Source organism: Nitratireductor sp. ZSWI3, from assembly GCF_024655565.1.
In the GTDB taxonomy this organism is placed as follows: domain Bacteria; phylum Pseudomonadota; class Alphaproteobacteria; order Rhizobiales; family Rhizobiaceae; genus Nitratireductor.
Window position 1 is genome coordinate 56,873 of record NZ_JANKOF010000006.1, and the last position, 50,515, is coordinate 107,387.

General features: G+C 64.6%; 57 protein-coding genes. 37 read left to right on the plus strand and 20 right to left on the minus strand.

Translation table 11 applies throughout. The annotated features are described in order from the left end of the window. The first annotated feature begins 135 nt into the window (after nucleotides 1-135). Nucleotides 136-1,302, plus strand: coding sequence for an acetyl-CoA acetyltransferase (locus tag NUU27_RS03850; RefSeq protein WP_257760738.1), 1,167 nt, complete (start codon nucleotides 136-138; stop codon nucleotides 1,300-1,302). Here NUU27_RS03850 and NUU27_RS03855 read toward each other — a convergent pair. Further along, nucleotides 1,295-2,098, minus strand: coding sequence for a DUF3750 domain-containing protein (locus NUU27_RS03855; RefSeq protein WP_257760739.1), 804 nt, complete (start codon nucleotides 2,096-2,098; stop codon nucleotides 1,295-1,297). The genes NUU27_RS03850 and NUU27_RS03855 overlap by 8 nt on opposite strands. 64 nt (nucleotides 2,099-2,162) lie before the next feature. Here NUU27_RS03855 and NUU27_RS03860 point away from each other — a divergent pair, with 64 nt between their 5' ends. Further along, nucleotides 2,163-3,179 carry an asparaginase gene (locus NUU27_RS03860; protein WP_257760740.1) on the plus strand — a complete coding sequence of 339 codons (1,017 nt, stop codon included), beginning with the start codon at nucleotides 2,163-2,165 and terminating at the stop codon, nucleotides 3,177-3,179. Between the two features lie 119 nt (nucleotides 3,180-3,298). Here NUU27_RS03860 and NUU27_RS03865 read toward each other — a convergent pair whose 3' ends face one another. From NUU27_RS03865 to NUU27_RS03885, 5 genes are all read right to left on the minus strand, one after another. Further along, nucleotides 3,299-4,669, minus strand: a complete 1,371-nt coding sequence (locus NUU27_RS03865; protein WP_257760741.1) for a TIGR03808 family TAT-translocated repetitive protein — start codon at nucleotides 4,667-4,669, stop codon at nucleotides 3,299-3,301. Between the two features lie 53 nt (nucleotides 4,670-4,722). After that, complete coding sequence (locus NUU27_RS03870; RefSeq protein ID WP_257760742.1) at nucleotides 4,723-5,109, minus strand: type II toxin-antitoxin system death-on-curing family toxin; 387 nt, start codon at nucleotides 5,107-5,109, stop codon at nucleotides 4,723-4,725. Beyond that, nucleotides 5,106-5,336, minus strand: coding sequence for an AbrB/MazE/SpoVT family DNA-binding domain-containing protein (locus NUU27_RS03875; RefSeq protein WP_008595219.1), 231 nt, complete (start codon nucleotides 5,334-5,336; stop codon nucleotides 5,106-5,108). The genes NUU27_RS03870 and NUU27_RS03875 overlap by 4 nt, the downstream gene beginning before the upstream one ends. A 258-nt stretch (nucleotides 5,337-5,594) precedes the next feature. Beyond that, nucleotides 5,595-7,721: a methylmalonyl-CoA mutase gene (scpA, locus tag NUU27_RS03880; RefSeq protein WP_257760743.1), complete on the minus strand. Its 2,127-nt coding sequence runs from the start codon at nucleotides 7,719-7,721 to the stop codon at nucleotides 5,595-5,597. Continuing rightward, nucleotides 7,718-9,160: a methylmalonyl-CoA mutase subunit beta gene (locus NUU27_RS03885; RefSeq protein ID WP_257760744.1), complete on the minus strand. Its 1,443-nt coding sequence runs from the start codon at nucleotides 9,158-9,160 to the stop codon at nucleotides 7,718-7,720. Before NUU27_RS03885 ends, scpA begins: the two co-directional genes overlap by 4 nt. A gap of 250 nt (nucleotides 9,161-9,410) precedes the next feature. Here NUU27_RS03885 and NUU27_RS03890 point away from each other — a divergent pair, with 250 nt between their 5' ends. After that, nucleotides 9,411-10,985 (plus strand): helicase HerA-like C-terminal domain-containing protein, encoded by a 1,575-nt coding sequence (locus NUU27_RS03890; protein ID WP_257760745.1) that lies wholly within the window; start codon nucleotides 9,411-9,413, stop codon nucleotides 10,983-10,985. A 57-nt stretch (nucleotides 10,986-11,042) separates the two neighbouring features. On the opposite strand, the gene NUU27_RS03895 is transcribed toward NUU27_RS03890, so the two are convergent. Next, nucleotides 11,043-11,786, minus strand: coding sequence for a L,D-transpeptidase (locus NUU27_RS03895; RefSeq protein WP_257760746.1), 744 nt, complete (start codon nucleotides 11,784-11,786; stop codon nucleotides 11,043-11,045). Between the two features lie 339 nt (nucleotides 11,787-12,125). Then, entirely contained in the window at nucleotides 12,126-12,782 is a 657-nt protein-coding gene (locus NUU27_RS03900) for a haloacid dehalogenase type II (RefSeq protein ID WP_257760747.1), read from the minus strand. Nucleotides 12,783-12,974: 192 nt separating this feature from the next. Between NUU27_RS03900 and NUU27_RS03905 the strand changes: the two genes are divergently transcribed. From NUU27_RS03905 to NUU27_RS03920, 4 genes are all read left to right on the plus strand, one after another. After that, nucleotides 12,975-13,853 (plus strand): branched-chain amino acid aminotransferase, encoded by an 879-nt coding sequence (locus NUU27_RS03905; protein ID WP_257760748.1) that lies wholly within the window; start codon nucleotides 12,975-12,977, stop codon nucleotides 13,851-13,853. Between the two features lie 103 nt (nucleotides 13,854-13,956). After that, nucleotides 13,957-14,556 carry a superoxide dismutase gene (locus NUU27_RS03910; RefSeq protein ID WP_257760749.1) on the plus strand — a complete coding sequence of 200 codons (600 nt, stop codon included), beginning with the start codon at nucleotides 13,957-13,959 and terminating at the stop codon, nucleotides 14,554-14,556. A 180-nt stretch (nucleotides 14,557-14,736) separates the two neighbouring features. After that, complete coding sequence (locus NUU27_RS03915) at nucleotides 14,737-15,183, plus strand: cytochrome c (RefSeq protein WP_257760750.1); 447 nt, start codon at nucleotides 14,737-14,739, stop codon at nucleotides 15,181-15,183. An 8-nt stretch (nucleotides 15,184-15,191) separates the two neighbouring features. After that, nucleotides 15,192-16,112: a cytochrome c gene (locus NUU27_RS03920; RefSeq protein ID WP_257760751.1), complete on the plus strand. Its 921-nt coding sequence runs from the start codon at nucleotides 15,192-15,194 to the stop codon at nucleotides 16,110-16,112. 153 nt (nucleotides 16,113-16,265) lie between these two features. Here the strand turns inward: NUU27_RS03920 and NUU27_RS03925 are convergent, their stop codons facing one another. After that, the gene (locus NUU27_RS03925) at nucleotides 16,266-18,365 is read right to left on the minus strand and encodes a S9 family peptidase (protein ID WP_257760752.1); all 2,100 of its coding nucleotides are present in this window, start codon (nucleotides 18,363-18,365) and stop codon (nucleotides 16,266-16,268) included. A gap of 145 nt (nucleotides 18,366-18,510) precedes the next feature. Between NUU27_RS03925 and NUU27_RS03930 the strand changes: the two genes are divergently transcribed. Further along, entirely contained in the window at nucleotides 18,511-18,873 is a 363-nt protein-coding gene (locus NUU27_RS03930) for an SH3 domain-containing protein (protein WP_257760753.1), read from the plus strand. A 6-nt stretch (nucleotides 18,874-18,879) separates the two neighbouring features. Here the strand turns inward: NUU27_RS03930 and msrB are convergent, their stop codons facing one another. After that, complete coding sequence (gene msrB / locus NUU27_RS03935; RefSeq protein WP_257760754.1) at nucleotides 18,880-19,287, minus strand: peptide-methionine (R)-S-oxide reductase MsrB; 408 nt, start codon at nucleotides 19,285-19,287, stop codon at nucleotides 18,880-18,882. A gap of 228 nt (nucleotides 19,288-19,515) precedes the next feature. Here msrB and NUU27_RS03940 point away from each other — a divergent pair, with 228 nt between their 5' ends. The 8 genes from NUU27_RS03940 to NUU27_RS03975 all read left to right on the plus strand — a co-directional run bounded on the left by NUU27_RS03940 (nucleotide 19,516) and on the right by NUU27_RS03975 (nucleotide 26,376). Next, nucleotides 19,516-21,861 (plus strand): putative monovalent cation/H+ antiporter subunit A, encoded by a 2,346-nt coding sequence (locus NUU27_RS03940; RefSeq protein ID WP_257760755.1) that lies wholly within the window; start codon nucleotides 19,516-19,518, stop codon nucleotides 21,859-21,861. 1 nt (nucleotide 21,862) lies between these two features. Then, the gene (locus tag NUU27_RS03945) at nucleotides 21,863-22,282 is read left to right on the plus strand and encodes a Na+/H+ antiporter subunit B (protein WP_257760756.1); all 420 of its coding nucleotides are present in this window, start codon (nucleotides 21,863-21,865) and stop codon (nucleotides 22,280-22,282) included. Continuing rightward, nucleotides 22,282-22,659: a Na+/H+ antiporter subunit C gene (locus tag NUU27_RS03950; RefSeq protein WP_257760757.1), complete on the plus strand. Its 378-nt coding sequence runs from the start codon at nucleotides 22,282-22,284 to the stop codon at nucleotides 22,657-22,659. The genes NUU27_RS03945 and NUU27_RS03950 overlap by 1 nt, the downstream gene beginning before the upstream one ends. A gap of 7 nt (nucleotides 22,660-22,666) precedes the next feature. Continuing rightward, nucleotides 22,667-24,223 carry a Na+/H+ antiporter subunit D gene (locus NUU27_RS03955; RefSeq protein WP_257760758.1) on the plus strand — a complete coding sequence of 519 codons (1,557 nt, stop codon included), beginning with the start codon at nucleotides 22,667-22,669 and terminating at the stop codon, nucleotides 24,221-24,223. After that, the gene (locus NUU27_RS03960) at nucleotides 24,220-24,693 is read left to right on the plus strand and encodes a Na+/H+ antiporter subunit E (RefSeq protein WP_257760759.1); all 474 of its coding nucleotides are present in this window, start codon (nucleotides 24,220-24,222) and stop codon (nucleotides 24,691-24,693) included. The genes NUU27_RS03955 and NUU27_RS03960 overlap by 4 nt, the downstream gene beginning before the upstream one ends. Then, the gene (locus NUU27_RS03965; protein WP_257760760.1) at nucleotides 24,690-25,025 is read left to right on the plus strand and encodes a cation:proton antiporter; all 336 of its coding nucleotides are present in this window, start codon (nucleotides 24,690-24,692) and stop codon (nucleotides 25,023-25,025) included. The genes NUU27_RS03960 and NUU27_RS03965 overlap by 4 nt, the downstream gene beginning before the upstream one ends. Next, nucleotides 25,022-25,402 (plus strand): monovalent cation/H(+) antiporter subunit G, encoded by a 381-nt coding sequence (gene mnhG, locus NUU27_RS03970; RefSeq protein WP_257760761.1) that lies wholly within the window; start codon nucleotides 25,022-25,024, stop codon nucleotides 25,400-25,402. The genes NUU27_RS03965 and mnhG overlap by 4 nt, the downstream gene beginning before the upstream one ends. Nucleotides 25,403-25,956: 554 nt before the next feature. After that, nucleotides 25,957-26,376, plus strand: coding sequence for a MucR family transcriptional regulator (locus NUU27_RS03975; protein WP_374565511.1), 420 nt, complete (start codon nucleotides 25,957-25,959; stop codon nucleotides 26,374-26,376). Nucleotides 26,377-26,623: 247 nt separating this feature from the next. Here NUU27_RS03975 and NUU27_RS03980 read toward each other — a convergent pair whose 3' ends face one another. After that, the gene (locus NUU27_RS03980; RefSeq protein WP_257760793.1) at nucleotides 26,624-26,902 is read right to left on the minus strand and encodes a cytoplasmic protein; all 279 of its coding nucleotides are present in this window, start codon (nucleotides 26,900-26,902) and stop codon (nucleotides 26,624-26,626) included. A gap of 250 nt (nucleotides 26,903-27,152) precedes the next feature. Here NUU27_RS03980 and NUU27_RS03985 point away from each other — a divergent pair, with 250 nt between their 5' ends. Together NUU27_RS03985 and NUU27_RS03990 are read left to right on the plus strand one after the other, a co-directional pair. After that, entirely contained in the window at nucleotides 27,153-27,545 is a 393-nt protein-coding gene (locus tag NUU27_RS03985; protein ID WP_257760763.1) for a helix-turn-helix domain-containing protein, read from the plus strand. Beyond that, a complete protein-coding gene (locus NUU27_RS03990; RefSeq protein ID WP_257760764.1) occupies nucleotides 27,545-28,387 on the plus strand; it encodes a DUF6456 domain-containing protein in 843 nt (280 codons plus the stop codon). The genes NUU27_RS03985 and NUU27_RS03990 overlap by 1 nt, the downstream gene beginning before the upstream one ends. Before the next feature lie 47 nt (nucleotides 28,388-28,434). Here the strand turns inward: NUU27_RS03990 and NUU27_RS03995 are convergent, their stop codons facing one another. Further along, nucleotides 28,435-28,863 (minus strand): SufE family protein, encoded by a 429-nt coding sequence (locus NUU27_RS03995; protein ID WP_257760765.1) that lies wholly within the window; start codon nucleotides 28,861-28,863, stop codon nucleotides 28,435-28,437. Nucleotides 28,864-28,936: 73 nt separating this feature from the next. Continuing rightward, nucleotides 28,937-29,269 carry a DUF5330 domain-containing protein gene (locus NUU27_RS04000; RefSeq protein WP_257760766.1) on the minus strand — a complete coding sequence of 111 codons (333 nt, stop codon included), beginning with the start codon at nucleotides 29,267-29,269 and terminating at the stop codon, nucleotides 28,937-28,939. Nucleotides 29,270-29,777: 508 nt separating this feature from the next. Here NUU27_RS04000 and NUU27_RS04005 point away from each other — a divergent pair. The 3 genes from NUU27_RS04005 to NUU27_RS04015 all read left to right on the plus strand — a co-directional run bounded on the left by NUU27_RS04005 (nucleotide 29,778) and on the right by NUU27_RS04015 (nucleotide 32,818). Then, the gene (locus tag NUU27_RS04005; RefSeq protein WP_257760767.1) at nucleotides 29,778-31,502 is read left to right on the plus strand and encodes a HAMP domain-containing sensor histidine kinase; all 1,725 of its coding nucleotides are present in this window, start codon (nucleotides 29,778-29,780) and stop codon (nucleotides 31,500-31,502) included. After that, a complete protein-coding gene (locus tag NUU27_RS04010) occupies nucleotides 31,474-32,391 on the plus strand; it encodes a peptidoglycan-binding protein (RefSeq protein WP_257760768.1) in 918 nt (305 codons plus the stop codon). The genes NUU27_RS04005 and NUU27_RS04010 overlap by 29 nt, the downstream gene beginning before the upstream one ends. A gap of 79 nt (nucleotides 32,392-32,470) precedes the next feature. Then, nucleotides 32,471-32,818: a DUF1491 family protein gene (locus NUU27_RS04015; RefSeq protein ID WP_257760769.1), complete on the plus strand. Its 348-nt coding sequence runs from the start codon at nucleotides 32,471-32,473 to the stop codon at nucleotides 32,816-32,818. Here NUU27_RS04015 and NUU27_RS04020 read toward each other — a convergent pair. The 7 genes from NUU27_RS04020 to NUU27_RS04050 form a co-directional block, all read right to left on the minus strand. Beyond that, a complete protein-coding gene (locus NUU27_RS04020) occupies nucleotides 32,794-33,735 on the minus strand; it encodes a hypothetical protein (RefSeq protein WP_257760770.1) in 942 nt (313 codons plus the stop codon). The genes NUU27_RS04015 and NUU27_RS04020 overlap by 25 nt on opposite strands. 442 nt (nucleotides 33,736-34,177) lie before the next feature. Then, nucleotides 34,178-34,735, minus strand: coding sequence for a DUF1254 domain-containing protein (locus NUU27_RS04025; protein WP_257760771.1), 558 nt, complete (start codon nucleotides 34,733-34,735; stop codon nucleotides 34,178-34,180). Next, on the minus strand, nucleotides 34,728-35,312 hold the full coding sequence (locus NUU27_RS04030; protein WP_257760772.1) for a DUF1214 domain-containing protein: 585 nt from the start codon (nucleotides 35,310-35,312) through the stop codon (nucleotides 34,728-34,730). Before NUU27_RS04030 ends, NUU27_RS04025 begins: the two co-directional genes overlap by 8 nt. Nucleotides 35,313-35,397: 85 nt before the next feature. Further along, nucleotides 35,398-37,497, minus strand: coding sequence for a transglycosylase domain-containing protein (locus NUU27_RS04035; RefSeq protein WP_257760794.1), 2,100 nt, complete (start codon nucleotides 37,495-37,497; stop codon nucleotides 35,398-35,400). Between the two features lie 374 nt (nucleotides 37,498-37,871). Then, entirely contained in the window at nucleotides 37,872-38,825 is a 954-nt protein-coding gene (locus NUU27_RS04040; RefSeq protein ID WP_257760773.1) for a hypothetical protein, read from the minus strand. Between the two features lie 187 nt (nucleotides 38,826-39,012). Further along, nucleotides 39,013-39,312: a hypothetical protein gene (locus tag NUU27_RS04045; RefSeq protein WP_257760774.1), complete on the minus strand. Its 300-nt coding sequence runs from the start codon at nucleotides 39,310-39,312 to the stop codon at nucleotides 39,013-39,015. A 260-nt stretch (nucleotides 39,313-39,572) separates the two neighbouring features. After that, a complete protein-coding gene (locus NUU27_RS04050; protein ID WP_257760775.1) occupies nucleotides 39,573-40,550 on the minus strand; it encodes an IS1595 family transposase in 978 nt (325 codons plus the stop codon). Between the two features lie 177 nt (nucleotides 40,551-40,727). Here NUU27_RS04050 and NUU27_RS04055 point away from each other — a divergent pair, with 177 nt between their 5' ends. The 16 genes from NUU27_RS04055 (at nucleotide 40,728) to NUU27_RS04130 (ending at nucleotide 50,411) form a co-directional block, all read left to right on the plus strand. Next, nucleotides 40,728-41,222 carry a hypothetical protein gene (locus tag NUU27_RS04055; protein WP_257760776.1) on the plus strand — a complete coding sequence of 165 codons (495 nt, stop codon included), beginning with the start codon at nucleotides 40,728-40,730 and terminating at the stop codon, nucleotides 41,220-41,222. Then, nucleotides 41,155-42,453 (plus strand): DNA-packaging protein, encoded by a 1,299-nt coding sequence (locus tag NUU27_RS04060; protein WP_374565519.1) that lies wholly within the window; start codon nucleotides 41,155-41,157, stop codon nucleotides 42,451-42,453. Before NUU27_RS04055 ends, NUU27_RS04060 begins: the two co-directional genes overlap by 68 nt. A 44-nt stretch (nucleotides 42,454-42,497) precedes the next feature. Beyond that, a complete protein-coding gene (locus NUU27_RS04065; protein ID WP_257760777.1) occupies nucleotides 42,498-43,670 on the plus strand; it encodes a phage portal protein in 1,173 nt (390 codons plus the stop codon). Nucleotides 43,671-43,679: 9 nt separating this feature from the next. Beyond that, the gene (locus NUU27_RS04070) at nucleotides 43,680-44,381 is read left to right on the plus strand and encodes a hypothetical protein (protein WP_257760778.1); all 702 of its coding nucleotides are present in this window, start codon (nucleotides 43,680-43,682) and stop codon (nucleotides 44,379-44,381) included. Nucleotides 44,382-44,393: 12 nt separating this feature from the next. Next, entirely contained in the window at nucleotides 44,394-44,801 is a 408-nt protein-coding gene (locus tag NUU27_RS04075) for a hypothetical protein (protein ID WP_257760779.1), read from the plus strand. A 150-nt stretch (nucleotides 44,802-44,951) separates the two neighbouring features. Further along, nucleotides 44,952-45,311, plus strand: coding sequence for a DUF6107 family protein (locus tag NUU27_RS04080; protein ID WP_257760780.1), 360 nt, complete (start codon nucleotides 44,952-44,954; stop codon nucleotides 45,309-45,311). Between the two features lie 4 nt (nucleotides 45,312-45,315). Continuing rightward, nucleotides 45,316-46,005: an HK97 family phage prohead protease gene (locus tag NUU27_RS04085; protein ID WP_257760781.1), complete on the plus strand. Its 690-nt coding sequence runs from the start codon at nucleotides 45,316-45,318 to the stop codon at nucleotides 46,003-46,005. A 65-nt stretch (nucleotides 46,006-46,070) separates the two neighbouring features. Continuing rightward, nucleotides 46,071-47,264 (plus strand): phage major capsid protein, encoded by a 1,194-nt coding sequence (locus NUU27_RS04090; RefSeq protein ID WP_257760782.1) that lies wholly within the window; start codon nucleotides 46,071-46,073, stop codon nucleotides 47,262-47,264. Nucleotides 47,265-47,348: 84 nt separating this feature from the next. Next, on the plus strand, nucleotides 47,349-47,918 hold the full coding sequence (locus tag NUU27_RS04095; RefSeq protein ID WP_257760783.1) for a head-tail connector protein: 570 nt from the start codon (nucleotides 47,349-47,351) through the stop codon (nucleotides 47,916-47,918). Further along, nucleotides 47,915-48,253 carry a phage head closure protein gene (locus NUU27_RS04100; RefSeq protein ID WP_308219952.1) on the plus strand — a complete coding sequence of 113 codons (339 nt, stop codon included), beginning with the start codon at nucleotides 47,915-47,917 and terminating at the stop codon, nucleotides 48,251-48,253. The genes NUU27_RS04095 and NUU27_RS04100 overlap by 4 nt, the downstream gene beginning before the upstream one ends. Then, nucleotides 48,250-48,426, plus strand: a complete 177-nt coding sequence (locus NUU27_RS04105; protein WP_257760785.1) for a hypothetical protein — start codon at nucleotides 48,250-48,252, stop codon at nucleotides 48,424-48,426. Before NUU27_RS04100 ends, NUU27_RS04105 begins: the two co-directional genes overlap by 4 nt. Further along, on the plus strand, nucleotides 48,407-48,817 hold the full coding sequence (locus NUU27_RS04110) for a DUF3168 domain-containing protein (protein WP_257760786.1): 411 nt from the start codon (nucleotides 48,407-48,409) through the stop codon (nucleotides 48,815-48,817). The genes NUU27_RS04105 and NUU27_RS04110 overlap by 20 nt, the downstream gene beginning before the upstream one ends. A 26-nt stretch (nucleotides 48,818-48,843) precedes the next feature. After that, on the plus strand, nucleotides 48,844-49,260 hold the full coding sequence (locus NUU27_RS04115; protein ID WP_257760787.1) for a phage major tail protein, TP901-1 family: 417 nt from the start codon (nucleotides 48,844-48,846) through the stop codon (nucleotides 49,258-49,260). 8 nt (nucleotides 49,261-49,268) lie between these two features. Next, nucleotides 49,269-49,613: a gene transfer agent family protein gene (locus NUU27_RS04120; protein ID WP_257760796.1), complete on the plus strand. Its 345-nt coding sequence runs from the start codon at nucleotides 49,269-49,271 to the stop codon at nucleotides 49,611-49,613. Beyond that, nucleotides 49,514-49,834, plus strand: a complete 321-nt coding sequence (locus tag NUU27_RS04125; RefSeq protein ID WP_374565526.1) for a rcc01693 family protein — start codon at nucleotides 49,514-49,516, stop codon at nucleotides 49,832-49,834. The genes NUU27_RS04120 and NUU27_RS04125 overlap by 100 nt, the downstream gene beginning before the upstream one ends. 10 nt (nucleotides 49,835-49,844) lie before the next feature. After that, entirely contained in the window at nucleotides 49,845-50,411 is a 567-nt protein-coding gene (locus NUU27_RS04130) for a phage tail tape measure protein (protein ID WP_257760789.1), read from the plus strand. Nucleotides 50,412-50,515: the final 104 nt, after the last annotated feature.

Genomic DNA, 50,515 nt, shown 5'->3' on the forward strand with positions numbered 1-50,515 from the left:
AGGCTCACGGTGCCGGAACCCCGGCTGACGTCAAATTAGTTCATGCTTGAACAGTATTGTGATCGGCACTATGTTCGCCGGCGTGCTATCCAAGCTTCTGCGCCGGAAGGCGCTCGCAACCGCCGGGAGGCAGAGATGACCGCATGCATCGTGGGCTGGGCCCATTCGAATTTCGGCAAGCTGGCCGATGTGACCCTCGAGGGGCTGATCGTCAAGGTGGCGCGCGAGGCACTGGAGCATGCGGGCATCGGCCCCGAGGACGTGGACGAGATCGTTCTCGGCCATTTCAATGCGGGCTTTTCCGCCCAGGATTTTACCGCCAGCCTGGTGCTGCAGGCCGATGACGGCCTGCGCTTCAAGCCGGCGACGCGCGTCGAGAACGCCTGCGCGACGGGCTCCGCCGCCGTACGGCAGGGAACGCGGGCGATCGCCGCCAATGCGGCGCGCATCGTGCTGGTGGTGGGTGCCGAGCAGATGACGACGACGCCGGGCCCGGAGATCGGCAAGAATCTTCTCAAGGCTTCCTACCTGCCTGAGGAAGGAGACATTCCGGGCGGCTTCGCCGGTGTGTTCGGCAAGATCGCCGACGCCTATTTCCAGAAATACGGCGACCAGTCCGACGCCCTGGCGCGGATCGCCGCCAAGAACCACAAGAACGGTGTCGACAATCCCTATGCGCAGATGCGCAAGGATCTGGGCTACGAGTTCTGCCGCCATGAGAGCGAACGCAATCCCTTCGTCGCGGGACCGCTGAAGCGCACCGACTGCTCGCTGGTCTCCGATGGTGCTGCGGCGATCGTTCTGGCCGACACGCAGACGGCTTTGTCCATGCGCCGTGCCGTCGCCTTCCGCGCCAACGAGCACGTGCAGGACTTCCTGCCCATGTCGAAGCGCGACATCCTTCTGTTCGAAGGGTGCGAGGAAGCCTGGACGCGGGCGCTGAAGAGGGCCGGCGTGGCGCTCGACGACCTGTCCTTCGTCGAGACGCATGACTGCTTCACCATTGCCGAGCTGATCGAATACGAAGCGATGGGACTGGCAAGACGCGGCGAGGGTGCGCGCATCGCGCTTGAAGGCCAGGCCGAGAAGGACGGTCGCCTGCCGGTCAACCCCTCGGGAGGGCTGAAGGCCAAGGGGCACCCGATCGGCGCCACCGGCGTTTCCATGCATGCGCTGACGGCGATGCAGCTCATGAACGAGGCCGGCGGCATCCAGATTCCCGGTGCCAAGCTCGGCGGCATCTTCAACATGGGCGGCGCCGCGGTGGCGAACTACGTGTCGATCCTCGAACGGATCAAGTGACGGGTTCTCCCGTTTTCGCTCCCGGATATCCGAGGCCGGCCGAGGCATCGGCGACCGGCCAGAGATCGAGCCGGCCATAGCCCGGAATCTTCACGGCCGGGCGCAGGATGTCTATTCCGGCGACCAGGCCGAGAAAATGGAGCTCGATGCCGGTTCTGACACCGGCCGCAAAGCCGGCGAGGCCGCCGAGGGAGAGGTGGATCGAGGACCAGTCGGGAGCATGGTCGAAGGCGAGAAGGCCTGGACGATAATCGCGCCCCACCGCAGTCGGCGGCAGTTCGGCCCGCAGGCCGGGCACCGAGCGCAGGACATGCGCAGTGAAGGAGTTTGAGTTCGGTCCAGGCCACAGGCCGTAGTCGCCGTGCCTTGAAAAGGGATAGGCGGTGATCGCCGCTTCGACATCGGGAATGAGGCGCTCGGCTTCCTCGCCCCTGATCGCCGCCACGATGAAGGGCGTGTTGGAATACCAGCGCGCGTCCGCCGCATAGGCATTGCGCCGCACCGGCAGGCCCCATCCGACCTTGTCATAGCGATCGTAGGTGGCCGCTGCGCGCTTCTTGACGACGATCCAGCTGTGGACCGAAAGACCGCCTTTCAGGCCGCCGGTGCGGGCGGCGAGCACGTAGATGGCCGGCGTGTCGTCCGCCGTGGCGGAGGGCAGGATCCCGCTTGCCGACCAATTCGCCTCGCGCCAGGAGGCCGGACGGTCCTGCAAGGCCCACCAACCGAGCGAGGCGGAGGCTGGAAGAAGGAAAACGATGACGAGAAAGGCAATTGTGCGCTTGAAAATCGGCATGGGCACCAGTCTATTGGCCGCGAAGCATTGACGGTGGATCAGGCCCGCGAAATGGGGTGAAATGATGAGCAATCCGGTTCTGGTTGAAGTGCTGCGCGGCAGCGTCGTCGAGAGCAGGCATCGAGGCGCGGTGGCCGTGCTGGATGCCGACGGCAAGGTTGTGGCGGGCTGGGGCGACATCGACCGCCCGGTCTTTCCGCGCTCGGCCGTCAAGGCGATCCAGGCGCTGCCGCTGCTCGAAAGCGGCACTGCCGATGCCTACGGCTTTGCCGACAAGGAGATCGCGCTCGCCTGTGCCTCCCATTCCGCAGAGCCGGAGCACGTGCACCTTGCCACCGACATGTTGGCGAGGGCGGGACTGCAGGTTGCGGATCTGGAGTGCGGGGCGCACTGGTCGCTGCGCCAGGAGGTGGCGATCGAGCAGGCGCGCGCGATTTCGCAGCCGACGGCGGCCCACAACAACTGCTCTGGAAAGCACGCCGGATTCCTGTGCACATGCCGCCACCTGGGCGAGGATCATCACGGTTACGTCACGCTCGGTCATCCGGCACAGGAGGCCGTGCGCGAGGCGATGGAAGCGGTGACGGGGGCGCCGCACTCGCTCGACGTCTGCGGCACGGACGGCTGCTCGATACCGACCTATGCGGTGCCGCTCAGGGCGCTGGCGCGGGGTTTCGCCCGGCTGGCGACCGGGACGGGCCTTGGCCCGCAGCGGGCGAGGGCCGCCCAGCGCATCTTCTCGGCCTGCATGGCGGAGCCCTTTTATGTGGCCGGCACCAACCGCGCCGACACCATGATGATGGGCCGGGGAAAGGGGCGCATCTTCACCAAGATGGGGGCGGAGGGCGTGTTCTGCGCGGCGGTCCCCGAGCTGGGCCTCGGGATCGCGCTCAAATGCGACGACGGCGCGGACCGCGCCTCCGAGGTGATGGTGGCGCAGGTCCTGGCGCTGCTTCTGGGCGAGACAGAGCCGCTGGCGGTCGAGTTGCGCCAGATGGCGCGGCCGGCAATCACCACCCGGCGCGGCATGGAAGTGGGTGGCCTGCAGCCGTCCGAGGCGCTGGCGCGGCTGTCCCGCTAGATCGGTTCATCGTTTCACGGAAACGTTGTCCCGGTCTATCTCTTTGTTTTTCCGCATTTATGCCGTCGTCAGGTGATTCCACCTGACTGCAAAATGCCCTAGAACGGACGAGCGAGGCTCTAAGACGCCCGGTTGTTCTCGACCGTCAGATGGGCGATGCCTTCGGCGCCGACGACGGCGAGGTCTTTCGTGGCGACGTCTGCCCAGCGCGTGCCGACAATGGCACCGCCCGGCGTGCCTTCGAGGATGTTGCCGCTGATGACGGCCGAGCCGGAGCCTTCCACCACCGAGATGGCGATGCCGATGCCGGACTTGCGGACGATGTTGCCCGTCGCCGTCACATTGCGCAGGAAGGGGCCCCAGCCGATGCGGATGCCGCAGAGCGGGGCGTTCTCGACAAGGTTGCCGGTGACGGCGCTGTCGGCCTCGACGCTGATGCCCGCGCCGAAGCCCGCAAGTGGTGAAGGGTAGGGGCCGCTCGTCGACAGGTTGCGGACGATGTTGCCGCTGCACACGCACAATCGCCCGCCCTTGTCGAAATTGGCCAACGAAATGCCGTGTGCGCCGCCGTCGACGATGTTGTCGGCGATGACGGCTCCCTGGAAGGCGAACTCGGAATAGATCGCCGTCTCGCCCGAGCGCAGGCAGAGGTTGCCGTTGATCTGGATGTTGCCGGCGCTGTTGCCGCGCACGGCCGAAAAGGCGCAATCGTCGATCTGGTTGTCGGTCACGCGGACATTGTCGGCGCGGAAGGCATTGATGCCGTTGCCGTATTGTCCGGTGCCGCCACGGTCGGCGCGGATGCGGGCGATGCGGTTGCGCGCGACGGCAGTGCCGTCTTCGCCAGGCGTGCTGCGATGGATCAGAACGCCGCCATTGCCGCAATCAACGACGCTGTTTGCGACAATGTCGAGGCCGTGCCCGTCGAGCGAGAAGAGGCCGTATTCGGCAGCTCCCGAAATCGCGCAGCGCTCGATGCGGCCTGCCGCGCGTTCGAGCGCGATGCCGCTGCCGCCGCTGCCGACGATCGCGCACTGGTCTATGGCGAGGTCGTTCACGCCGCGAAGCTCGAGTAGGGCCTTGGCGCCGCCGGCGAGCGGGAGGTCGCCGCCGTCAAGAACGAGGCCGGTGAACGAAGCCCGCTCGACGTCGCGTCCGCTCACGAAGGGACCGTTGCCGCCATGGACGAGCCGTGTGGCGCCGGGAACGCCCAGAAGCCGGGTGCGCTTCGGCAGATGAAGGCCCGCAAGCCCGTAGCGGCCAGGCGGCAGGAAGACCGGCAAATCCTCGGCGCTCGCGCGCTCAAGGAGCGCCGCCAGCGCCTCTGTCTGGTCCTTGGCCGCGTTCGGGACGATGCCGAACTCCTGCGCATTGACGGCGCCCGCCACGGCCCGGCCGAGCAGGGCGCCTTCGGCGGCCAGGGCGCGCGGCATGGAAAGGCCGAGAACGGCGAAGCCGGCGCTGGCCTTGAGGAGACGGCGGCGGTTCATTTCGATACAGCTCCCGTTTGTTCTGCGCCTGGGAAGCAGGTTTCGTGCCGCCTTCAGCCTTCGATTTCAACGGTGTGGTCGCGGAAGAAGGCGGCGGCGCCGGTCTCGTCGATCTCGCCGGCGGCAACCATGAGAACAAGCTGGATCACCTCTTCCTGCTCGGCCTCCATGCTGAGCCCGTTAAAGACCAGGAAAAGGTCCGCGGCGGCAAGCCCTGTCCGTTTGTTGCCATCCACGAAGGGATGGTTTTTTACGATGCCAAACAGATAGGCCGCCGCGAGGGTGCAGAGATCGGGGTCTTCATAGGCCTGCTTCTGCAAGGGGCGGTGCAGGGCGGATTCCAGCGCGCCCTCGTCACGGACGCCGCCCGCGCCGCCATGCAGGCGCAATTGCTCGAGGTGAAGCGCCTCGACGAAGCTACGCGAGTGGAACTCGGTCACTTGGCGAGCACGCGATAGGCCGCCTCGTACTTCTTCATGCGTTCGCGCGCGATCTTCATCTTGCGCTCGAACTCCTCCGGATCGTCTGCAGGAGGCCGCAGGCGCAGCTCCTGACCGTCTTCGAGCAGGTTGAGCGTATCGCCGGCGCGCAGATTATGCCGCTCCAGGACCTCCTTCGGCAGGATGACGCCCTCGGAATTGCCGATTTTGCGTATGGTGACGTTCATGGTTTCGCTCCGCATGTTATAACAAAAGATATAACATGCGAGGCCGGAGGACAAGGGGTGGCGGCGGAGCATCGGCGTGTGGCAGCGCTGCCCCTCATCCGCCTGCCGGCACCTTCTCCCCGTGAACGGGGAGAAGGAGGATGGCCGCAATGTCGAGCGTAAACATCTATGCCCCCTTCTTCCCGCTGGCGGGGAGAAGGTGAGGATGAGGGGCGGGCGGCGATTGCCGAGAAGGCGGCGCCGACCACCCGTCCCGCCTCACGCCCCCTCGAGCAGCCGGTCGAGCAGGCGTTCGGCCGCTTCGGGAATGACCGTGCCGGGCGGGAAGATCTCGCTCGCTCCCGCCTTGCGCACGGCAACGAAATCATTCGGCGGGATGACGCCGCCGGCGACGAGGAGAATGTTGCCGTGGCCGCGCTTTTCGAGCGCTTCCTTGAGCTCGGGAATGAGCGTCAGGTGGCCGGCGGCGAGCGAAGAGGCGCCGATGACGTGGACATCGTTGCGGATGGCGAGATCGGCGACCTCCTCGGGCGTCTGGAACATCGCGCCGACGGTGACGTCGAAGCCCAGATCGCCGAAGGCGGTGGCGATCACCTTCTGGCCGCGATCGTGGCCGTCCTGGCCGATCTTGGCGACGAGGATGCGCGGCGCCGTTCCCGTCTTCCTCCTGAAAGCCTCAACCTTCTCCTGGGTACGGTCGACGGAGGCGAGATTGCCGATCTCCTTGCGGTAGACGCCGGAAATGGTGCGGATGTCGGCGACATGGCGGTCGAACACCTTCTCCAGCGCCAGGGAGATCTCGCCGACCGTCGCCTTGGCGCGTGCCGCGCGGATGGCGAATTCGAGCAGGTTCGCGCCTTCGCCGGCGGCGCGCGTGAGGGCATCGAGCGCGCTTTCGGTCTCCGCCACGTCGCGGGTGCCCTTGAGCTGCTGCAGCTTGGCGAGCTGGCGGGCGCGGACCTCGGCATTGTCGACCTTCAGCACATCGACCTCGGTATCGACCTCGGGCTTGTAGCTGTTGACGCCGACGACCATCTGCTCGCCCGAATCGATGCGCGCCTGCGTGCGTGCGGCGGCTTCTTCGACCCGCATCTTCGGCACGCCCTTCTCGATGGCCGCCGCCATGCCGCCGAGGCTCTCCACCTCCTCGATATGCGCGAGGGCGCGAGCGGCGAGGTCATGCGTCAGCCTCTCGACGAAGAAGGAGCCACCCCAGGGGTCGATCAGCCGCGTGGTGCCGGATTCCTTCTGCAGCACGAGCTGGGTGTTGCGGGCGATGCGCGCCGAATGGTCGGTGGGTAGCGCCAGGGCCTCATCGAAGGCGTTGGTGTGCAGCGACTGGGTGTGCCCCTGCGTGGCGGCCATCGCCTCGACCATGGTGCGGACGATGTTGTTGTGGGGATCTTGCGCTGTCAGCGACCAGCCGGAGGTCTGGCAATGGGTCCGAAGCGACAGGGAACGCTCGTTCTTCGGCGCGAAATTCTCCTTTAACAGCGTCGCCCAGAGCAGGCGTGCCGCGCGCATCTTGGCGACTTCCATGAAGAAGTTCATGCCGATCGCCCAGAAGAAGGAGAGGCGCGGCGCAAAACGGTCGATGTCGAGGCCGGCGGCAAGGCCCGCCCGGGCATATTCGATGCCGTCGGCGATGGTGTAGGCAAGCTCCAGGTCGGCCGTCGCGCCGGCCTCCTGCATGTGATAGCCGGAGATCGAGATCGAGTTGAATTTCGGCATGTGCTGCGCCGTATAGGCGAAGATGTCCGAAATGATCCGCATCGACGGCTTGGGCGGGTAGATGTAGGTGTTGCGGACCATGAACTCCTTCAGAATGTCGTTCTGAATGGTGCCCGAAAGGTCTTTCTGCCGAACGCCCTGCTCCTCCGCCGCAACGATGTAGAGCGCCATGATCGGCAGCACCGCGCCGTTCATCGTCATCGACACGCTCATCTTGTCGAGCGGGATGCCGTCGAAGAGCTGGCGCATGTCGAGAATGGAATCGATCGCCACGCCGGCCATGCCGACATCGCCGGCAACGCGCGGATGGTCGCTATCGTAGCCGCGATGGGTGGCCAGGTCGAAAGCGACCGACAGGCCCTTCTGCCCGGCGGCGAGATTGCGCCGGTAGAAGGCATTCGATTCCTCCGCCGTGGAGAAGCCGGCATATTGCCGGATGGTCCAGGGCTGGCGCGAATACATGGTGGGGTAGGGGCCGCGGATGAAGGGCGCGGCGCCCGGATAGGTGTCGAGGAAGCGCAGGCCCTTCAGATCGTCTTCCGTATAGATGGAACGGATCTCGACGCCCTCCGGCGTCATTGTCGGGCTGGCGGAGGCAGAAGGAGAGGGTGTGTGGGGGACCGACCAGGCAATGCTGGAAAAGTCCGGGATCATGCACTGCCTCCGCTCATCTCATCGATCCGGTGCACCAGAAGCGGGCGGCAGCGGACGGCGGCTTCGCCGGCGCTCGTGTGCGATTGCGCCTTCAAGGTCGTCACCGGGCGTTCCTTCTCGGTCGGATAAAGCGTCGAGCCGATCACCGGCCTGCTGCCGTCGCTCACAAGCTCCTGCCGCCTGTCGCGCGCCGCAAGGACGCGCTCCTGGATGTGGCCCGCCATCAGGCTGCGCAGCACGCCGCCCTCATTCTCGATGCGGCGGAATTCATCCCAGGCCTTCTCGCAAAGCGCCGCGGTCAGCGCCTCGATGCCTCCCGAGCCGGCGGCCGGGTCCACGGCGAGACCCAGGTGGCTTTCGCCGGCAAGGATCAGCTGCGTGTTGCGGGCCAGGCGCCGCGCCGCGCCGTCGGCAAGGCCGTGCACCACGGTGTGCGGCAGGACCGACAGGGAATCGGCGCCGCCGACGACGGCCGAGAAGGCGGCGATCGTGGTGCGCAGGATGTTGGTCTCCGGGTCCTTCGCCGTCATCATGCGATAGGAGGTCTCGGCGTGGATCGTCGCCGGCGACGGCTCGATCGAACAGGTTTCCTGAACGCGGGCCCACAGACGGCGCAGAGCCCGGATCTTGGCGATGGACAGGAACTGGTCCTGGTCGACGCACAGCGAAAAGCCGATATGCGGCGCGGCATAGACGAGCGGCTGGCGGGCCTGCTCGAACATGCGCAGATGCGACACCGCCGAAGCCAGCATGATGCCGAGCTCCTGGGCTTCGGAGGCGCCCGCATTGTGGAACACGCGGCCGTCGCCCTCGAGGAGGATGCCCGGCAGGTCCATGGCGAAGAAGCCGGCGAAGGACTGCGGCATGGATGCCTCGAGCGCTTCGATGGACATCCGCAGTTGCCCCGTCCCGGCGAAGGTGGCCGCCGGCGAGATGCCGAAGGATAGGGTCATGCGTGCGGGATCGATGCGCCGCTCGGTAAAATGCTCCGTGAGCCAGTCGACAGCCGCCCGGCTGTTGGGATTGGCATCCATGCGCAGATGCATCTCGTGCAGCGGGATGCCGTCGATGGCCGTGATCAGGGCTTCTGCCGTCGCCGGCAGGCCGAAACCGAAAGCGTTGGGCGCGCCGGCCAGGACGAGCGAGAGGCCGGTCGCTCCCTGGGCGACGTCCTCTTTGGCCTGCCGGTTGGCGCGCAGCGGATCGGGATCGTCGATGCGCTGGACGATGCTCCAGCCGGGCGCGGTGCGGCCGCGCTCGAGCGGAACCGCATCCTTGGCCCGCCCGTACAGCGCCTGCACGGAAATATCGTCGTCGGTCTTCCAGACGAGGGTATCGGCATCGGCTTCGCCCTTGAGAGAATCCCGCACGAGCGCGCGCCAGCCTTCCTCGTCGACAGGCGGAAATTCCACTTTCTTCAGGATCGATCGATCCAACACGTCCTCCCACTTTGCCGACAGCCGGACCCCGCACGTCGTCCACGCGCGGACCCGGATGCGCATCCAACGGTCGTGCGAGTTTAGGACGCGGTTTCCGACGCCGCAATGCACCATTGATGGATTACCGCCCGGCGTTGCAAGAAAGCCGCGCCGAGGCGCGATCGCACAAGGTCGTTGAGACTTGCCACGCGTCTGACTATACCGGATGGCATTGCGTCGCAGCGCGAAAATCATTGAGCGAGGCCATTTCATGACGGCGGAAGACAGCATTTTCCTCGGCGCGAGCCGCAAGCCGGACGACAGCTATCAGCAGGCCGAACGCCTTCTGCTCAAATACGCCAACCGGCATGGCCTCGTCACCGGCGCCACCGGCACGGGCAAGACCGTGACTCTGCAGATTCTGGCGGAAAGCTTTTCCAACGCCGGCGTGCCGGTCTTCTGCGCCGACGTGAAGGGCGACCTGTCGGGCATTGCGATGATGGGCGAGGCGAAGGATTTCCTCCTGAAGCGCGCCGAGACGATCAAGCTAGATCCCTACGAGTTCCAGGAGTTCCCGGTCATCTTCTGGGACCTGTTCGGCGAGAAGGGCCATCCGATCCGCGCGACCGTTTCCGAGATGGGCCCGCTCCTCCTGTCGCGGTTGATGAACCTGTCGGAGGCCCAGGAGGGTGTCCTCAACATCGCCTTCCGCATCGCCGACGAGGAAGGGCTGCTGCTCCTCGACATGAAGGACCTGCAGGCGCTTCTGACCCATGTGGCGGACCGGGCGGCCGAGATCGGCACGCGCTACGGCAATGTCTCCAAGCAGTCGGTCGGGGCGATCCAGCGCAACCTCCTGGTGCTGGAGCAGCAGGGAGGCGAGCACTTCTTCGGCGAGCCGGCGCTGCGCATTGCCGACATCATGCGCACGACGCGCGACGGCCGCGGCGCGATCAACGTGCTCGCCGCCGACAAGCTGATGATGAACCCGCGGCTCTACGCGACCTTCCTGCTGTGGCTCCTGTCCGAGTTGTTCGAGGAATTGCCGGAAGTGGGCGATCCCGATCGGCCAAAGCTGGTGTTCTTCTTCGACGAGGCGCATCTCCTGTTCGACGACGCACCGAAGATCCTCGTCGACCGGGTCGAGCAGGTGGTGCGGCTGATCCGCTCGAAGGGTGTCGGTGTCTATTTCGTTACCCAGAACCCGCTCGACGTGCCCGAGACCGTGCTGAGCCAACTCGGCAATCGTGTCCAGCATGCGTTGCGCGCCTACACGCCGCGCGAGCAGAAGGCGGTGAAGACGGCGGCGGACACGTTCCGTCCGAACCCCGAATTCGACTGTTTCGAGGCGATCACCAAACTGGGTGTCGGCGAGGCGCTGGTGTCGACGCTCGAAGCGAAGGGCATCCCGTCCGTGGTTCAGCGGACGCTGATCCGCCCGCCGGCATCGCGGCTCGGCCCGATCACCGACGCCGAGCGCGACAAGCTGATCAAGGAAAGCCCGGTTGCCGGCCAGTACGATCAGTCGGTCGACCGGGAATCGGCGTTCGAGATGCTTCAAAAGCGCGCCGAGGAGAAGGTGAAGGCGGAAGCGGAAGCCGCGCGCAAGGAGGAAGAGCAGGACGGCGCCGAAGGACGCTCGCGCTGGTCGCTGCCCGATTTCGGTGACGGCGGCAGCAGCGCGCCGCGCACCTCCTCCCGCAGGACCACGACGACGCGGCGCCGCACCTCGAACCGGCAATCGGTGACCGAGGCGGCGGTGAAGTCCGTGGTGCGCTCGGTCGGCTCCTCGCTCGGCCGTGCCTTGGTGCGCGGCATCCTCGGCAGTCTGAAGAGGGGCCTCTGAGACGCAAAAAAGGGGCTCCGGCGAGCCCCTTTTTCTTTCGGTTTTCCGGCGCGGCGATCAGGCCGTGGCGATGCCCGACGTCACCAGGATGGGGGAGCCGTCCGGGACGCGGTTGTAGAGATCGATCACGTCCTGGTTGATCATGCGCACGCAGCCCGAGGAGACGGATTTGCCGATGGTCCACCATTCCGGCGAGCCGTGGACGCGATAGAGCGTGTCCTTGCCGTCCTGGAAAATGTAGAGCGCTCGGGCGCCGAGCGGGTTCGCCACGCCCGGCTGCATGCCGCCGAGCCATGTGTCGTTGGCCTTGTCGTACTCGGCACGGTATTTTTCCAGCTCCGGCTGCCGGTCGATCATCTCGGATGGCGGGAACCAGCGCGGCCACTGCTGCTTGAACCTGATCTCCGCACGGCCGGCCCACTCGAAGCCGGCGCGGCCGAGGCCGACGCCGTAGCGCAGCGCCCGTCCATTGCCGCGGACGAGGTAGAGGAAGTGATTGGCCGTATCGACGACGATCGTGCCGGCGCGCTCGCCGGTCGGGTCGGCGACTTCCTGGCGATAATAGCGCGGGTTGATCTTCTCGAACGGCACGGCGGGGATGTCGTAGCCGGCGTCGCTGACCGCCGCATACATCGAGCTGGACGTGGTCACGGTCGGCTCGGGCACGCGCCCCTCGACCACGGGTGCGTTGCCGGAACTGCTCACGCAGGCGGACAGGGTGAGCGAGGCGGCACCTGCCGCACCGGCGGAAAGAAACTTACGACGTGTCAAAAGTCGTTCGGCACTGGGGGAATTCGACATCGGTCTCTTCGTTGTTCTAGTGGTCTGACCGAAACAGATGATACCCGTCTGTTTCGACAAGTCAGCACACAAGCTGTTGATCTGGCGAGGCGATTTTTCCCAACAGATGGGCACCATCTGTTGGGATCGCACCACCAGCGTTTGGTCAGGACGGTGACGAGGGGCGCCTTGGGTACGCCCACCCCACCAGCACGGGAAACTTCCCACGTTCCTTCCTGGCTCCGAAAATATCGGTCTGCGCTTGATAAACCCGCCAATTTCGTCTGGAAGTCGAAAAATGAAGCCTCGACGAAGTTCGTGGGCAACTGTGTTATAACTGCATCATCGAAATCCGGAGCCTCAGTTCAGCAATCCCTCCAGCGAAGGCAGGATGAGGTCCGGCGGAAAGTCCTCGTATTCGTCCGGCTGCCCTGTGCGGTTGAGCCAGACGGTGTGGAAGCCGAAATGGTGGGCTCCGGCGATGTCCCAGCGGTTGGAGGATTGGAAGGACACGGCGTCGGGATAGACGCGCCAGGCATTGGTCACCATCTCGTAGACCGACTGGTCGGTCTTGAAGCGGCGCACCGTCTCGACGGAAAAGACATCGTCGAGGACCGTGTCGAGAGCCGAGGAGCGGATGGCCGATTCCAGCATGGCAGGCGAGCCGTTGGACAGGATGGCGAGCCGCGCGCCGCCCGCCTTCAGCGCCTTCAGCACCGCCGGAACCTCCTCGTAGCAATCGAGCTGCCAATAGGCGTCGAGAAGGGGCTGCCGGAGGCGGCGGTCGATGGACGGCATTTTCGCAAAGGCGAAATCGAGCGCACGTTCGGTCATCGTCCAGAAATCGGCATAATGGCCCATCAGCGTCGAAACCCAGGAATATTCGAGCTGCTTCGCCCGCCACAGCTCCGAGAAGAGCTGGCCATCCGGACCGATCTCGCCGGCATGGCGGCGCACGGCCGCGTGGACGTCGAACAACGTGCCGTAGGCATCGAACACATAGGCGGCGTGGCGCATGAACACTCCTGTCGTCGAACATACTTGACCGCAGACATGCGCGGGGGTCAAGAAGTCCCTCTGGCCTCATCGATAGGCGGACGGTAGCGATTGACGGCGCCCGGCAAAGCCATTTCGATGTCTGGCACGAGACGATGAGAATGCCGTTGCTTCGGCGGCGGCGAAGCATGGATCAAGGAAGGAAGCGACAGCATGACCGTAGTGACCGAAGTCCAATCGGCGACCTGGACATTCGTTGATGGCGACTGGCATGAGGGCAACGTACCGCTGATCGGTCCCCGCAGCCATGCAATGTGGCTCGGCTCCACTGTGTTCGATGGCGCACGCTGGTTCGAAAACGTGGCGCCTGATCTCGACCGGCATGCCGCGCGCGTCAATGCCTCGGCGGCCAATCTCGGGCTGAAGCCGACGGTGGCCACGGAAGAGATCGTCGGCCTGGCCCGCGACGGGCTGAAGAAGTTCGACGGCAAGACGGCGGTTTACATCAGGCCGATGTACTGGGGCGAGCACGGCGGGTATATGGGCGTGCCGGCCGATCCTGATTCCAGTCGCTTCTGCCTGTGCCTCTACGAGGCGCCGATGATCGAGCCGAGCGGCTTTTCGGTGACCGTTTCGCCGTTCCGCCGGCCGACGCTGGAAACCGCGCCGACCAATGCGAAGGCCGGCTGCCTCTACCCGAACAACGGCCGGGCGATCCTCGAAGCCCGCAGCCGCGGCTACGACAACGCCCTGGTGCTCGACATGCTGGGCAACGTGGCCGAGACGGGCAGTTCGAACATCTTCCTGGTCAAGGACGGCGTCGCGTTCACGCCGGCGCCGAACGGGACGTTCCTGTCGGGCATCACCCGCAGCCGCATCATCGAATTGCTTCGCGAGGCCGGTGTCGAGGTCGTCGAGAAGACGCTTTCGGTGAAGGATTTCCTCAACGCCGATGAGGTCTTCTCGACCGGTAACCACTCCAAGGTGGTTCCGGTGAACCGGGTCGAGGACCGCGATTTTCAGGCCGGCCCTGTGGCCAAAAAGGCCCGCGCCCTTTATTGGGAGTGGGCCCATTCGGGGCTGCCGGTCTGACGGCGAGGGAACAAAGGAGCGGAGCGGGTATTGTCCCACTGGAGACAGGACCCCATCTGCGACCTGTCGATTTTCAACCACCTGTACGAGGGAGTTTATCACCATGGCTTTTGAACTGCCGGACCTGCCTTACGATTACGAGGCTCTGCAGCCTTTCATGTCGAAGGAGACGCTGGAATACCACCACGACAAGCACCACAAGGCCTATGTCGACAACGGTAACAAGCTGGCGGCAGAGGCGGGCATGGACGGCCTGTCGCTCGAGGATGTGGTGAAGCAATCCTTCGGCAAGAATGCCGGCCTCTTCAACAACGCCGCCCAGCACTACAACCACGTCCATTTCTGGAAGTGGATGAAGAAGGGCGGCGGCGGCAGCAGCCTGCCGGGCGCGCTGGCCAAGGCGATCGACAGCGACCTCGGCGGCTACGACAAGTTCCGCGCCGACTTCATCACTGCCGGCACGACGCAGTTCGGCTCGGGCTGGGCCTGGATTGCCGTGAAGAACGGCAAGCTGGAGATCATGAAAACGCCGAACGGCGAGAACCCGCTGGTGCACGGGGCAACGCCGATCCTCGGCGTCGACGTGTGGGAGCACTCCTACTACATCGACTATCGCAACGCCCGGCCGAAATATCTCGAGGCGTTCGTCGACAGCCTGATCAACTGGGATTACGTCCTCGAACTCTACGAGAAGGCCGCCTGAGACGGCGCGCTGTGATTTCACAATAAATATAGGATCGTCCTGTAACGAGAGGCCCGGCCCTGCGCCGGGCCTTTTTGCGTCCTAGATGTCCTCACGAAACCGTGAATGGATGTCGCGGATTTTTCAGCGGCAGCGGCCGTTGAAGCCGATATTGTCCGTGCAAATCACTGGAGGGTTCTGATGAAGAAACTTGCACTTGTCATTTCCGCACTTTGTCTTTCGGTCTCGACGGTTGCCGCCGCCGACGATCCGGTGGCCGTACGCAAGGCGATCATGGACGCCAACGCCGCATCCGCCGGCCTGGCCGGGGCGATGATGAAGGGCGAATTGGAGTACAACCCGGCAATCGCCAAGGCGGCTCTCCTGACGCTGAATGCAAGCGCCAAATCCTTCGGCGACTATTTCCCGGAGGGCTCCGACAACGGTCGGACGACGGCTTCGCCGAAGATCTGGCAAGACGAGGCCGCCTTCCAGCAGGCGCTCGACAAATACATGGCCGACACCTCGGCCGCGGTTGTGGCCGCCGGCAAGGACGGCCCCGCCGATCTCGATGCCTTCAAGGCGGCCGTTGGGCCGGTGCTCGGCAACTGCCGGAGCTGCCACGAGAATTTCCGGGTTCAGAACTAGACATCGCCATGAAGACGAAACTGCTTGCTGCGGGGGCGGCTGTCGTCGCCGGCGGCGTCGCCTTGTGGACGTTGAGCGCGCCGGCATCGATCGGCGGCGGAACGTTGCCTGCCGCCGAGGCGGGCCGGGGCGAGCAGGTCTTCTGGGCGGGTGGCTGCGCCTCATGCCATGCGCGGCCGGGCAGCGATGGTGCTGCCCGGCTCGAGCTTGCCGGAGGGGTGGAGCTGAAGACCGAGTTCGGCACTTTCGTCGCCCCCAATATTTCTCCTCATCCGACCGACGGCATCGGCGACTGGAGCGAGGCCGACTTCGCCAACGCGATGCTGCACGGGGTCTCGCCGCAGGGCGAGCACTATTACCCGGCTTTCCCCTATGCGTCCTACGCGCGCATGACGCCGCAGGACGTGGCCGATCTCTTCGCATTCCTGAAGACGCTGCCGCAGGTCGAGGGCCGGACGCGGGACCACGATCTTTCGTTCCCCTTCACCCTTCGGCGCGGCATCGGGCTGTGGAAGCGTCTCTACGTTCACGATCAGCCGGTGGTGGCGCTCGATGCCGAGGCTTCGGACGAAGTCAGGCGCGGCCGCTATCTGGTCGAAGGGCCGGGGCACTGCGGCGAATGCCACACCCCGCGCAATTTCGCAGGCGGGTCCGACCAGGCCCAATGGCTGGCCGGGGCGGTGGCCGCCGAAGGAGACGGCATCGTTCCCAACATCACGCCCGGCGAGGGGGGGATCGGCTCCTGGTCGGCGGGCGACATCGCCTATTATCTGGAAAGCGGCTTCACGCCGGACTTCGATTCGGTCGGCGGCGCCATGGTTTCCGTGCAGAAGAACATGGCCATGCTGACCAAGGAGGACCGGGACGCCATCGCCGCCTATCTGAAGGTGGTGCCGGCCGAGCCGAACGGATATCCGGCGCGGCCTTGAGGGCCGCCGGCGCCGGCCCCTCATCCTCACCTTCTCCCCGTAAACGGGGAGAAGGGGGCATAGAGGTTGGGGCTCGACATTCCGGCCATCCTCCTTCTCCCCGTTTACGGGGAGAAGGTGCCGGCAGGCGGATGAGGGGCGGCGGCGCCGGCCTCAGACGTTGCCCGTCACCTTGAGCACGAAGGCGTAGGTCAGCGCCTTCTCCTCGAGCCGCGTGAAGCGGCCTGATGCGCCGGCGTGGCCGGCATCGAGATTGGTTCTGAGCAGCACCGGATTGGTGCCGGTGCCGCGCTGGCGCAGCCGCGCCACCCATTTGGCCGGCTCCCAATAGGTGACGCGCGGATCCGTGAGGCCGGCCAGCGCCAGGATCGGCGGATAGGGTTTCTCGCCGACATTGTCGTAGGGCGAATAGGCGGCGATGGTATCGTAATCGCTCCTCAAGGCAATGGGATTGCCCCATTCGGGCCATTCGGGCGGGGTGAGCGGCAAGGTGTCGTCGAGCATGGTGTTGAGCACGTCGACGAAGGGAACGGCCGCGACGATGCCGCCGAAGGCATCCGGCGCCATGTTGGCGACTGCGCCCATCAGCATGCCGCCCGCCGACCCTCCTTCGGCGACGATGCGGTCATGGCTGGTATAGCCCTCGGCGACCAGATGCCTGGCGCAGGCGATAAAGTCGGTGAAGCTGTTGATCTTCTTCTCCCGCTTGCCGTCCTCGTACCAGGTGTAGCCTTTTTCCTTGCCGCCGCGGATATGGGCGATGGCGTAGACGAAGCCGCGATCGACCAGCGACAGGCAATTGGTGTTGAAGGAGGCGGGTATCGCCATGCCGTAGGCCCCGTAGCCATAGAGCAGGCACGGCGCCGAGCCGTCGAGCGCCAGACCCTTCCTGTGCACGAGCGAGATCGGCACCAGCTCGCCGTCGCCGGCCGGGGCCATCAGGCGTCGGGTGACGTAGTCCTCAGGATCGTGGCCGGAGGGCACTTCCTGGGTCTTGAGCAGCGTGCGCTTGCGCGTGCGCATGTCGTAGTCGAAGACCTGTTCCGGGGTCGTCATGGACGAATAGGAAAAGCGCAGCGTGTCGGTGTCGTATTCATAGGAGCCGTGCAGGCCGAGCGAATAGGCCTCCTCATCGAACGCTATGGTGTGTTCCTCGCCGGAGGCGCGTGCGCGCACCACGATGCGCGGCAGACCGTCCTTGCGCTCGAGCCGCACCAGGAAGCCCGAGAAGGCCATGATCGACAGGATCAGCCGACCGGGCTCGTGCGGCACCAGGTCCTGCCAGTTTTCGCGCGAAGGAGCCGAGACGGGAGCGGTGACGATCTTGAAATCCTTGGCGTCGTCGGCATTCGTGAGAATGAAGAAGACATCGCCGCCTTCTTCCAGGTCGTATTGCAGATTGGTCTGGCGCGGCAGGACGAGGCGCGGCGCGGCCGATGGATCGCCGGCCGGGACGAGGCGGCATTCGGCCGTCTCGTGGTCATGCGCCGAGATGTAGATCCAGTCGTTCAGGCGGCTGCTGGAGACGCTGACGAAGAAGCCCGGGTCGGCCTCTTCGTAGACCAGCCGATCGGCCTCCGGGGCCGTACCGACCGCGTGGTAGAAGACCTTCGAAGGCCGGTGATTGGCATCGAGGCGCGTGTAGAAGAATCCCTTGCCGGCCGCGTCCCATTCGCCGGAGCCGCCCGTTTCCGCCACCGTCTCCTCGAGATCCCGGCCCGTGGCCAGGTCCCGTATGCTCAGCGTGTAGAGCTCCGAGCCCTTGTCGTCGTGCCCCCACAGAAGCTGGCTGTGGTCGGGAGAATGGTCGGCGCCGCCAAGGCGGAAGTAGCTCTTGCCTTCGGCCTCGACATCGCCGTCGAGCAGCACTTCCTCCTCGCCGCCCTCGCGCGGGGTGCGGAAGAAGCGCGGATACTCGCCGCCGGTGCGGAACCCGCCGCCATAGGCAAACGGACCGTCCTTGGCGGGAACCGAGGTGTCGTCCTCCTTGATGCGCCCGCGCATCTCGGCGACGAGCGTCTTCTGCAAGGCCTCGGTGTCCTCCATCAGGGCTTTCTCGTAGGCGTTTTCCGCCTCCAGATGGGCCCGGATCTCCGGTGCAAGAAGCGACGGGTCGCGCAACACCTCCTGCCAATTGTCGGCGCGCATCCAGGCGTATTCGTCGACGCGTTCGATTCCGTGCCGCACGTCCTTGACGGGATGGGCGTCCGGCTTCGGGGGCGTGGCGGTCGACGGGAAGGTTTTCGAGGACATATGCTGTTCTTTCTGGATGGTATGCGGGCGGGTGCCAAGGGAATCGGACGACACCTGAACAAGCCCTTCATGTCCCGTTCAAGCGCCGTGAAGCAATGCTGCAATCGAAACTGTTGCCGGACTATCCTTAGATGAGGACAAGAAGATGAAGAAATCAGGCTCCTTGCTTGCTGCGGCCCTTCTTACGGTGCTGGCCGTGGGCCATGCGGAAGCGACCGCGTTTTCCGCCTGGCGCGTGACCGGTGTGGGCTGGGGTGACACGCTCAACGTTCGCAAATACCCCGCCAGCCACTCGCAGAAACAGACCGCCTATCCGAACGGCACGGTGCTGCAGATGACCGGCCGCTGCACCGGCGGCGTCGATCTCCTGGAAATCTCCGGCCATCCCGCCTGGCGGCAAAAGCAGGCGGTCCGCTACCGCTGGTGCGAAGTGTGGCACGATCCGGCGCGCGACGGCCATTTCGTCACCGGTTGGGTCTACGGCAAATACATCGAACCGGCCGATTGACGCGGCTCACGTCTTGTCGAATCGCAGCGCCGTCCCGTTCATGCAATAGCGCTGGCCGGTCGGGGCCGGGCCATCGCCGAAGACGTGGCCGAGATGCGCGTCGCAATCCGCGCAGCGGACCTCGGTGCGCGTCATGAACCAGGAGCGGTCCCTGTGCTCGGTAACGGCATCGCCATCCACGGGCGCGTAGAAACTCGGCCAGCCGGTGCCGGAATCGTATTTCGTCTCGGACGAGAAGAGCGGCTTGCCGCAGCAGACGCAGCGATAAAGACCTTCTTCCTTGTTGTCCCAGTAGGGGCCGGTGAAGGCGCGCTCGGTGCCGTGCTCGCGCGTGACATGATACTGCTCCGGCGTCAGCTCGGCACGCCACTCCTCCTCGCTCCTCGCCACCTTTTTCCTGATCGTGTCGTTCATGAACTGCTCCAAGCGTCGGTTTTGCAAAACCCTTCGATCTTGTCGCCTAATGTAGGTTTCGGCCTTGCCGATGTCAGCGGCTTTCAGCGGTCAATCTCTTGTGAATGGCGGCAATTCACCGCGTCGAAGAGTTGCGCGCCGACCTTGTCGTACACAAGGTGAGCGTTTATGTGACCCTGTGCTTGCAAAGAAATTTGTGCGAATACCCAGGGTTTGAGGGGAGGTTTCATGACGGCAGACAGCCAGTGGCTGACATTTCTCGCACTGATGCTGCCGTTCGCGGCCGCGGCGACCGCGCCGCTCCTGACCCGGCTTTTCCGCCACAACGCGGCCTGGGTGCTGGCGCTCGCCCCGGCGCTGATCTTTCTCCACTTCGCCGGCTTACTGCCTGCGGTCGCCGACGGGCGGACGGTTGCGGGCGGATATTCCTGGATCTCGAGTCTCGACGTCGACTTTTCCTGGTATCTGGACGGGCTTTCCCTCACCTTCGCGCTGCTGATCAGCGGCATCGGCACCCTGATCGTCCTCTATTCGGGCGGATATCTGAAGGGACACGAGCATCAGGGACGGTTCTTTTCCTTTATCCTGATGTTCATGGGGTCGATGCTCGGCCTGGTGGTTGCAGACTCGTTCCTGACGCTGTTCGTGTTTTGGGAACTGACGTCGATCACCTCGTTCCTTCTGATCGGTTTCGATCACACGCGCGAGGCCTCACGCCGCGCGGCGCTGCAGGCGCTGATCGTCACCGGCATGGGAGGGCTGTCGCTGCTCGCCGGCCTTCTGGTGATCTGGAACGTCACGGGCGCCGGCTCCATGTCGGCGCTGCTTGAGACCGGGGACGCCTTGCGCCAGGCCCCGCTCTACATGGCGGCGCTGCTCTTGATCCTGGGGGGCGCCTTTACCAAGTCGGCGCAGTTTCCGTTCCATTTCTGGCTGCCCAACGCGATGGAAGCACCGACGCCCGTGTCGGCCTACCTGCATTCGGCGACCATGGTGAAGGCCGGCGTCTATCTCGTCATGCGGCTCAATCCGGTTCTGGGCGAGACGGGTGCCTGGGAGACGATCCTGCCGATCTTCGGCGGAACGACGCTGATCGTCGGCACCTTGCTTGCCGTGCGGCAGACCGACCTGAAGCTGATGCTCGCCTACACGACGGTCGCCTCGCTGGGCCTGCTCGTCATGCTGACCGGTTTCGGTTCCGAAAAGGCGGTCGAGGCAGCGGTGCTCTATCTTGTGGCGCACTCCATGTTCAAGGGCGCGCTGTTCATGGTGGCAGGGCTCGTCGATCACGAATCGGGGACGCGCGACATCACCAGCCTCGGCGGATTGCGGGCCGCCATGCCGATCACCTTCGCCGCCGCCGTGCTGGCGGCCGCCTCGATGGGCGGCCTGCCGCTCTTCTTCGGCTTTCTCGCCAAGGAGGAGATTTACGCCGCGCTGGGCTTCTCGAATGGCTGGAGCTCACTGCTGACGCTGGTCGCCCTCATCGGCAACGGGCTGATGTTCGCCATCGGCTTCGCGGTCGCGCTGAAGCCGTTCCTGGGGGCGAAGGTCGAGACGCCGAAACATGCCCATGAAGGCCCCGTGCTGCTGTGGCTCGGGCCGCTCGTGCTGGGCGGGCTCGGCCTGATCGCGGCGCTGGCCTCGAGTGTCAGTCACCAGTTCGTCAGCAGCCCCATGTCGAGCGCCGTGGCGGGCCTGCCGGTGACGGTGACGATCTCCACCGTGCCGCATGTCGGCCTGCCGCTTCTGCTTTCCGTAGTGACGGTCGCCCTCGGCATCGTCGCCTTCCTCATGCTCGATCGCGGGCGCGCCCTGATGGCCGCGACGCTGCAGACCATCGGCTGGGGGCCGGACAAGGGATTCGACCAGGCGCTGCGCGGCCTGACCAGGTTCTCCTTCGGCACGACCGGTGTCATTCAGGACGGCAGGCTCGACCATTACATGATGGCGACTTTCGTCGCCCTTGCCGCCAGTCTTCTGATCCCGCTGTTCCTCTTCGGCGAATTGCCGTCCCTGCCGGCGATCCCCGATGCGCCGTTCTATGAATGGGTGGTGCTTCTGATCGGCGTCATCGGTCTCGGCGCGGTGATTTACGCCCGCGACCGGCTGACAGCGATCGTCTCGCTCGGCATCCAGGGGTTTTCCGTGGCGCTTCTGTTCATGCTTCTCGGGGCGCCGGATCTCTCCTTCACGCAGTTCATGGTGGAGACGCTGTCGGTGGTCATCCTGGCGCTGGTGATGACGCGGTTGCGGCTGTCGCCGACGGATCATCGCCCGACCGGCGAGAAGATCAGCGACGTGCTCGTGGCCGGCCTGTGCGGCACGGCGCTCGGCCTGATGCTCCTTCGGGTGACGCAGGTGCCGTTCAACGGGGAACTCAGCGAGTTCTTCGCCCAGAATTCGCGTGTCATCGCCCACGGGCGCAACATCGTGAACGTGATCATCGTCGATTTCCGCGGAACGGACACGCTCGGCGAGATCGCCGTCGTGATGATCACCGGGCTCGCCATTCTGGCGCTGGTCCGCATCCGCGCGGTCAAGCCGGCCAGGGCGACAGGGAAGGAGGGTTGACATGCGGACGCTGATCTTCCGGACCATCGCTCCCTATCTGACCAGCCTGATGGTGCTGTTTTCGATCTTCGTGCTTCTGCGCGGGCACAACGACCCCGGCGGCGGCTTCATCGGAGGTCTGATCGCCGCCTCCGCCTTCGCCATCTACGGCATCGCCTGCGGCGTCTCGCCGGTGCGACGGGCGCTGTATTTCCATCCGATGGCGATCTCCGGCTTCGGTCTTCTTCTGTCGACGCTCGCCGGGTGGCTGTCGTTCTTCTTCGAGGTGCCGTTCATGACCGGTCTGTGGACCAAGGTCAGCGTCTTCGGCCTGCCGGTCGACATCTCGACGGTGCTGTTCTTCGACATCGGCGTGTATCTGGTCGTCGTCGGGTCGATCACCTCGATCGCACTGGCCCTTGAAGAGCGGGAGCACGGATGATGGAAGCGATTCTCTCGTTCTTCGTGGCGATCTTCTTTGCCGTCTCGATCTACCTGATGCTGTCGAAGCACATCATCAGGATCCTGCTCGGCGTGTCCATCTTCGGCAACGCCGTGAACCTGACGATCTTCACGGTCGGTCGCGTGGTGCGCGAGGTGCCGCCGATCATTCCCGAGGCATTGCAGATGCCGGACACCATCACCGCCAATCCGCTGCCACAGGCGCTGATCCTGACGGCGATCGTGATTTCCTTCTCCTTCTTCGCCTTCCTTCTGGTGCTCGCCTTCCGCGCCTATCAGGAACTGGGCACCGACGACACGGATGGTATGCGCGTAGCCGAGCCCGAGGGCGAGCCGCTGCCACCGCTGGGATACTGAGACACCGATGGCCGCTGAGACCGTAGATATTTCCCATGCGATGGTGATGGCGCCGGCGACCGCGGGAGACTGGCTCGTCGTTGCGCCCGTCGCCATTCCGATCCTGTTTGGCGCCCTGTTGCTGATGGTCCGGCACGAGACGCGCCTTCACTCGGGACTGGCGATAGGCGGCCTGCTGATGACGCTCGCCACCAACATTGGGCTCCTGGCGCGCATCCTGAACGAGGGGCCGCAGGTGATGACGATGGGGCGCTGGCTGCCGCCCTTCGGCATCTCGTTCACCGCCGATGCGCTCGGTGCGTCGCTGGCGCTGGTGGCGACGCTGGTGGCCTGCGTCTGCGCCTTCTATGGGCTGAAGGACATCGGCGCGACGGGACGGCGCTACGGCTTCTATCCTTTCATGCTGCTGATGATGGCGGGGGTGGGAGGTTCGTTTCTGACCGGCGACATCTTCAACCTCTATGTCTGGTTCGAGGTGTTCGTCATCTCGTCTTTCGGCATGCTGATCCTCGGCTCGACGCATCAGCAGCTCGACGGCGCGACGAAATACGCCATCCTCAACCTGGTCGGCACGACCCTGTTCCTGACCGCGACCGCTTTCCTTTATGGCATTTTCGGAACGCTCAACATGGCCGACATCGCGCGCAAGGCGGATGCGATGCGCGAGACGGGGCCGCTGGTGACGCTGACGATGCTCTATCTGCTCGCCTTCGGCATGAAGGCGGCGGCCTTTCCGGTCAATTTCTGGCTGCCCGCTTCCTATCACACGCCGCGCATCGTGACGGCGGCGCTGTTCGGCGGTGTCCTGACAAAGGTGGGCGTCTACGCCCTGTTGCGCGTGCTCGTCATGCTGTTTCCGGACGAGCGGCAGGTGCTTTCCGGCGTGATCGCCTGGGTGGCCGCCGCGACGATGATCCTCGGCATCATGGGGGCCCTGGCGCAATCGGATATCCGGCGGATGCTGGGGTTCGTGGTCATATCCGGCGTCGGCGTGATGATGGCCGGCCTGGCGCTCGGCACCGAAGAGGGGCTGACGGGGACCGTGCTCTATGCGTTCCATTCGGTGCTGGCGATGACGGCGCTCTATCTGCTGGCCGGCGTCATGAACGAAATCGGCGGCAGCTACTCCCTGCACGACCTTTCCGGCCTCTACCGCAAGTCTCCTTTGATCGCCGCCCTCGCGCTGCTCCTGGTGCTCGCGGTGGCCGGCCTGCCGCCCGCTTCGGGCTTGTGGCCGAAAGTGCTTCTGGTGCGCGCATCGATCGATGCGGGGCAACCCTGGCTCTCCTTTGCGATCCTTCTGACCGGCTTTCTCACCACCGTCGCGCTCGGCCGCGTCTATATCCTGGCGATCTGGCGGCAGAAGGAGGCACCGGCCGGTGAGGCCGCGGCGGCGGCGAGCCCGCGCATCGGATATGCCGCGCTCGTGATCCTGACGGTTCCCGTGCTGCTGCTCGGCATCTATCCTGACCCGTTCATCCGCATCGCCGCGGCGGCCGCCACGGGCCTGATCGATTCCTCAGCCTATGTCGGTGCGGTCTTTCCCATGGGAGTACAGCCATGAGGCTACCGCTGATCAACATTCTGCTGGCCCTGACATGGACCGCCGTCAGTGGTTCCTTCACGCTGGCGAACTTCATCTTCGGCTTTCTGCTCGGTGCCGGCACCCTTTATCTCATCCGGGAGCAGGTGGGCTCGCTCGGCTATTTCGCGCGCAGCGTGAAGGTGATCTCGCTGGCGCTCCTGTTCCTCTACGAATTGGTTCTGTCGGCGTGGCGTGTCGCCGTGCTGGTGATAACGCCGAAGATGGATCTGAAGCCGGGAATCTTCGCCTATCCGCTGAAAGTGGACCGTGACTTCGAGATCACGCTGCTGGCCAATCTGATCACGCTGACGCCGGGCACTCTTTCGGTGGATGTCTCGGAGGACCGGCGCTTTCTCTACGTGCACGCGCTCGACTGTTCGTCGCCCGACGATCTGCGCCGCGACATCGCCGATGGTTTCGAACGCAAGATCATGGAGGCGTTCCGATGAGCGGCAGTGAAGAGTTCCTGGCCCTTGCCGAATTCGCAGCCCTGGCGCTGCTCAGCCTGTCCTTCCTGCTGACGGTGGTGCGGGTGCTGATCGGACCGAGCCTGCCGGACAGGGTGCTGGCCCTCGACATGCTGGTGACGATCGCCATCGGCTTCATCGCCGTGATCGGCATCAGGACCGGATTTACGCTCTATCTGGACATCGCCATCGCGCTGGGGCTCGTCGGCTTCCTGGCGACGGTCGCCTTCGCCCGCTTCGTCCTCAGCCGCCGCTACGAGCAGGAGTTCGTCAAGCGCGATACGCTCGGTATCTACGGAGACAAGGAACCATGATGGCGACGGCGGAAAACCTGATCACCGGTATGCTGCTCATCATCGGCGCGGGCTTCACGCTGGTGGCGGCGATCGGCCTGCTGCGCCTGCCGGACCTCTACACCCGCATGCATGCGGCCTCGAAGGCCGGCACGCTCGGCTCGGGCATGATGCTGATAGCCCTGGCAGTCTTCGCTCACGACCAGTCGATCGTCACCCGGGCACTCGCCGCCGTCGTCTTCTTCCTGCTGACGGCACCGATTTCCGCGCATCTTCTGGCCAAGGCGGCTTATGCGGCCGGTTACCGGCTGTGGGGCAGTTCCCTCCATGACGAGATGGCGGGGACGCTGCCGAAGAGGCATGCGCCGGATGCCGCCGCCCAGGATGACGAACTCTAGGGGCAGGACCTCTGCTCTCGACCGAAAAGCGAGACGCGTTTCTTGCCGAACTGGCACCGGACGCTGCGCGCTAAAGATCAAGAGCTCCAGCAACACACTTCTCCTATAGCATTTGTGTGGAAGACAAAGAGATAGAGATAGAGCATCCTTCGTGCGTCCAGGAGAATGCACGGCACTCCAGGTGAAGGCGCGATCCGATCGAGCCTCTCCATACGCTGCCGCTTTCCTCGCTGCGCTCATGGCTGGATTGTGCATCTTTCAACCTGAAATGTTGAAAGCCGTCTAGCTTTCTCGTCTTCTGGAATAATATTCCAAAACACATTTTTGGAACAATCTTCAGATTTCTGATCTCAAATAAACATAACAATTCGCAATTCACTTTGTTTTTAATTCCGAAAAAGTGTGTTGACCACTCTTGATAAAAATCCGATATGATGTTCTCTCCTAGAGAATCGGAGAAAACTAAGTAGTAAAACCACGTTCTCCGATAACGAGCCTCATGATGCCAAATGAGGTACAAGAAATAGAGTTGACGTTGGGGCAAGGTAATGGAAATGAACGAAGAGCCAACCAAGAATGATAGTATGCTTATTGAGCTGACGGCCGAGGTCGTCGCCGCATACGTGAGCAATAATCCAGTTCCCGCTTCCGAACTTTCGAATCTGATCGCTGATGTTCACACAGCGCTCGGCCGGGTGAGCGGCTCTCCGGAGCCCGAGCCAATCGAGAAGCAGAAGCCGGCCGTCAATCCGAAGCGGTCTGTGCATGATGATTACATCATCTGTCTGGAAGACGGTAAGAAGTTCAAGTCGCTCAAGCGTCACCTCATGACCCATTACGGGATGACGCCCGAGCAGTACCGAGAGAAATGGGGTCTCGATCCGAATTATCCCATGGTTGCACCGAGCTATGCGGTTGCGCGTTCGCAACTGGCCAAGCAGATGGGGCTCGGTCGCAAGCGCAAGGGAAAGTAGTTTCTCCCGAGTGTGTCTTGCGTAGCTTTGGCCGATTGGCGACGCCTCTGGCGTCGCTTTTTTTGTCTGAACGAAGATCAGCTTTCTGAGCAGACGGAAATGCTTGCATCCGGAAGCAACGGACGGGGTTGATATCCGTCTGGCACGACCAGAGCGCCGTGCGTCCTTCCAAATTCTGCACCAGGACGCTCTCTCTCCTTGTTTTTCGCATTCATGATACCTGCGGGCGTCAGGTGGCTCTGCCTTTCTAGCCCGCACCGCTGCGTTGCGGCTTGAGGCGTTCCAGCGCCTGGCCGAGCGCGATGTGGCGGTTGAGATCGTAGCTCCAGTGGCCGCGCGCGCCCTTGAGGCGCTCACGCTCCAGAAGGCGTTGGAGCCGGCGACGCAACTGCACCCGCTCACTACCCGATGTCTGCAGTGCCTCGGCCATGTCGATCCCGCTGATCAGGAAGAGGGCGGCCGTCTGCCTGGCCTCGGCCCGCCGCGCTTCCCGGGCCCCATGAAAGGCCTCGATGTCGGTTTTCATCAGTGTCATGCCGGTCTCCGGTGTTTAGAGACACGACTATGAGGGGGTATGGCGCGACGGGGATAAATGACCTGCGGGGATTCTCCGGCACGCTTAATTTCCGCATTGATATCAGGCCGCTAATAGATTTCTGGCAAAAGTCTTGTTCTTAATTTGTTCCCGTTCGTCTTGTTGGGTATAAGAATTTATTCCTCTCTCCAAGGAAGGGATGAATTCCGTGTCATCAATCGCGACGAAACAAAAGGAAGACATGCAGAGCCAGACGGGTGCTCCGGCTGAGATGCCGCTCATCGAGATCAATCGCCGGCTGAGCCCGATCACCGAGGAACGGGTGACCGAGGTCTGCGAATGCGTGCTCGACATCGTCGCGGCGCTGTTCAACGTCAGCGGCCGCGAGTTGCGCGAGACGGGTCGTTCGTCGACCAGCGTCGCCCGCGTGCGGCAGATCGGCATGTATGTCGCGCACGTCATTTTGGGCCTCAACATGACGGAGGTTGGTCGCGGGTTCGGGCGCGACCGCACGACGGTGCAGTATGCGTGCCATCTGGTCGAGGACATGCGGGACGACGACGAATTCGACCGGGTCGTCAACATGACCGAGCGGGTCACCGCCGCAGCCTTCCGCCACACGGAGGTGCACTGATGAGCCGGACGCACGACAAGGGCCAGGAACGGCGGATGGAGCGCGAGCGGGCGCGGGCCGTTCGCTTTCTGCGCGCGGGCCCGGCGCAGATGAAGACCTCGACCCGGCAACAAAGGGTGCTGCTGGAGACGACGGACCGCGGCACGATCTCGGTGCCGGCCGAGACGATCGAGGCATTGCGGTTGGAGGGACTGGTGATCGCCGGCAAGGACGGGCATCTGCTGCTCAGCGAGGTCGGTGTGGCCCACGCGAGGCGCGCGGAATCGCGGACCGAGCCGTTTCGCGCCCAGCACTGGCGTCTCGACCACACGACCGTCGACGTGGGCGGCAAGCGCCAGGCGGTCGCCAAGAATCTCGGCGAATCGCCCCTCGGACACCTGGCGCGGCACAAGACCCGCAGCGGTGCCCCGTTTCTCAGCCAGGCGGAATTCGACGCGGGCGAGCGATTGCGGGCGGACTACACGCGGGGGCAGCTCATGCCGCGGCTCAGCGCCAATTGGGTGGCGACCGTGGCCGCCGGACGGCGCGGCGCGGGCAGGGCGGGCGTCGCCGAACTGACCGACGCCGCATTGGCGGCTCGCCAACGGGTGGACAGGGCACTCGCGGCGGTCGGCCCCGAACTCGCCGGGGTGTTGGTCGACGTCTGCTGTTTCCTCAAGGGGCTGGAACAGGTGGAGACGGAGCGCGGATGGCCGGTGAGGTCCGCCAAGGTGGTGCTGAAAACAGCGCTCGGGGCCCTCAGCCGGCACTACCAGCCCGGCGCCTCCAGATCGCCCGACAGCCCGCCGTCCGTTCTGCATTGGGGTGCGGAAGGCTATCGCCCGACGCTCTCGCAGGCGTGAAGGCTGTAAGCCCCCGAATCTACGCGTCGCTTTTTTGGGCCGATGCGCTAGCCTGTCGTTGCGGCGCCGGTCTTCGCTTCGTCCTTGATGCGCTGCACCATGGCGCGCAACCCGTTTGCGCGCTGTGGCGTCAGGTGCTCGTCGAGGCCGAGCCTGCGCATGACGCCCTCGGCATCGATCGTGAGAATTTCGCTGGCGCGCTTGCCGGAGAAGACGAGCATCATGATGGCCACCAGACCGCGCACGATATGCGCGTCGGAATCGCCCCTGAAGGTCAGGACCGGATCCTCGCCCTCGGCGCGCTCGGTGTGCAGCCAGACCTGGCTGACGCAGCCGCGAACGCGGTGCGCCTCATCGCGCGAGGCTTCCGGGAACGGTGAGAGGCCGTTGCCCAGTTCGATGATGTAGCGATAGCGCTCTTCCCAATCATCCAGGAAGGCGAAGTCGTCGTAGATGGTGTCGAGTGTCGTGCTCATCAGCACGGATATAGTGTCTGTCGGACGCGACGTCACGGAAAACCTGTGCAGAGCGCACTTGCGGCGCGAGCGTTCAGCGCTCCGCCGGAACGGGCGCGTCGGGAGCGGCGATGCTGCCGGTGGTGAGCGGCGCTCCCTCGGCGGGCTCGTTATCCTCGATCATCTCATAGGCGAGTCGGGCGCTTTCGCGAGCGCGGACGCCGATGGTCTGCAGCGCCGCCTTGCCGGTCGCGCAGACCTCCGGCTTGCGCTCGCAGATGCCGACCATGTCGGTGACCGCCTCGCGTGCGGCGCTGAGCGCCTGGAGCGGGCCGATCGGGCTCGCTTTCTCGTCGTTGCCGCCGCCGATCGGCACCAGGAGGAGGACCAGCGAGAGCCAGAAGATTGAGCGAATGAGAAACCACATGGCGTCGTCCCGTTTTCCTGCCCTCTCGGGCGTCCCGGTGAAAAGCATGCCACCCAGGCGGGAAAGAGCTATTGAGATTTTTGCTCAAATTTGAGGCGACTTTTTCAGGAATCCGGAAAGAACCGCCTTTGAAGCAAAGTCGTTGCAACCCGCCGGAATGACGCTAACGATGCGTTCACCATGAAGACCCTTGATCTTGTTGGCTTCTCGCATTTTCGACCTGTCTCAGGGGCTGCCATCCGGTCTTCATGGCGAGGCGCAAAACCGGTGAGGGACTGTTAACCATGACTTCATTCGGTGGCGTTTTGCGCGTCGGTTTTTCGGCGTTTGCGGCGATGGCGCGCTCTTCCGGCGCTCCGATTTATCCTTTCCTTAAACGCTCGGTGCGAGGGTTCTGGCAGAACAAGAACACGTCGAACGGACCAAGCGAGAGCGCGTCGAATTGAGTGTACGAGCATCTCTAAATCTCGACTGGGCGTCAGCCGCGATCGCAGCCTGCGAACGCCTGATGCATCCGTCCGTGACGGAGACCGGTGAGCGGCTGCGCCAGCTTCGGCTGGTCGGTGTGCTTTTTGCGGCCCCGTTCCTGGTCGGCAGCGCTGCTATCCAGCTCCTGTCGGGTCTGTTGGGTCTCGGCGGGACGCTGGCCGTCGTCAGCGCCGGCTTCGGGCTCTTCTGGATGCTCGCCGCCCTCGTGCTCACCACGGGGAGACGGATGGTGGCCGAGGCGCTGGGCCTGGTGCTTGCGGGCACGGCGATCGCGCTCCTGATATCGGTCGCCGGCGGGGCGGCTTCGCCGCTGACGGTGCTTGTCGGGGCCCTGGCAATCGAGACCTTCTTCGTCGCGCGCAGCCGGCGTGCCGTCCTGGCCGGGACGCTCGCAGCCGCCGCCGCGCTCGTGGCCGGCGGTGTGCTGGCGGCGGGATCCTCCATATCCGCCATCGCGTCTGCGCCATCGGCAGCCCAGTGGATCGCCCCGCTGCTTTACGGGATCACCCTTGCCGTGCGCGTATCCCGTCTGTGGCTGCGCGAAGAAGCCTCGGCTCCCGAACGTTCGGACGACTTCATCGAAGAGCATATGGACGCGCTGGTTCTGCACCTGACCCGCTCCGGCGATGTCATATCGGCATCGCCGCAGGCGGCAAGGCTGCTCAATGTGCGTTCGGACATTCTACTCGGTACGGGATTCTTCGAGCGCCTGCATGTCGCGGATCGGGTGACGTATCTGTGCGCCCTCTCGGCTCCCTCGACCGAAGCCCATCAGCGCAGGGTGAGCGTTCGCCTGCGGATGCCCCTCGAAGACGGCGGCGCCCGGGCGCCCGGCTATCGCCGGTTCGGCATCGAATTCCTCGCCGGACGGATGGCGGACACCGTGATCGCCATCGTGCGCGACGAGAACGACAAGGCCGAGCTCGAGGCGCAGATCGTGACTGCGCGGGAGACAGCGCGGGCGGCGCGTCTCGAGAGCGAGCGCCTGATGGCCGCCGTCAGCCACGAGCTGCGCACACCGCTCAACGCGATCCTCGGCTTTTCCGACACGCTGCTGACGGAGATTTTTGGCCGTTTTTCCGATGAACGGCAACGTGACTATGTGCGCCTCATCCATCAGGCAGGCGGGCATCTGCTTTCGGTCGTGAACGCGACGCTCGAGGTTTCCAAGGTCGAGTCGGGAACTTATGTCCTGCACCCGGAAGCCTTCAGCTTCGCGGAGGCCGTGGAAGCGAGCCTGGCCCTGACGGCCGCGCAGGCCGAAGAACGTTCGATCGCGATCAAGGCGAAGATCGGCGACGATGTCGGGGTGGTTTTCTGCGACCGCCGGGTGGTTCAGCAGGTGCTCATCAATCTCCTGTCAAACGCCGTCAAGTTCACGCCGTCCGGGGGCAAGATCGTCATCGCGGCTGAGCGGGCCGGAGACCGGATCGACTTCAGCGTTTCCGACACCGGCGTTGGAATCGCGGCCGAGGATCTGCAGCGCATCGGGCAGCCCTTCATGCAGATCCGCAACGAGGCGACACGTCATGTCGAGGGGACCGGGCTCGGCCTGGCTCTGGTCAAGGGCTTGGTCGGCCTGCAGGGCGGCGGCTTGACCATCGACAGCGCGCCGGGTGAAGGCACGCGGGTAAGTGTTTCACTGCCGGTGACCGGCAGTGTAAAGAAAGGCGAGACAAGCCGGGCGACGGTTCCGGCGATCGACGAAGAGTGGCATGATGAAGACTACCGCAAGACGGCCTGAACCGGAGTTCACGTTCGGCGCTCTGCTGCGGGCGGGGCTTGCCGGGGCGGGCATGGCGATCGTCCGCAACCCCGTGGCGGTGGGCGGAACGACAGCCTTTCTGGTGTCTTTCGCCTTCGTCTCGGCAAATGCCCTGTGGTATCAGCCGCATTTTCATTCGGGCGCGCTGATCTCGACACGCACGCCCGTTTTCGTGGAGAGGGAACCGGAAGTCCCGGTGCCGACGCCCGCGGCGGTGCGGCGCACGCCCGATCCGGTGCAGCGCGCGCTGAAGCCGAGCGACGACACGACCGGCGCCATTCCATCCGACCGTCCGGATGTCGTGGAGGGCGGCGATCCCACGGTTCGCCAGGTGCAAAAGGTGCTCGGCGATCTCGGCCTCTACCAGGGCGTCATAGACGGCCTTCAGGGACCGCAGACGCGCAAGGCGATCGGCAATTACCGGCGCATCGTCGGGTTGGACACGTCCGAGACGGTCGACGGCGCGCTGCTGCGCCAGCTCGGCTTGGCCGATCCCGCCCCGGCCACGCAGGAAACGGCCGAGACCGTGATGCCGGTGGCAGCGGTGGTGCCGTTGCCGTCGCCAAGGCCAGCGCTTGCCCGCCAGACCGTCGAAGCCGAGGTGGCCACGCAGGCGCCTGCCGCGGCCGCACCGGCAAATCTGGCCGTCGAAACCGCGTCGCTGGCAAGCGAAGCCGATCCGACCATCATGCGGATTCAAGCGGGGCTGAAAGCGTTCGGCAATGACGGCATTAAGGTGGACGGCGTTCTGGGGCGCGATACCCAAGTGGCGATCCGAGAATTCCAGAGCCTCTTCGGCCTCCCAGTCACCGGACAGCCTGATGAGCCGTTTCTCGCCAAAATGCGCGAAGTGGGCCTGACCAACTGACGCGTGCTGAGCCCCTCTTCACGCACTGGCTTGCCCGACATCGATCAGAAACACAGGCCGCGAAAGGCGAACGGAATTCATGCGCCTGACCAGCGAATTCTGGGTTTCGGCCCTCACGAAACGACTGTTTGCCGAGGGCGGCTTCGCCGCGGTCGCCCAGCGCGGCGCGCGCGAGGCCGGCACCATCTTCATCGTCGTGCGGGATCGGCTCGGCCGGCTGGCGCTCTACGGGCCGGCCGCGCAGGCAAGCTACGACGAAGCGCGCCCGATGGAGCGCCGCTTCACGCTGGTGGCGCAGGATGACCAGGAGCGCATCGACGCTCGGCTCGAGCGGGAGCGGCGTTTCGATCCGGATTTCTGGGTCGTCGAGATCGAGCTGGCGGATGCGGCGCGGGCGGAAAATTATTTCGAGGTGACGGCGGACTGAACCTTGGAAGGGACAGGTTCTGCGGGCGAGGGGTCCTTGCGCCACCGCTCCAGATGTTCCCGCACCGTTTCGGGAGCGATCGATCTGTAACGCTCGACGAAGCGGCGGATGGCGTTCCGGTTCAGCAACTGTTCCGGATAGCGTGTGGCCGTCAGCAGAAAGGCTTCCGCGTCCTCGATCATCAGGGCGCGGAGCGCAATCATGAGCTTGCTGCAGGTGGCGTAAGTGGAGATATGCCTTGCCCGCGCGAGCGGGATGCCGAGGCGCCGGGCAAGCTCCGCCTCGAAGTCTGCCGCCGTCCCGGAGAGGGCCGTGTGGCGCAGCGCCGCATTCCTGTCGTCGGCAAGGTACTGCGGGACGGGGCGCGAAGCCTGCGAGGCGCCGGCCTCGCCGGGCGCGTTGGCCGCGCGCATCATCAGCCGGAGGCGATCGCGGACGCCGTCTTCGAGCCCTGTCGAACGCCGGAAGGCCGGGCGTGCGGCGGTGCCACCCCTGTCGTTCTCCTGCGTCGCAAGCGCGCGGATCAGCGCGGCGATTGCCGGATGCAGGACCGCCCGGCGGCCGATCACCCGGGCATGCGGCAGGCCGTGCCGGGCGATCAGATCGATGAGATCGACATCGCTCAGGGCGTTGGAGCGGACGAGAAGGGGAGCGCAAACCTCGACCGGCTCGTCGCACAGCCGGCGCAACAAACCCGGCGGCGGCGATGCGCATTCGCACAGGACAGCGGCGGCATAGCGGCGGGTCTCGACCGGCACCAGAGGAAACAGGGGAAGGGCGAGATCGTCGAGCTGGGCGATCTCGCGCCGGGTCGGTCGCGTCAGCGAGGTGAAGGCCGAGACGGCGGCCCGAAAGAGCCGGTCCGGCCTGTGCTCTTCGCCGCCTGAAGCAAGCTGCCTGAAGATAGCGGACGACAAGCCGACCAACACCCGTGAACAATGACGACAAAACCCGTGCGGCGAGGAACAACGTCGCCGGCACAGGGCGAGATTACGGGCATTCCCTTAGCAAGCTGTTAACCGGTTTCTTTAGACTTCTGTTCAGTATCCGCGGGCGGCGAGGCGGCCGGTAACCAGCCGTTAACCATGACGGGCGTCTAATCGCCACAGGAGGCGTTGCGTACCACTCCAGCCAAGCAAGGAAACGCAATGTCATGGCGATCATTCTGAACTTCGTGCCGAAGCGGCGGCCGGCATCGCCAGCCTCGGCATTTCCAAGACGCGGCGCAGCCGCTGTGATCATCTTTCCAGGTGTCCGATACGAACGGCGCGACGCACCCATGCATCGTGGGGGCGGTGACCGGCCCCGCGACAACCGGCGCGGCTCGACGAAAAGCTAGTATCCTAAAGGCGCGTGGGATCAATAGGCGGAGCACCGCAGTCCGGAGAGAAATGCATCCACCGAGCGCTGCCAGCTTTCGTCCGGCGTGAAGGCGCGGACGAGCACCATGCCCTCGGTGACGTCCGCCTGGACGAGGACCGCGTGCTCCAGATCGCCGGGAAGCCCCTTGCGCAATTGGAGCATCTGCGCCGGATCCAGGACGACGACGTCGAGCTTCGCCTGCTCGGCGCTGCGGTCGTTGAGGCTGAAGACATTGAGGCCGTCGCGATCGTAGACGGAGAGCGACCAGAAGGGCACCCGGCCTTCAGTGGTGATGCGCGCCATGCCGTCCTCGAGATCGAAGCGGCAGACGGCGGCCCTGAAGAAGGGGTTGTCGATGCGCGGCAAACCGGGTTCGGACGGACCCGCATCCGAGCGACCGCGATCGAGCCGCACGGTGGCGTAGAGATCGGCCTTTTCCGACAGGGCGAGCCACACATCGCGCTCAGAATAAACGGGCAGCAGGAAAAGGATCGCAATGTGCACGATGACCGCGCCGAACAGGCCGAGCAGGAGGATGTGCAGAATCCTATACATCGCAGCCCTGCCGGGTGATGCTGGGCAGGACGATCTCGTCGACCCGGTGGACGGTCGAGATCGGCGTGTCGAACAGCGTCAGCACGAGGAGCATGGGACCACGCCCGGCGACCGGCAGCCAGTTGCCCGGTTGCGCGCGCGAGCCGAGCGCTATCTGCAGCGCTTCGCCCTGGCCCCACAGGAGCGACTGCGATTGAAGCGCGGCGGTGAAGCGGCCGGGCGCGGGAAGCGGGCGGCGCGTCTGGTCTGCCGCGTAGAGCGTGAAGAAGCGCACCGGCGGAACCTCGCCGGCGATGGCGTAGCGGCACTGCCTGAGCAGCGGGGCACCAGTGTCGTCCTGATCGGCAACGAAGGTTATCCCCTCGGCCTGGCCAAGCGAGAGCTCGCCGAGGCGGGCGGCGCGGGCGCGCGCATAGGGATCGGCCTCGCGGGTGCCGGCCTTGGGAAAGGCCGTCCAGGCCCCGACATTCACCGATCCTATGGTGCGCGTCTGCTCAAGCATCAGCCATGCGCTGCCGGCGCCGCCGCCAAGGGCGATGAGCAGGACGACGGCAACGAGAAAGACGGTCTTCAGCATATGGGCTCTGATATGGCGGGTGCGTTTCGGGATACTCCAGCGGCAACCGCCGGTTCAAGGAGTTTGAGCGTCCGGTCTGCCCTCGTCACAAGGCGGAAAGGGCTTCCGCGTCCGAAGGCATCTTGAGGGGCGGGGCCTCCTCGAATGCCTTCGAGAGTCGTTTCAGATAGGCCGAACTGCGCGCCGAAAGGGCAAGCGGCAGCGCATCTGCCGACGCGGACCCGCCATCCCCGGCCGCGCTGGCGGACACGGTCTCGTCCGTCTCGATGCGCATCGGACCATCGATGCCGGGAAGCGGCTTCAGCTCGACGTTCTGATGCGCATAGGCCATCAGGCGCTGCCAGACCATGGCCGGCAGCGATCCGCCTGTCATGCGGCGGGAGGGGCGGAAATCGTCGTTGCCGAGCCACACCGCGGCGACGTAGTTGCCGGTGTAGCCGACATACCAGGCATCGCGGTAGGACTGGGTCGTGCCCGTCTTGCCGGCGGACCGGGTCATGGGAAGGGCGGCGCGGCGGCCGGTTCCATGCTCCGGCACCTGGATCAGCATCCGGTTCATGGAGGCGGCCGCCTTCTCGGACAGCACGCGATGCGGCGGCGGCATGTCGCGCGCCTTGTCGTAGATCAGGTCGCCCGAATGCGTGAGGAGCTGCGAGATGCCGAAGCGGGCGCCGGCATAGCCGCCATTGGCAAAGACGGAGTAGCCGGTCGCCTGATCCAGCGTGGTCATGCCGGAGGTGCCAAGAACCATTGTCTTGTGCCCGTTGAGCGGCGATTCGACGCCGAACGACTTCACCAGCTCGACGATCGGATCGATGCCGAGGTGATCCCGCGCCAGCCGCACGGGCACGGTGTTGTAGGACTTGATGAGCGCCGTGGTGAGCGTGACGCGGCCGGCATAGCCGCGGCCGTAATTGCGCGGCGACCAGCTGCCCCAGGAGATCGGACCGTCGGAGATGACGGATTCGGGCTCGAAGCCTTTTTCCATCGCCACCGCATAGACATAGGGCTTGAAGGACGAGCCGGTCTGCCGCTCGGCCCTGGTGGCGCGGTTGAACTGGCTGGCACCGTAATCGCGGCCGCCGACGATGGCGCGCACCGCCCCGTCCGTGTCCATCAGCACGATCGCGCCCTCGGAGACGTCGTAATCCTTGCCGTATTGGCGCAGGTGGAATTCCAGAGATTCCTCGGCCGCCCTCTGCAGGCCCGGGTCGAGCGTGGTGCGGGCGACGAGCGAATGGGTGGTGCCGTTCGGCGCGATGCGCTTGACCTCCTCGAAGGCCCAGTCGAGATAATAGTCGGGCGCATCGGCGCCCCCGCGGTCGACGGCGGTTGCCGGGTGCAGGCGGGCGGAAAGGATCTGTCCCTCGGTCATGAAGCCGGCCTGCACCATGTTGGTGAGGACCTCGTTGGCGCGGGCGCGGGCGGCCGGCAGGTTGATGTGCGGCGCATAGCGCGCCGGCGCCTTGAACAGGCCCGCAATCATCGCCGCCTCGGCGAGCGAGAGATCCTTGACCGACTTGTTGAAGTAGAAATCCGCCGCCGCGGCGATGCCGAAGGTGCCGCCACCGAGATAGGAGCGGTCGAGATAATATTGCAGGATGTCCTTTTTCGACAGGTTCATCTCCAGCCAGAGCGACAGGTAGGCTTCCTTGATCTTGCGCTCCAGCGTCCGCTCGTTGCTCAGGAACAGGTTCTTGGCGAGCTGCTGGGTGAGCGTGGAGCCGCCCTGAACGACCGAATTGGCGCGCACATTCTCCGTCAGGGCGCGGGCAAGGCCAAGGAAATCGATGCCGAAATGCTCGAAGAAGCGGCGGTCCTCCGTGGCCAGGATGGCCTTTATGACGTGATCGGGAATCTCGTCGACCGGCACCGAATCGCGCTGGATGATGCCGCGCTGGCCGATTTCGTTGCCATAGCGGTCGAGGAAGGTGACGGCATAGTCGTCCTGCGCACGCCAGTTGCCGGCCGTTTCCTTAAATGCGGGCATGGCGAGGGCGAGCATGACGACCGCGCCGGCGGCGCCGAGCGTGAACGCCTCGCTGAACAATTCGACGATGGCGCGTTTGAGGCCGTAGACCCGGAAGCGGCGGAAGAAAATGGTGATGTTTTCCCACAGTTCGGCGGCCTTGAAGCCCGCCTCGTAGAGTGTGGAATCGATCCAGGCGTCGAGCGCCAGAAACATGGTCGCCCGCGGCGCCTTCACCTGCCGTTTTTCGCGCGGTTTCTTCACCAAAGCACACCCGTCCAGCCCCAGCCGGCCCACCCTGCAAACCATCTCGGACGCGATGCACTCTGCCGACGAACGGGCTCGGTCAGCGGATGGCAGGATACATCCATTATCCTAACGGATTGTTTTGACAGTTTTTCCGGATTTTCCCGCCGTCCGCAAGGGAATTCGCGGGGCTGCGGGGGGCGGTGAGGCGGCCTGGTGAGAATTAGGAAAATATTCCTAATTATATACTTGACGTACCAGAAGGTGAAATGCGATGATTCACGGGCGGGCCGGCAACATGTGAAGGAGGTGTAGGGGCTCCCTACTGATCGATGTACGCGATCTTAGGAGCGTGCTTTCGCACGAGCTTTCTGTTCTCTTTTCGTAGTTCGGGCACGATCAAGGGCCTGCCGGATATGAGGTTGACTACATAGTTGGGGGTATCGTTGAGCGCGGAAAGCTGCGCCGTGCGGATCGTCTCTCCGAGCCCATAGATACCCGATGAGGGACCTCAACTGATTGTAAAACTCTTCGATCTCTTGCGCGATTCTCTCAAGGGTTCCAAGTTCATAAACGAACTGCTTCTTTCGAAATGCATCAGGATCACCGCCTGTGGCCGAAAATGTAAGATAATCGGCCTGAGCGACCCACACTATATGATCGGGAATGGCTACGGACACTCCGAAGCAGCCATGGGCGAGATCGTTCCTTTCCTTTTCGAGAGATGCACGTCGCGCCATGTGTGCTGTGAACAATTCAAAATCTGCATCGTTCAACACGGATTCGGCTGCGGCGCTAAGCGCATCATGTTGTGCTCGGCTACTGCGCAACGACCCGAATACAGCAGCGGCGGCGGGAATGTTCGTTCCCATGAGTTCAGCGAGCAGTTGGGCACACTGTACCTCAAGGTCAGCCCAAGAGGTAACTATCCGACCGATGATTGCCGCTGCGGCAGGGCGATCTTCGAGATAGCCAACTCCAAACGTTACTTTCGCCCGAGGGTATGATTTCCAGAGCGGCTTGCGTGATGCTGCTGAGATTTCGACGCGAAGCGGCCGCGCGCCCATGATGTCTTCTGTTGATTGCACAACCTGAACATCGCTGACAGCGTACAAATCGTCGTGCGCACATCGGAGGCATGGTGCGCTTAGACTTCCGTCGCCAACCATCTGCACTGGCGTTTTGCCTTGAGAATTGTCATCTAAAAGGTAGATGAGTTGGTCGCAGCCCTTGCATGTGACCGCATAGTACCATGACCCTTTCTTGACCGGATCACGCCGGTAAAGGCGATAAAGCATGTCAAAAGCTCCAAAGGATAAAGACCACAAAAAGGGCGACGAGGTATTACGCCGCCTGTTGAAAACCCCTCCCGATCACAGGACCGGGAAGGGAAAGGAGCCTCATGAAAAGCGAAGCCCGAAGGGGCATTCGGGTAAGAGTGGTGATGCTGCTCGCCCGCCTGTTCCGCGTTCCGATTGATGTCCGTCAAACCTTTTTTATGAAGGGCATCAGTTCGAAAATATCGTCGTCCTCGTGATGGCCGATCAACCGTGCGGATTTGAAGTCGGGCATCCCGACAATCACCAAATCCGTATCGACGTAGATTACATCAGCTATTTCTGATGCAATCTTGTCGATGTCAGCCGCCGACGCGAATACGATAAAGGACGAAGCCTCTACCCACCATTTTGTTGAAAGCCTCTGCACCGTGTCGGTGAGATCTTTGTACCTTTGGTTATAGGTGCTGTCGTCCTGAAGTCGGAAACTTAGCCAGTATGTAGCCATGGTAAAAAGTTCCTGTGTGTGGCCACAGGACGGCTTGACGGAATCACCCGTAGGATTAGTTTGGTGGTCGTTCTCATGTGCCTAGCCGTCCTGTGGCTTGGTTGCATCAACGGTGGTGATTCTGGTCAGAGAATCACCACCGGTTCTCATTGGATGGCAGCAGATGAGCGATTCGCAAGGCGGATCGCGGTTTGTTGCACGCTATTCACAGGTCGCGTTTCTTGCGCTTTCGCAGCCAAAGTAATTTGCGTGCCTTCTGCTTAGGCGTTTTTGGCTTCACCAATCCGCCGACAGGTCAGGCGTTTGTCGCGAGCCATACGCAACAGGTCTTCGGCACGTTCTGCGTCACTGATCTTTAGCGCGGTACGGCGATTATAGCGGAAATCGAACTCGGTAAGGTAGCGGTGAAGATGGGCTTCGCCGCAATGCTGATAGACACCAACCATGCCGCGCTTGAACACTGAAAAGACGCTGTCAATCGTATTGGAGTGAACAACGACGCCACCCTCGCGGCGGGCGTATTCCTTTGCGGAATGCTTTACCGTGCCGTGGGCGGCGAATTCCTTGCCGGTGATCGGATAGATGTTGCTTTCGTCTGTGTAGAGCGTCGAATTGCGGTCGGCTGTCGTGACGAGGATTTCGCGGACAGCATCACGAGTAGCATGTTTGACATGGACAGTGCGGGTACGCCCACCACGCTCGACCAGCCCAACAATGGCGTTCTTCATGGGCTTCTTGCGCTTTAAGTAAGGCTGTCCTTTGCGCTGTGGGGACACATAGCCATCTTCGCGACGGCCCCAATAGGTTTCGTCGGCTTCGATTGTCTTGCCTTCGCCACCGAGGGGACCGCCAGTCTCAACGATATCCTCTTTCATGGCTTCGCGGATACGGTGGGCCATGAACCAGGCAGTCTTGTAGGTGACGCCGAGCATGCGGTGAAGCTGGTGCGCGGACATGCCTTTCTTGGAAGCGGCCATCAGATGCGAGGCCAACACCCACTTGTGAAGCCCAATCTTGGAACGCTCGAAGACGGTGCGAACGGTTACGGAAAAGGGCGCGCGGCATTCGTTGCACTTGTAGACGCCGGGGCGCGTGGACTTGCCTTCCAGCTTGGTGATGCGGGCAGGATCGATATTGCCGCAATGCGGACAGATGGGGCCATTCGGCCAGTGAATGCCCTCAAGATGCCCGCGGGCCTTCTCGGCATCGTTGTAAATGGCGTGGGTCAGGTCGAACATTGCGGTAACTCCTTGACTCCCTTATCGCATTTGGCGTTTGGTACGTCACGTATATAATTAGGAAAATATTCTTGACAGCGTTACGGTGGTCTGATAGGGTTCAGGCATCGTCACACAGTTGCGGCTGCAGGGTTGGCGGTGGCGTATTTTCCCTCACTTCACGAAGGTTTCTGGCCCATGGGCGAAACGGTCCCGTCGAGCCTGGCGGCGTTGCGCGCGCTGTTCGAGGGGGCGCCGGCGACGCTGGAATTGCTGGCGCAGGCGACCCGCCGCTCGCCGGCCGCCCTGCGCAAGATCGCCGCCGCTGGGGCCTGGCGTGCGCCCGAAACGGCGGTGAGCGCTGCCGCGATGGAGCGGCGGCTTCTGCTGCTTTCGGATCGGCTCGTCGGCGAGCTGGAGCGGGCGAGCGCGGAAGGCGAGCGGACGGGCATCTACGACAAGGCGCGCATCGACGCGCTCTCCTCGATGCTGCGCATGATCGAGCGGATCGGCGAGACGACGCGCGGCCCCGAACGCGCCAGCGAGGAACAGACGAGAAGCGATGAAGAAATGGCCGCCGCTCTGGAACGCATCGACACCCGCATCCTCGGCCTCGCCAGAGATCTTGCCCGCCAGTTGGCGGCAGAAATGGGCGCAGCGCAACCTGCCGCGGAGCCTGGGGGCGCAGATTGAGCGGGAATGGGTGGCGCTGGCCCGGCTCTCCCAATATCCGCTGCTGCCGCTGTTCGACACCTGGCTGGTTACCGGCGGACGCGGCGCCGGCAAGACGCGGCTCGGCGCCGAATGGGTGAACGCGTTGGTGCGCGGCTTTCCGCCCTTCGCACGCGGCGGGCGCTATGGACGACTGGCGCTGGTGGGCGAAACCCTGGCCGATGTGCGCGAGGTGATGGTGGAGGGACCTTCAGGGATCGTTTCGATCTCACGCCGGCACAGGCCGCGCTTCGAGCCGAGCCGGCGGCGGCTGGTCTGGGACAATGGCGCGGTCGCGCAGATCTTTTCGGCGGAGGACCCCGACAGCCTGCGCGGTCCGCAATTCGACGCGGCCTGGTGCGACGAGGTGGGCAAGTGGCGGCACGTGGAGGCGACCTTTGACATGCTGCAATTCGGCCTGCGGCTGGGGCCTCGGCCGTTGCAGCTTCTGACCACGACGCCGCGGCCGATCCCGCTGATCCGACGGTTGATCGACGACCCGCTGGTGACCGTGACGCGGATGCGCACGGCGGAAAACGAACGCAATCTCGCGCAGGGTTTCCTGAGCATGATGGAACGCCGGTACGCCGGCACGAGGCTCGGACGGCAGGAACTCGACGGCGAGCTGATCGCCGATCGGCCGGACGCGCTGTGGACCCGGGCGATGCTGGAGACGGCGCCGGCAGAGACGATGCCGGGCGCGCTCCGGCGGATCGTCGTGGCGGTGGACCCGCCGGCAGCCTCGCGCAGGACATCGGACGCCTGCGGGCTGGTGGTGGCGGGTGTCGATGCGGAAGGAAACGGGCTGGTGCTCCACGATGGCACGGTGAATGCGGCGAAGCCGCAGGAATGGGCGAGCCGGGCAGTCGCGCTCTACCATCGTTTCGGCGCCGACTGCCTGGTGGCCGAGGTGAACCAGGGCGGCGACATGGTGGCGGCGGTGCTTGCCGCCGTTGACGCCCGCGTGCCGGTGAGGCCGGTGCGGGCGACGCGGGGCAAGTGGCTGCGCGCCGAACCGGTGGCGGCCCTCTACGAGCAGGGGCGTGTGCGCCATCTGGCGCGGTTCCCCGAGCTGGAGGACGAGATGTGCGATTTCGGCCTCGACGGGCTTTCCGGAGGACATTCGCCGGACCGGGTCGACGCGCTGGTCTGGGCGCTGACGGAGCTGATGCTCGGCAAACGGCACGAGCCGCGAATCCGGGATCTGGGCTGACCGACGGACAGCCCGGCAACGAAACTCACGATCGGGAAGACGAGATGGCTTGGAATTGGCCCTGGGCACGGCGTCCGGCAGACGCCCGCATGTCCGTCGAAACGAAGCAGCTACGAGCCGGCGGGTTCGTTGCCCTGCACCGCGAGGCGGAGGCGCGCTGGTCGCGGCGCGATTATGCGGCGCTGGCACGCGAAGGCTTCATGAACAATCCCGTCGCGCACCGCTCGGTGCGGCTGGTGGCGGAGGCGGCGGCCGCCATTCCATGGCTGCTCTATGAAGGGGGCGCCGAGCACGACACGCATGCCGTCCTGACGCTGCTCGAGCGGCCCAACCAGCGGCAGGCGGGCGGCAGCTTCATGGAGATGCTCTACGGGCATCTCCTGATCTCCGGCAATGCCTATGTGCAGATGCTGGAAACGGGAACCGGCACACGCGAGCTGCACCTTCTGCGGCCCGACAGAGTGTCGGTGGTGGCCGATGAGGTGGGCTGGCCGGTGGCGCTCGACTACCGCGAGGGCAAGGCGCGTGAACGCGTTGCGCTGCAAGCCGGGGCGGGACTGCAGGTCGGGCTCTTCCACCCGCTCGACGACCATTACGGCTTCGCCCCCCTCGGCGCGGCGCTGATGGCCCTCGACACGCACAACCAGGCGGCGCGCTGGAACAAGGCACTGCTCGACAATTCGGCCCGGCCCTCCGGCGCCCTGGTCTATGCACCGAAGGAAGGCGGCAACCTCTCCGACGACCAGTTCGACCGGCTGAAGGCCGAGCTGGAGCAGGGCTATGCCGGCGCCGCCCGGGCCGGGCGGCCGCTGCTTCTGGAAGGCGGGCTCGACTGGAAGGCGATGAGCCTGTCGCCGAAGGACATGGACTTCATGGAAGCGAAGAACGGGGCGGCCCGCGACGTGGCACTGGCGCTCGGCGTGCCGCCAATGCTGCTCGGCATCCCCGGCGACAACACCTATGCCAATTACCAGGAGGCGCACCGGGCTTTCTACCGATTGACGGTGTTGCCACTGGTGGGGAGGGTCGCCAAGGAACTCTCGGCCTGGCTGCAGCCCGTGTTCGGCGGAAACCTGAGGCTCTGGTACGACGCCGACGGGATCGAGGGCCTGGTCGCCGAGCGCGACGCGCTGTGGAAGCGCGTCGGTGCGGCGGATTTCCTCAGCGAGGATGAGAAGCGCCAGGCGGTGGGCTATGCGCCGCGGGGCGAGGGGTAGAACCCGATCATGCCTGACTCCGCGATCCTTGCCGCACGCCTCCGCGCTGAGGCGGCTTGGTTCCGTTTCCTGGCTGCCGCCGGACGGTTCGAACGGGCGCTGAAATACAACCCCAATTGGCATTTGCAGCAGCGTGTGCCGGCGGGCAGGACCGATGGCGGGCGGTGGACGGGCGGGGCAGGACTGCCCGTCCTTCCGGTCGGCGGGCGGGGACGGCGCATCGGGCAGTTGCGCCGGCGTTACCCCACGGCATCGCTCGCCGAGATCACGCGGCTGGAGGTCGCGGCAAGCCAAGCGCGCTATCATGCAAACCGTGTGCGGCGGCTCGATCCGAACTGGCGCGGGCCGACAAGTGTAACGGCAACGATCCGGGGCGAAACAGAACATTTGGAGGCCGTCGCGCGCGCGGCGCAGGAACGCTACGAGCACCTGACGCGGGGCGCCATTCCTGATTTCAATCACTTCTGGAGCGCCAATCGGCTGACCAAGGAACTTTACCGACATGGCTACCGGCTGGACAGACCGGCAAAAGGCAATGGCTGGATTTACAAGAACCGAGGGACCGGTGAGGAGGTGCGCATTATGGCGAGGCCGGCGCGAAGTTCTCGCACAGAGCCTGACGCGAAACACTTGTTTCGATACTACTACAGGTATAGATCGGGAAAAGACCAGAAAGAACGCCAACATGTTCCCATCCCGGATGCTGAATGACAGGAGTGTCTGATGACAGCACTTGGCGAGATTGAGCAGAGGATACTGTCTGAGCTCGAAGAAGCGTGGGAGAACAATGTCTGCAGCCTGATGAACACGGTATACGATCCCTCTTCGAGCGCCGATCTGACAGAATTCTGCGATGCCTCCCGCTCCCTGTATGAGAGGGGGCTTGTGAGAGTGACGATGGATATGCCTGGCCGCTCTCTGGAATTGCCCGAGAGCGAGGAGCGCGCATTGCTGCGATCGCTCGAGAGCTGGTTTGGGGCGCTGGATGAGGACGGCCAATGGGGCTATGGCGAAGAGCATTCAGCGGTGGATGCGCCGGTACCGCAATTGCTGGCAACGGAGGAGGGGCATGAATTGGCGTTTCAGTTGCTCGAGAGGCGCGGTTACCAGTGGTGGACACACGGCGACTGAGCGTACAATGCTTGTCGAAGCCGAGGCTTCCACCTATCTACAGCCTATCCGGGAAACAATTGAAGACAGGCCACCGGCCGAAACGGACGCCTCCATGCCGCCCTTGTGGCGGCTTTTTTTGTACCGGGCGTCGATGACAGGACATCCGACATGACGGACATTTCCGAGGCGGGCTGGATATGGCTCGCCAAGGGGATCGGCGCGATCGCGGGATCGGCCGTCTCCATCGCCTATATCCTGCCGAAACACCGGCGCGAGGCGGCGATCCGGTTCGCCGTGGGTGTGGTGTGCGGCATGGTGTTCGGCGGCGCGACGGGGTTGAAACTCGCCGAGCAGCTCGGCTTGACCAACGAGCTCGGCGCGGCCGAAACCATGCTGATGGGCGCCGCGGTGGCCAGCTTGTGCGCCTGGAGCGCGATCGGTCTCGCGCTGCGCTATTTCCACACGCGTCCGGCCAGCCGCCTGCCAGGCGCACCGAAATTCGACTTCCCCGACCAGAAAGGACGCTAGAGCCATGCAGGCGCAGAACGCCCCGGCGCCGGACGAGCGCAAATATGCCGGCCTCGACATCGAGAAGGTCGAGGCGGACGGGACCTTTTCGGGCTATGCCAGCCTGTTCGGCCGGATCGATCTCGGCCGCGACGCGGTGGAACACGGAGCCTTTGCCGCATCGCTCCAAAAGCGTGGGGCGCAGGGAATCCGCATGCTGTTCCAGCACGACCCGAACCTGCCCATCGGCAGCTGGGAAGAGATACGCGAGGACACGCGCGGGCTCTTCGTGCGCGGGCGGCTGGCGCTCGGCGCGGCAAAGGCGCGCGAGGTCTGGCAATTGATGCGCGACCGCGCGCTCGACGGTCTTTCGATCGGCTTCCGCACGGTGCGCGCGAGAACGGAGGCGAAGACCGGGGTACGCCGCATCCTGGAAGCCGACCTTTGGGAAATCTCCGTCGTCACCTTTCCCATGCTGCCGGAGGCGCGTGTGGAGACGGTGAAGGCAGAGGAACGATGCACGCCGCTGCCCACGGCGCGCGAATTCGAGCGTTGGCTGACGCGGGATGCCGGCCTGACGCGGCGCGAGGCCCGGGTGGTGATCGCCAAGGGCTTTGGCGCCTTGATGCGCGAGCGGGACGCCGCGTGGGGCTCCGACGGGCAGCTGGAAGCGGTGATCCGCCAGGCGGCCCGCATGTTCAACGACAGGGATTGAAGAGATGACGGCAATGACGGCAGGGCCTGCGCCGGAGGTGAAATCGGCGCTCGACGGGCGACCTGATGGGCGCTTTCCATGAATTCATGCATTCGTTCGAGGCATTCAAGGAAGCCAACAACGAAAAGCTGCGCCAGATCGAAAAACGCGGCGCGGATCCGGTGACGGAAGAGAAGGTGGAGCGGATCTCCCGCTCGCTGGATGAGCAGAAGCAGGTGATCGACCGGCTGGCGCTGAACAGGTCGCGGCCGGCGCTGGGGCGCGGGGCCGCAGGCTCGCTCGTTTCATTCGAACGCAAGCAGGCCTTCGAGGCCTATATGCGTTCGGGCGACGAGCGCGGCCTGAGGACGCTGGAAGAGAAGGCGATGTCCTACGGCTCCAGCCCCGACGGCGGCTATCTGGTGCCCGAGGAGATGGAAGCGGCGATCGGCGCCCGGCTTGCCGATCTCTCTCCCATCCGTTCCATCGCTTCGGTTCGGCAGGTGTCGAGCGCGATCCTGAAGAAACCCTTCGCCATCAGCGGTCCGGCGGTCGGCTGGGTGGCCGAGACCGCGGCCCGCCCGGAGACGGCAACCGGCACGCTGGATGAGCTGCAGTTCCCGACGGCGGAGCTCTATGCCATGCCGGCGGCGACGGCGGCCCTGCTCGACGACAGCGTGGTCGATCTCGACCAGTGGATCGCCGGCGAGGTGGAAACCGCCTTTGCCGAGCAGGAGGGCGCCGCCTTCGTCGACGGCGACGGGACGAACAAGCCGAAGGGTTTCCTGAGCTACACGCAGGTGGCGGACGGAAGCTGGACCTGGGGCGCGGTCGGCTACAACGTCACGGGCGCCAGCGGCGCCTTGCCGGCGACGGATGCGTCCGACGTGCTGGTCGATCTCGTCTATGCGTTGAAAGCCGGCTACCGGCAGAACGCGACCTGGGTAATGAACCGCAGGACGCAGGCCGCGCTGCGCAAGCTGAAGGACGCCGACGGAAACTACATATGGCAGCCGCCGGCGGCTGCCGGCAGCCGCGCCATGCTGATGGGTTTTCCGCTGGTGGAGGCGGAGGACATGCCCGACATCGGTGCCGATACGACGCCGATCGCCTTCGGGGACTTCCGCCGGTTCTACCTGGTCGTCGATCGCATGGGGGTGCGCGTTCTGCGTGACCCGTATTCGGCAAAGCCCTACGTGCTGTTCTACACGACCAAGCGCGTCGGCGGTGGCATCCAGGACTTCGAGGCGGCGAAGCTTCTGAAGTTCGGCACGGCGTAGCATCGGCCTTGATGTGATTGCGCGACGGCGGCGCCGGCGTTCTGCCGGTGCCGCCTTTTCCTTCCCGAACGACAGGTCTCATCCATGACGCTTTTTCGAACGGTCGACCCCGCGGTCGAGCCGCTGACGCTTGCCGAGGCGAAGGCACATCTGAGGATCGATCACGCGAGCGAGGACGATCTGCTCGGCGGTCTTCTGCGTGCCGCGCGCCAGGAGGTGGAAAAGGCCACCGGCCAGGCGCTCATCGAGCAGGCCTGGCGGCTGGTGCTCGACGACTGGCCGGAAACCGCGACGGTTCTGCTGCGCCGCACGCCCGTGCGCAGCGTCCTGTCGGTGACGGTTTTCGACGCGGACGGAGCAGGATCGGTGCTCGATCCCGCAGATTATCAACTGGATGCGGTGTCGACCCCGGCAAGGCTGCTTCTTGGCAATCGGCCCGGCGTGGGACGGGCGTTGAACGGCATCGAGATCGACTTCACGGCCGGCTACGGCGAGGCCGGGGCGGATGTCCCGGACCTGCTGAAGCGGGCGATCCTGCTGCTCGTTGCCCACTGGTACGAATTTCGCGTGGGCTATGGCGCGGCCGACCAGCCGGTGTCGTTGCCGGAAGGCTACCGTCGGCTGATCAGCACCTTCAGGACAACGAGGCTGTGATGCGCATCGAGTTCATCGATCCGGGCGCCTTGCGCAGCGAAATGCACCTCGAGGCGCCGACCGCGATACCGGACGGAACGGGCGGTCACGGGGAAAGCTGGTCGGAGATCGCCACGCTGTTCGCCCGCATCGAGCCGTTAAGCGCATCCGCCCGGTTCGGCGCCGGGCAGGACCACCAAACCGTGACACACCGCATCACGCTGCGCTTCCGCGACGATATCGAGAGCGGCATGCGCCTGGTGCGGCAGGGGCGGATCTTCTCCATCCTCCACATCCACGATCCCGACGAGACGGGACGCTATTTGCAGTGCCGGGCGCGCGAGGAAGGCCGATGAAGATCACCCTGCAGACAACCCTCGACGGGATGGTGCGCACGCTGCGCCTGATGGCCCATCAGGCGGCGGAAGACGCTGAGCGCCGGCGCATGAGCGATCGCCGCAAGCGGCACACCGCGGACGGGCTCGAAAACGGCAGGAAGGACAGCAGCGATGACCCTCGCCACGCTTGAACTTCAGCGGGCCGTGTTCGCTGCACTTGCCGCCGACACGGCGTTGATCGCGGCACTGGGCGGGCCGAAGATCCACGACCTGACGCCCGTGCGGACGGCCTATCCCTACATCACCTTCGGGCCGGCGAGCATGCATGACTGGAGCACCGACAGCGATGACGGCAGCGAGCACTTTTTCACGCTGAATGTCTGGTCGAACGCGAAAAAGGCCAAGGCCGAAGCGCTGCTGCTGATGGAGCGCGTCGACGAGGTGCTGCACGATGCGGCGCTGGCGCTCGACGGCTTTCGCCTCGTCAATCTGCGGCGGGAGGCTTTCGAGATCCGTTTCGACGAGGATCTCGGCGTGCATCACGGGCTGATGCGCTTCCGTGCCGTGATCGAAACCGACTGAGATCCATAGAGTCCAGGAGACCCTCGATGGTGGCCAAGAAAGGCAAGGACCTGCTCTTGAAGCTCGATGCGAGCGGAGCGGGGAGTTTTACGACGGTGGCGGGGCTGCGCGCCAAGCGCCTCGCCTTCAACAGCGAGACGGTGGATGTCACCGATGCGGATTCGGCGGGCCGCTGGCGTGAGCTGCTGGCCGGCAGCGCCGTGCAGCGTGCGGCGTTGAGCGGCTCGGGCATCTTCAAGGACAGCGCCTCCGATGAGGCGATCCGGGCGGTCTTCTTCGCCGGCGACATCGTCGACTGGCAGGTGGCGATCCCCGATTTCGGCACGATCCAAGGGCCGTTCCAGATCACGGCCCTCGAATATGGCGGCAACCACGATGGCGAGATGACCTTCGAGGTCGCGCTGGAATCGGCCGGCCTCGTCAGCTTCGCGGCGGCACCGTGATGGAGAGCGTGACGGGTGTGAACCGGCGGCGCGGCGAGATCGCCGCGCAGCTCGACGGGCGTCACTACCGCCTCTGCCTGACCCTTGGCGCGCTCGCCGAGCTGGAGGACGCCTTCGCGGCCGAGGACCTGAACCAGCTCGTGCAGCGCTTCGCCAGCGGCCGCCTGTCGGCGCGCGACATGCTGCGCATCATTGCAGCGGGGCTGCGCGGCGGCGGCCACACCGTCAGCGACGAGGAGGTGTGCGCCATGCAGTGCGAGGACGGGGCGGCCGGCTACGCACGCATCGTCGGTGCGCTTCTGGTCGCCACCTTCGGCACGGCCGAGACGGGGGCTGCCCAGTCAAACCCTTGACCGCCGCAGCGGCTGGACCGCGCCCCTTTCCCTGGCAAGAGGTGATGGCGCTGGGGCTCGGCATGCTGCGGCTATCTCCCACGGCGTTCTGGTCGATGACACCGCGTGAACTGGAGAGCGTTCTCAGCGCCGTGCCCGGCCGGGGCGGTGAAGCGCCACGGCGGGACGATCTCGCGGCGCTGATGCACCTGTTCCCGGACCGGTGCCGCGGCAATTCCTGAAAGGAGAATTTTGGTGGTCGAAGACGTTACCTTCGAGATCAGAGCGGACACGAAGCCCTTTGCCGCCGCGCTGGATGAGTTGCAGGATCTTGCCGATGGTTTTGGACGGCAACTGACGAGCGCCCTGCGCGGTGCGGTGGTGAGCGGCAAGTCGCTGGAAGACGTTCTGCGCAACATCGGCCTCAACCTTGCCGGAATGGCGCTGTCGCAGGCGTTGCAGCCGCTGAGCGCACTCGGGTCGTCGCTGTTCTCCGGCATCCTGGGCGGCATCGGCGGCGTGTTGCCCTTCGCCAAGGGCGGTGTGGTGCCGTTCGCGAGCGGCGGCGTCGTTTCGGCGCCGACCTTTTTTCCGACGGGCGGCAAGCTCGGCCTGATGGGTGAGGCGGGCGCCGAGGCGATCCTGCCGCTGCAAAGGGGAACGGACGGGCGGCTGGGCGTGGCGACCAATGCGGGCGGAGCGACGGCCAACATCGTCTTCAACGTCACCACCCCGGACGCGGCCTCGTTCCGCAAGTCGGAAGCGCAGATCACCGGCATGCTGGCGCGCGCCGTGGGGCGCGGATCACGCACACTCTAAAGCGCCGTGCGTCCATTCGGACGCACGAAGGACGCTCTATCTATTTGTTTTTCCGCATTTATGCGGACGTCAGGTGAGGCCACCTGACTGCAAAATGCTCTAGG

Bases quoted from the DNA above. Each gene is read 5' to 3' on its own strand.
- NUU27_RS03985 (WP_257760763.1), top strand. From the start codon at position 27,153: ATGCAGAGCCAGACGGGTGCTCCGGCTGAGATGCCGCTCATCGAGATC.
- NUU27_RS03950 (WP_257760757.1), top strand. From the start codon at position 22,282: ATGGAAGCGATTCTCTCGTTCTTCGTGGCGATCTTCTTTGCCGTCTCG.
- NUU27_RS04070 (WP_257760778.1), top strand. From the start codon at position 43,680: ATGCCTGACTCCGCGATCCTTGCCGCACGCCTCCGCGCTGAGGCGGCT.
- NUU27_RS03960 (WP_257760759.1), top strand. From the start codon at position 24,220: ATGAGGCTACCGCTGATCAACATTCTGCTGGCCCTGACATGGACCGCC.
- NUU27_RS03975 (WP_374565511.1), top strand. From the start codon at position 25,957: ATGAACGAAGAGCCAACCAAGAATGATAGTATGCTTATTGAGCTGACG.
- NUU27_RS04110 (WP_257760786.1), top strand. From the start codon at position 48,407: ATGACCCTCGCCACGCTTGAACTTCAGCGGGCCGTGTTCGCTGCACTT.
- msrB (WP_257760754.1), bottom strand. From the start codon at position 19,287: ATGAACGACACGATCAGGAAAAAGGTGGCGAGGAGCGAGGAGGAGTGG.
- NUU27_RS04065 (WP_257760777.1), top strand. From the start codon at position 42,498: ATGGCTTGGAATTGGCCCTGGGCACGGCGTCCGGCAGACGCCCGCATG.
- NUU27_RS03855 (WP_257760739.1), bottom strand. From the start codon at position 2,098: ATGCCGATTTTCAAGCGCACAATTGCCTTTCTCGTCATCGTTTTCCTT.
- NUU27_RS03965 (WP_257760760.1), top strand. From the start codon at position 24,690: ATGAGCGGCAGTGAAGAGTTCCTGGCCCTTGCCGAATTCGCAGCCCTG.
- mnhG (WP_257760761.1), top strand. From the start codon at position 25,022: ATGATGGCGACGGCGGAAAACCTGATCACCGGTATGCTGCTCATCATC.
- NUU27_RS04025 (WP_257760771.1), bottom strand. From the start codon at position 34,735: ATGTATAGGATTCTGCACATCCTCCTGCTCGGCCTGTTCGGCGCGGTC.
- NUU27_RS03910 (WP_257760749.1), top strand. From the start codon at position 13,957: ATGGCTTTTGAACTGCCGGACCTGCCTTACGATTACGAGGCTCTGCAG.
- NUU27_RS03900 (WP_257760747.1), bottom strand. From the start codon at position 12,782: ATGCGCCACGCCGCCTATGTGTTCGATGCCTACGGCACGTTGTTCGAC.
- NUU27_RS03990 (WP_257760764.1), top strand. From the start codon at position 27,545: ATGAGCCGGACGCACGACAAGGGCCAGGAACGGCGGATGGAGCGCGAG.
- NUU27_RS03980 (WP_257760793.1), bottom strand. From the start codon at position 26,902: ATGAAAACCGACATCGAGGCCTTTCATGGGGCCCGGGAAGCGCGGCGG.
- NUU27_RS04010 (WP_257760768.1), top strand. From the start codon at position 31,474: ATGATGAAGACTACCGCAAGACGGCCTGAACCGGAGTTCACGTTCGGC.
- NUU27_RS03995 (WP_257760765.1), bottom strand. From the start codon at position 28,863: ATGAGCACGACACTCGACACCATCTACGACGACTTCGCCTTCCTGGAT.
- NUU27_RS04045 (WP_257760774.1), bottom strand. From the start codon at position 39,312: ATGGCTACATACTGGCTAAGTTTCCGACTTCAGGACGACAGCACCTAT.
- NUU27_RS03920 (WP_257760751.1), top strand. From the start codon at position 15,192: ATGAAGACGAAACTGCTTGCTGCGGGGGCGGCTGTCGTCGCCGGCGGC.
- NUU27_RS03930 (WP_257760753.1), top strand. From the start codon at position 18,511: ATGAAGAAATCAGGCTCCTTGCTTGCTGCGGCCCTTCTTACGGTGCTG.
- NUU27_RS03865 (WP_257760741.1), bottom strand. From the start codon at position 4,669: ATGAACCGCCGCCGTCTCCTCAAGGCCAGCGCCGGCTTCGCCGTTCTC.
- NUU27_RS04015 (WP_257760769.1), top strand. From the start codon at position 32,471: ATGCGCCTGACCAGCGAATTCTGGGTTTCGGCCCTCACGAAACGACTG.
- NUU27_RS04055 (WP_257760776.1), top strand. From the start codon at position 40,728: ATGGGCGAAACGGTCCCGTCGAGCCTGGCGGCGTTGCGCGCGCTGTTC.
- NUU27_RS04115 (WP_257760787.1), top strand. From the start codon at position 48,844: ATGGTGGCCAAGAAAGGCAAGGACCTGCTCTTGAAGCTCGATGCGAGC.
- NUU27_RS04050 (WP_257760775.1), bottom strand. From the start codon at position 40,550: ATGTTCGACCTGACCCACGCCATTTACAACGATGCCGAGAAGGCCCGC.
- NUU27_RS03915 (WP_257760750.1), top strand. From the start codon at position 14,737: ATGAAGAAACTTGCACTTGTCATTTCCGCACTTTGTCTTTCGGTCTCG.
- NUU27_RS03940 (WP_257760755.1), top strand. From the start codon at position 19,516: ATGACGGCAGACAGCCAGTGGCTGACATTTCTCGCACTGATGCTGCCG.
- NUU27_RS03850 (WP_257760738.1), top strand. From the start codon at position 136: ATGACCGCATGCATCGTGGGCTGGGCCCATTCGAATTTCGGCAAGCTG.
- scpA (WP_257760743.1), bottom strand. From the start codon at position 7,721: ATGATCCCGGACTTTTCCAGCATTGCCTGGTCGGTCCCCCACACACCC.
- NUU27_RS03925 (WP_257760752.1), bottom strand. From the start codon at position 18,365: ATGTCCTCGAAAACCTTCCCGTCGACCGCCACGCCCCCGAAGCCGGAC.
- NUU27_RS04005 (WP_257760767.1), top strand. From the start codon at position 29,778: ATGCATCCGTCCGTGACGGAGACCGGTGAGCGGCTGCGCCAGCTTCGG.
- NUU27_RS03895 (WP_257760746.1), bottom strand. From the start codon at position 11,786: ATGTCGAATTCCCCCAGTGCCGAACGACTTTTGACACGTCGTAAGTTT.
- NUU27_RS04035 (WP_257760794.1), bottom strand. From the start codon at position 37,497: ATGTTTCTGGCGCTCGACGCCTGGATCGATTCCACACTCTACGAGGCG.
- NUU27_RS03875 (WP_008595219.1), bottom strand. From the start codon at position 5,336: ATGAACGTCACCATACGCAAAATCGGCAATTCCGAGGGCGTCATCCTG.
- NUU27_RS04080 (WP_257760780.1), top strand. From the start codon at position 44,952: ATGACGGACATTTCCGAGGCGGGCTGGATATGGCTCGCCAAGGGGATC.
- NUU27_RS04030 (WP_257760772.1), bottom strand. From the start codon at position 35,312: ATGCTGAAGACCGTCTTTCTCGTTGCCGTCGTCCTGCTCATCGCCCTT.
- NUU27_RS03955 (WP_257760758.1), top strand. From the start codon at position 22,667: ATGGCCGCTGAGACCGTAGATATTTCCCATGCGATGGTGATGGCGCCG.
- NUU27_RS03945 (WP_257760756.1), top strand. From the start codon at position 21,863: ATGCGGACGCTGATCTTCCGGACCATCGCTCCCTATCTGACCAGCCTG.
- NUU27_RS03860 (WP_257760740.1), top strand. From the start codon at position 2,163: ATGAGCAATCCGGTTCTGGTTGAAGTGCTGCGCGGCAGCGTCGTCGAG.
- NUU27_RS03890 (WP_257760745.1), top strand. From the start codon at position 9,411: ATGACGGCGGAAGACAGCATTTTCCTCGGCGCGAGCCGCAAGCCGGAC.
- NUU27_RS04090 (WP_257760782.1), top strand. From the start codon at position 46,071: ATGGGCGCTTTCCATGAATTCATGCATTCGTTCGAGGCATTCAAGGAA.
- NUU27_RS03905 (WP_257760748.1), top strand. From the start codon at position 12,975: ATGACCGTAGTGACCGAAGTCCAATCGGCGACCTGGACATTCGTTGAT.
- NUU27_RS04095 (WP_257760783.1), top strand. From the start codon at position 47,349: ATGACGCTTTTTCGAACGGTCGACCCCGCGGTCGAGCCGCTGACGCTT.
- NUU27_RS04105 (WP_257760785.1), top strand. From the start codon at position 48,250: ATGAAGATCACCCTGCAGACAACCCTCGACGGGATGGTGCGCACGCTG.
- NUU27_RS04040 (WP_257760773.1), bottom strand. From the start codon at position 38,825: ATGCTTTATCGCCTTTACCGGCGTGATCCGGTCAAGAAAGGGTCATGG.
- NUU27_RS04000 (WP_257760766.1), bottom strand. From the start codon at position 29,269: ATGTGGTTTCTCATTCGCTCAATCTTCTGGCTCTCGCTGGTCCTCCTC.
- NUU27_RS04075 (WP_257760779.1), top strand. From the start codon at position 44,394: ATGACAGCACTTGGCGAGATTGAGCAGAGGATACTGTCTGAGCTCGAA.
- NUU27_RS04085 (WP_257760781.1), top strand. From the start codon at position 45,316: ATGCAGGCGCAGAACGCCCCGGCGCCGGACGAGCGCAAATATGCCGGC.